This window comes from Rhodobacter lacus (assembly GCF_042683065.1).
Lineage (GTDB): Bacteria > Pseudomonadota > Alphaproteobacteria > Rhodobacterales > Rhodobacteraceae > Rhodobacter > Rhodobacter lacus.
This window is the reverse complement of record NZ_JBHUIX010000013.1, coordinates 182449-238388: the sequence shown is the minus strand read 5'-3', so window position 1 is coordinate 238388 and position 55940 is coordinate 182449. Positions and strand designations below refer to the sequence as shown.

The window sequence follows — 55940 nt, the reverse complement described above, 5'->3', positions numbered from 1 at the left end:
TTCGAAGGCGGGGGGCGGGCCAGAACCAGCGCCTGAGTCGCTTGGACCCTGCCGGAGCGAACGCTCACCCTCTCGTGAGGTCAGGTGATTTGCGCGCCCTGCCCCGCCATGCAATGATTCATTCTGCAAACAGAATTTGATGCGAGGCCCCATGCCGCTCCTCACCCGCCGCACCGCGCTGCTCTCGGGCGCCGCAACGCTTGTTGCCCCCGCGCTAGCCCGTGCGGATACGCAAGATATCCCGATGGCCGATCAGCCCGCGATCATCGCGCAAGCGGAACGCCACAACATCTCTGCCTTCCGCGAGATCGACTGGCGCGATCATTTCGACCGGCTCGACCAGGTGACCCTGATTGCCGATACCCGGTCGAAAGCGCTCCATTACTGGGCGCCGGGCGGGGCGGAATACCGGCTCTACCCGACCTCGGTGCCAAAATCCCCCGAGCTGACAAAAACCGGCTATACCGAGATTGTGCGCAAGCGCGAGAACCCGAGCTGGACGCCGACCGCCTCGATGATCGCCGCCGATCCGAGCCTGCATGCGATGCCCCCCGGCCCTGACAACCCGCTTGGCACGCGCGCGATGTATCTGAGCTGGCCCGCCTATATCATCCACGGCACCCATGATACCCGCAAGATCGGCCGCAAAAGCTCGTCGGGCTGTATCGGGCTGTTCAACGCGCAGGTTGAAGAACTTTATCCGCTCTGCCCGGTCGGCACGCAGGTGTTGATCCTGTAACCGCCCCGTGAGGGGGTCCGGGGGCGAAGCCCCCGGCGGGTCGCTTCGGCCCTGCCGAAGCGAAAGCTGTGGACTGCGCAGACACGGACTGGGCAGACACGCCAAAGCCAGCGGCCAAAAATAAAGCGCTGCGGGAGGGAGGCCCGCAGCGCGTTATTGAAACCCGACGAGGGAGAACGTCCGGGTTCTGTCTCGGGCTCCTCTGGCTTGCGCCATTTCAGGGAGATCAGGAACCCGATGACCTGTTCTAAGCTGTCGGCGCGCAAAACCACTTTGACCTAGGTCAAGATTCGCGCCGCCCGGCGTGCGACATTTTGGAAGATCGCGCGCGATCGTCCACTCCGGCTCCGTCGCCTGAGCGCGCGCCCAAATGTAAATAATCTTTACATCCCCCCTTGCAGCCGACGGACCCTCTCCCCATCTGCGTTCATGTAAACACTATTTACATCATCCCGGAGCAGAACATGACCGCCACCAGTACCAACCCCGCCGACCGCCCGAACGGGCTGACCCGTGCGCTCAACTGGCTTGACGAACGCGGGCCGACCAGTTGGATCGTCGTGATGATCGGCGCGTTCATCTTTGCCGGGCCGCTCGGCCTCGTTGTCCTCGGCTTCATCCTGATCACGGGCCGGTTCTCGGGGCGCACCTGCCGCGCCCGCGCGGAGGGCTGGATGCATCGATGCGGACGCGGCATGTCGTTCCATGCCTCCCGCGGGACCGGCAATGCCGCCTTCGACGCCTACAAGGCAGATACTCTGGCCCGGCTCGAACGCGAGCAGGACGAATTCGAAAGCTTCCTGCGCCGCCTGCGCGAGGCCCGCGACAAGGCCGAATTCGACCAATATATGGATGAACGCGCCCGCGCCGCAGCGGCGCCCGCAGCCGAGACGGCACAGGCCGACACCCCCGCCCACCACGACCGGCACGACGACGGGAGCGGTCGTTACTGAGCCGCGCAGCCGCTTCAACGCCTTTAAAACGCATCAACCCCGCTTTACCGGCGGGGTTGCCCTGTAAAAGACGCATGAAATCCTTGGCGTGCGGCCCCGGCTTTGATAGCGTGAAGATGCGCCGTCATCCCCGCGGCCCGCAGCCCCCCGACCCCGATGCGCCATTCGCTTCCCCTTGCCCCGCAGTTCTACGTGACCGCTCCGCAGCCCTGCCCCTATCTTGAGGGCCGGTCAGAGCGGAAACTGTTCACCGCACTTCAGGGCGAAGGGGCCGAAAAGCTCAACAATGCGCTCTCGCGTCAGGGCTTCCGGCGCTCGCAAAATGTGCTCTACCGCCCCTCCTGCGCCGATTGCACGGCCTGCCTTTCGGCGCGCATCCGGGTGGCGGATTTCACGCCCTCCCGCACGCAGCGCCGCGTGCTGGCAAAAAACGCGCTTCTGCGGCGCACGGCCACCAGCCCCTGGGCGACCGAAGAGCAGTTCATGCTGTTTCGCCGCTATCTGGATGCCCGCCACGCCGATGGCGGCATGGCAGACATGGATATTTTCGAATTTGCCGCGATGATCGAGGAAACCCCGGTCAAGACCCGCGTGGTCGAATATCGCACCGCCACCGATCCGACCGGCGCGAGCGCGCTCACCGCCGTCTGCCTGACCGATGTGCTCGATGACGGGGTGAGCATGGTCTACAGCTTCTATGACCCCGATCAGGCGGATTCGAGCCTCGGCACCTATCTGATCCTCGATCACATCGCCCTCGCCCGGAAAGCCGGCCTGCCCTACGTCTACCTCGGCTATTGGGTGCCCGGCTCGCGCAAGATGGGCTACAAGGCGCGGTTCTCCGCGCTCGAGATCTTCAAGGGCGGTCGCTGGCAACCGCTTGGCAACCCCGAGGATCATTGCGGCGAAACCCATCCGCTCTCGGTCGATCCGATCGCCGAACAGGTCGCGCGCATCCAGCTTCCCGACATGCGCTGACCGCAGCCCCACCGCTGTGGCGGGAACGGGCCGCCCGTCTCGACGGTTGCATGCCTCGGCCGCCCGTCCCGCTTCAATCCTTGCGCCCAAACCCGGCCGCGCGTTCGGCCGCAGGGTCTTTCTTGCCGCAGCGCGCAATTTTGCTGCGCCCCGTCTGGACAGTCTCGCGCCGCAGTGACAGGTTGGCGCCCGATCGGGCCGCCCGCGGGGCCGGCACAACCTGGACACGAAAGACCGTATAGACGGGAGGAGACCCAATGGATCGTCGCTCATTTCTGACCAAGGCCGCGCTCGGCGGCGCGGCGGCCAGCACGCTCGCCACTCCGGCGCTCGCGCAGGCGCAACCAAAGATCAGCTGGCGGCTGACCTCCTCCTTCCCGAAATCGCTCGACACGCTTTATGACAGCGCGGTTCTGCTCTCCCAACGGATGGCCGAAGCCACCGATGGCGCGTTCCAGATCCAGCCCTTCGCCACCGGCGAGATTGTGCCTGCGCTGCAGGCCGCCGATGCCACCGCCGCCGGAACGGTGGAGATGAGCCATACCGTCGGCTATTATTACTGGGGCAAGGACCCGACCTGGGCACTGGGCTCGACCGTGCCTTTCGGGCTTTCCGCCCGCGGCATGAACGCCTGGCAATACCATGGCGGCGGCATCGAGATGTATAACGAATTCCTCGCGACCCAGGGCCTGATCGGCTTCCCGGGCGGCAATACCGGCGTCCAGATGGGCGGCTGGTTCCGCAAGGAAATCAACACCGTGGCCGATCTTCAGGGGCTGAAGATGCGGATCGGCGGCTTTGCGGGCAAGGTGATGGAAAAGCTCGGCCTCGTGCCGCAGCAGGTCTCCGGCGGCGATGTCTATCCGGCGCTCGAAAAGGGCACGATCGACGCTGCCGAATGGGTCGGCCCCTATGACGATGAAAAGCTCGGCTTTTATCGCGTCGCGCCCTATTACTACTATCCCGGTTGGTGGGAAGGCGGCCCGACGGTCCATTTCATGTTCAACAAGGCCGCCTTCGAAGGCCTGCCGCCGAGCTATCAGTCGCTGCTGCGCACCGCGTGTCAGGCGGTCGATGCCAACATGTTGCAGAAATATGATTACAACAACCCGGCCGCGCTGAAATCGCTCGTCGCAAAAGGCGCGCAGCTGCGCCCGTTCAGCCAGGAGATCCTCGAGGCCTGCTTCAACGCCGCCAACGAGATCTATGCCGAACTGGAAGCCACGAACCCGGCCTTTGCGAAGATCTGGACCTCGATGAAGGCGTTCCGTGCCGAGAACTACCTCTGGACCCAGGTGGCCGAATATAACTACGACACCTTCATGATGATCCAGCAGCGCAACGGCAAGCTCTGAGCGCCTCTCCAGACGACCATGGCCCCGGATGTTTCCGGGGCCTTTTTCATGCCGCTCCGCCTTGCGGGCCTTGGCGCTTGGGCCAAAGGTGGGGGGCCGGGGGGCTCGCCCCCCGGGAAGCGGGGGGTGCGGGGGGCGGCAGCCCCCCGCCGGGTCGCCTCGGCCCTGCCGAGGCGAAAGCCTCAGGCCACCCCCGCCGCGATCATCTGCGCGGCGAGCGCCGCATAGGCCTCGGCCGCCGGGCCTTCTCCCGTTGCGACCGGTGTGCCCGCATCGCCCGCAAGCCGCACCTCAAGCGCAAGCGGCAGCGCGCCAAGGAACGGCAGGCCCAGCCGCCCGGCCTCCGCCTGCACCCCGCCATGGCCAAACAGATGCGCCTCATGGCCGCAATTGGGGCAGATATAGGTGGACATGTTCTCGATCAGCCCGAGCACCGGCACCTTGAGCCGCGAAAACATGTCGATCGCCTTCTTCGCATCGAGAAGCGCCACATCCTGCGGTGTCGACACGATCACCGCGCCGTCAAGCACGGTTTTCTGACACAGCGAAAGCTGAATATCTCCGGTGCCCGGCGGCAGGTCGATCACCAGCACATCAAGATCGCCATGAGCGTTCCAGCGCACCTGCCCCAGCAACTGCTGCATCGCCCCCATCAGCATCGGCCCGCGCCAGATCACCGCCTCATCCTCGCGCAGCATCAGCCCGAGCGACATCATCACCACGCCATGCGCCACGACCGGCTCGATCCTGTCGCCATCGCTGGAACGCGGCTTCGTGGTCGTGCCCATCATCCGCGGTTGGCTCGGCCCATAAAGATCCGCATCCAGAAGCCCCACCCGCTTGCCCGCCCGCGCCAGCGCCACCGCGAGATTGGCCGAAACGGTGGATTTGCCGACCCCGCCCTTGCCCGAGCCCACCGCGATCACATGGCGCACCCCCGCCACCGGCACCGGCCCCTCCTGCGGTTTCGGGTGCCCGCCGATTTTCATGCCCTTGGGCGCGGCGGCCGGGATCACCACCGACAGGCTCTTCACCCCGTCAAGCGCCCGCAGCGCGGCCTCGATCAGTGGCCGCATCGCCACCAGTTCCGGCTCCGGCGCCCCCTCCAGCACAAGGCGCACAACCCCCGATTCGACCGCGAGCGCATGCACAAGGCCACGACTCACGGCATCGCCCCCCCCCGGAACGGGCGTAGCCTTGAGGGTTGCGAGTACCGATTCCTTGCTGAGCACCATGATTGCCTCCTGACGATTTGGTCAGGACTGTGGCCCTTTTGCCGCGCACCGCAAGGGGCCAACGGGGGGCCGCGCAAGATTTGCGCGAATTTTGCGCGCCTCAAGATGGAATGACTCCAGTTTGAAGGCGGATTCAGGTCAGAATCCGTTATGCATTTTCCGCAAGGCAGCGTTGCTCCTGTCCGCCGTTGTGCAGATGCAGCATTTCCCCCATGTTAGCCCCAACAGCGACGGTGGACCGCAGCGACAAACCCGCAAAACCGGCGCAGACAGAGCAGACCCAAGCGACGAGAGACGACAGACCATGGCCCTGGCAAGTGATATCCGCAGCACCGAGACGGGCCTCGCCCAGATCGTGGCAACGCTGCGTGAGGGCCTTGCCCGCCGCAAGGTTTATCGTCAGACGCTCGCGGAACTGCGCTCGCTTTCGGATCGCGAGCTGAGCGATCTTGGCATGCACCGCTCGATGCTGACCCGCATCGCGCTGGAGGCAGCCTACGGCAGATAAGGTTTCCTGAGGCCCCTCCTCCTCCCTGGGCCTCGGAGATCGGCGGCACTCTCTCTCCTCCTCCCTGAGAGTGCCGCCACCCTATACCGGCCCCGATGCCGGACCCTGATCAGGCCCCCTCCTCCTCCCTGGGGCTTGTAAAGAAGGCGGCGACCTCTTCCTCCTCCCTGAGGTCGCCGCTCCTTCGACCCGATACCGTGCTCGACCTCCTCCCTGAGCGCGGGATATGTGCCGCTTGTTCCTTCCGGCGGCACGGACATACCAAGGCCCCCTCCTCCTCCCTGGGGCCGAGGTTCCGACGGCGGCGCCCCTCCTCCTCCCTGGGCGCCGCCGTTTCCATTTTCCGACCAGGATAACGGCAACCACGCGGCCTTTCGGGCGCGCGGTCGCGTCCTGCCAGGGGTTTTCGGGCGCGGGGCACGCACCGGATCTTGCAGCTTCAGCCCCGGCACGGCAGGAAGGAGAAAAGGGGATCGGGATGCTGTCTTATCAACATGGCTACCACGCCGGGAATCTGGCCGATGTGCACAAGCATGCGCTGCTGGCCTGCATGCTCGATTACATGACCCGCAAGGACAAGCCGCTGAGCTATCTTGAAACCCATGCCGGGCGGGGCCTCTATGCGCTGGATGCCCCCGAGGCGATCAAGACCGGCGAGGCGGCGGCAGGGATTGCGCGCGCGCTCAAGGAGCGCTGGTTTGCCCCGGATCACCCCTATATGCGCGCGCTCGCGGCCGTGCATGCCGCGCATGGGCCCGCGGCCTATCCCGGCTCGCCGCTTCTGGCGGCCACGCTGCTGCGGCCGATGGATTCGATCCAGCTCTGCGAGCTGCATCCGCAGGAATTTGGCGCCCTCAAAACCGCGATGGCCCCTCATGGCGGGATCTTTCATCACAAGGACGGGCGGCAAATGGCGCTCGCGCTATGCCCGCCCACCCCGCGGCGCGGGCTGATGCTGATCGACCCCTCCTGGGAGGTGAAATCCGATTACGAGATGGTGCCCGAACTCATCGGCCATCTGGCGCGCAAATGGAACGTCGGCGTCATCGCGCTCTGGTATCCGGTGCTCGCGCCCGAGGTGGCGGTTTCGGGCGCGCAACGGGCAATGCTGCGCACCCTCAAGGCCACGCATTCCGAGGCGCTGTTTTCCGAGGTGCGCTTCCCGCCCGCGCGCGAGGGGCATGGCATGATCGGCTCCGGCATGGTGGTTCTGAACCCGCCCTGGGGCCTTGCCGAGGAAGCCGCACGGCTCGGCGCCCGATTCAAGGCGCTCTAGGCTCCGATCTGCAACGTCTCACGCAAAATCTTTTGGTGGGCGCGGATCGCCCGCGTAGATTTTGGGGAACGATTCGGGGAGAGTGCCATGCAGTCATGGGTGATTCTGGCGGCGGTCACTGCGGCAACGCTGGTGGCGGATTACCTGATCAAGCTCGCCTCAACCCAGAGCCATGGCCTGACAAGCCCGATTTTCCTTCTGGGCGCGGTGATTTACGGGCTCGGCGGTATCGGCTGGTTCTTCCTCATGCGCAGCCATTCGCTGGCCAGCGTCGGGGTGATCTACAGCGCCGCAACAATCCTGCTGCTCGCCGGTCTCGGCATCGTCGTCTTTCACGAGCCCTTCGGCTGGCGCGAGACCTTGGGGATCGGGCTCGCCGTGGCCGCAGTCGTGGTGATGAACTCCGGCTGAGGGCTCAGAACGGCACGTCGTCGAGCCCCGCAGCGGGCTTCAGAAAACCCGCCTTGACGTGTTTTGAGCCTGCTTTGTCAAACTCCACCATCGCCGTGTCGCCCTCAAGCGCGATCACCTCGCCATAGCCGAACTTCTGGTGGAACACCCGGTCGCCCTCGCCAAAGGCAACCACATCCACCGTTGTCACGGTGCGCGCCTTGGGTTTTGGCGGCGTGGTGGCGCGGCTCTCCATCCGGCGCCAGCCGGGCGAGTTATAGACATCGGCCCGGCTCGCCCGATCTTCGAGCGCGCCAAAGCCCGTCACCGCCGCCGCCCCGGCGCCACCGCCATAAAGCCCCGGCGGCGTCAGCACATCGACATGGCGCCCCGGCAGCTCATCAATGAAGCGCGACGGAAGCTGGCTCTGCCACTGCCCGTAAACCCGGCGGTTGCCGGCAAAGGAGATCGTGCACAGCGCCTCGGCACGGGTGATCCCCACATAGGCAAGCCGCCGCTCCTCCTCGAGCGCGCGCGCACCGCTTTCATCCAGCGCACGCTGGCTCGGAAACAGCCCCTCCTCCCAGCCGGGCAGGAACACGGCCGGGAATTCGAGCCCCTTCGCGGCATGCAGCGTCATGATCGAGACCTTGTCCTCGGTCTCGGCCTTGTCGTTCTCCATGATCAACGCGACATGCTCAAGGAAGCCCTGCAGGTTCTCGAACTGTTCGAGCGCCTTCACCAGTTCCTTGAGGTTTTCGAGCCGCCCCGGCGCCTCGGGTGTCTTGTCGTTGAGCCACATCGCGGTATAGCCCGACTCCTCCAGAATCGTTTCCGCAAGGCGCACATGATCGGCGCCCTCAAGCACCGCGCCATGCCAGCGCCCGATGCTCTCGACAAAGCCCCTGAGCGCCCCCGCCGCCTTGCCCGAAAGCGCGCCTTTCTGGAGCACCGATTTGGCCCCCATCACCAGCCCCGCCTGCGCCGCGCGCGCCGCCGTCTGGATCGTCGCCTGCGCCTTGTCGCCCAGCCCGCGCTTGGGCTGGTTCACCACCCGCTCAAAGGCGAGGTCATCGTCGGGCGAGACAGCCAGGCGGAAATAGGCCATCGCATCGCGGATCTCGAGCCGCTCGTAAAAGCGCGGCCCGCCAATCACCCGATACGGCAGGCCGATGGTCAAGAACCGATCCTCGAAGGCGCGCATCTGATGGCTCGCGCGCACCAAAATCGCCTGTCCGTTGAGCGGCACCGGGCCCAGCGCGCGGCGCCCGTCGCGCAAAGCCTCGATTTCCTCGCCGATCCAGCGCGCCTCCTCCTCGCCATCCCAATGGCCAATCAGCCGGACTTTTTCGCCGCCCTTTTCCTCGGTCCAGAGCTCCTTGCCGAGCCGGTCCCGGTTCGCCGCAATAAGCCCCGAAGCGGCGGCAAGAATATGCTCGGTCGAGCGGTAATTTTGCTCAAGCCGCACCACCACGGCCCCCGGAAAATCCTTTTCGAACCGCAAGATATTGCCCACTTCGGCGCCACGCCAGCCGTAGATCGACTGATCGTCATCGCCCACGCAGCAGATGTTGTGATGGCCCTGCGCCAAAAGCCGCAGCCACAGATATTGCGCGGTGTTGGTGTCTTGATACTCGTCGACGAGAATGTAGCGGAACCAGCGCTGATATTGCGCGAGCAGATCCTCGTGGCGCTGGAAAATCGTCACCATATGCAGCAGCAGATCGCCAAAATCGACCGCGTTGAGCGTGATGAGCCGCGCCTGATAGGCGGCATAAAGCTCGCTGCCGCGGTTGTTGAAATGCGCCGTCTCGGCGCCGCGCACCTTCTCGGGCGTGAGCGCGCGGTTCTTCCAGCTGTCGATCAGCCCGGCCAACTGGCGCGCGGGCCAGCGCTTCTCATCCATGTTGGCGGCCGCGATCACCTGCTTGAGAAGCCGGATCTGGTCATCGGTATCGAGGATGGTGAAGTTCGACCTGAGGCCGACAAGCTCGGCATGGCGGCGCAAAAGCTTGACGCAAACGGCATGGAAGGTGCCAAGCCAGGGCATGCCCTCGAGCGTTTCCCCCAACAGCCGGCCCACGCGCTCCTTCATCTCGCGCGCGGCCTTGTTGGTGAAGGTGACGGCCAGAATCTCGTTCGGGCGCGCATGGCCGGTGCGGATCAGATGCGCGATTCGCGTGGTCAGCGCCTTGGTCTTGCCGGTGCCCGCGCCCGCGAGCATCAACACCGGCCCGTCAAGCGCCTCGACGGCGCGACGCTGCTCGGGGTTGAGCCCGTCGAGATAGTCCGGCTGCGCCGTTCCCGCCCGCGCCCCCATCATCGCGCGCTGCGAGAGCGTCAGCCCGCCGAAATCATCGTCATCGTCCAGAATATCCATGCGCATACTTTATCTTGCGGCGGAGCCGAGGGGAAGGCCCATGTTCTGCCTCTGTTCCAGATCCGCACCAAGGGGGCGCTGCCCCCTCTGGCCCGTTCCGGGCCATTCACCCCCGGGATATTTGAGCAAAGTCGAAGACGGGATCTTGCCCTTCGACTTTGTGCAAATATCCCGGGGGGAGTCCGCTTGCGGACGGGGGGCAGCGCCCCCCTCCCCGCTCAACCGCGGTGGATCAGGCTCGCGAAAAGCTGCGGATCAAGGCTCGTGGCCGCAAAGGTCGGCCCCTCGGTCAGAAGCGCCACCGCGTCGTGGCTGTGCAGGCTCTCCTGATGGCTCGCAATCACCCGAAAATCGCCCACCCGCGGCTCGGCCATAAGCCCGGCGGCAAAGGCGCGCACCGCATCCTCGACAAAGATCGGGTTGGCGGCGTTCAGCTCGGCAAAGGCCTGTTCATCCTCGCGCTTCACCATCACCTGCGTCTCGGTCGGCACATTGGCGCGGGCGATCTCGATCAGATCCTCGAACCAGAGCACCTGGCCGGGCTCCACCACCACAGAGATCCGCGCCACCGAGCGTTGCGAATGCGGCGTGGCAAGGCGGCCCCGGCGGATACGGGCATCTTCGGAAAGCTCCAGCGAACAGGGGCAGGTCGAGGAATAGACGAAATCGAGATGCACGATCTTCGTGCGCACCCCCGCCTGCTCCACCATTTCCAGCGCGATATCGTAATACTGCCAGCCCGAGAGGCCGGAGCGCAGGCTCTCCACCTGCAACGGCAGCGAAAAGCGCATCATCAGCCGCGCATCGAAGCTTTCGAGGTTTTCGACATAATCATCAAGCGCCGCGGCCATCACCTCAAAGGAGAATTCCCGCTCCGAATGCGCATAGAAGCTGCGCAGGATGCGGGACATGTTGATCCCCTTCTTCTCCGCCTCAAGGCTCACCGAGCCGGTGACAGAGGTCTCCAGCACCACCTCACCGCCATCGCGCAGCCGATATTTGATCGGCAGCCGGAAGTTGGAAATCCCCACATGTTCGATTCGCGTCTTCGCGCCGACGATCAGCGAGGCGGGACCATTTTGCAGGTCCGGCATCGCCGCCTTGTAGGCCGCATCGGGGCGGAACGCGGCATCATAGACCCGCGCGAGATCGGGGTAGCTTGCCGGTGCGCCGGGCAAAAGCCGCGCAATCGCCGGGTCCAGCGCGGAGACCTCGCCCGGATGCGCCTCCGACGCCCAGAGCCGCAGCGTTTCGAGCGCGGCTTTCGCCTCGTCCAAGTCGGGGGTTCCGATGCGTCCCTGGATATTCATGGCCTCTCCCTTCCGCCTCCTGGCGCCTGGTTCCGATATGGGAGTGAGACGGAGAAAGTCCAAGGGAAGTTGCAACCAGCCGACGATTTTCTGCCCGAAAGCGGCTCAGGCCGCCGCAATCGCCCCCATCACATCCGCCACAAGATCCGCGGTATCCTCGATCCCGAAGGAAATCCGCACCAGACCGGGGGTGATGCCGATCGTGGCGCGATCCTCATCGGAGAGGTTCTTGTGCGTGGTCGTGGCCGGATGCGTGGCAATCGACTTCGCATCGCCGAGGTTGTTGGAAATGCTCACGATTTTGAGCGCGTTCAGGAACCGGAAGGCGGCCTCCTTGCCGCCCGTGAAATCGAGCCCGAGCATCGTGCCGCCCGCCCCCATCTGCGCCATGGCAAGCGCGTGCTGGGGATGAGAGGCAAGGCCCGGATAGATGCAGCGCCCCAGCTTCGCGCTCCCCTCTGCCGCCTCTGCCGCCGCCGCCGCCGAGGCCGTCTGCGCGCGCACGCGCAGATCGAGCGTTTGCAGCCCCGACAGCAGCACCCAGGCATGGAACGGGCTCATCGCGCCGCCCGTATGCTTGACATAGGTCTCGACCGGGCCGCGGATGAACTCTTTCGTGCCGCAGATCACGCCGCCAAGCACCCGCCCGCCGCCGTCGATATGCTTGGTCGCCGAATAGACAACGACATCGGCGCCAAGAGCAAGCGCGCGCGAAAAGATCGGCGAGGCAAAGGCATTGTCCACCACCACGATCGCGCCGACGGCATGGGCGATCTCGGCCACGCCCTTGATGTCGATCACTTCAAGGCCGGGGTTTGAAACGCTCTCGAAAAAGCAGATCTTCGTGCCCGCGCGCACCGCATCGCGCCAGTTGGCGAGATCGGCGCCGTCGATCAGCGTCACCTCCACCCCGAACCCGCCAAGCACCTTGAGCACATGCAGGCACGAGCCGAACATCTGCCGCGCCGCCACCACATGATCGCCCGCCTTCAGCGTGCACATCAACGCCCCGTTGATTGCCGCCATGCCGGAGGCGCAGGCAAAGGCATCTTCCGTGCCCTCGATCGCCGCCATCCGGTCTTCGAACATCCGCGTTGTCGGGTTGCCGTAGCGGGCATAGATGAATTCGTCATCGCCCGAAGAGATGAACCGCGCCTCCGCCACTTCCGCCGAGGGGTAAATGAACCCCTGCGTGAGGAACAACGCCTCTGCCATCTCGCCATATTGGCTGCGGCGAATGCCTTCATGCACCAGTTTCGTGCGCGTGTTCCACTCGGTCATATTCGGCTCCTGCGGCTCTCAGTCATCTTCCGCGCGATAAGCCTCTGTTTGGCATGGGTCAAGGTGGCGGGAGAATCAACGCGCTAAGAAGAAGCACAGGCGACATGAATATGACATGTCGCACAGACAAGCCGAGGAGGATTCCCAATGAAAGTCGTCTCCATCGTAGGCCCATCGCAGGCCGGCAAATCGACGCTGGCCGAAGCTCTGGCAACACTGGAAGGCGCCAAACCGCGCAAACATGCGCTTTTCGGCGAGACCACGGTGACGAAATTCTCTTTCATGGGCGAAGACTGGGCGCTGCTGGAGGCGCCGGGGGGCGCCGACCATCTGCCGCAGATCGCACCGATGCTGGCCGCTTCGGATGCGGTCGTGCTTTGCGTGCCCGCCGATGCCGAAGCGGCGGTGCTCGCCGCGCCCTATCTGCGGCTGATCGAGGCCGCAGACCTGCCCAGCTTCATCTTTGTCAACAAGATCGACGCGACTCAGGACCGCGCGAGCGCGATTGTCGCCGCGCTGCAAGGCTATTGCCCGCATGCGATCGTGCTGCGGCAAATCCCGATCCGCAAGGACGGCCATGTGATCGGCGCGGTCGACCTGATTTCCGAGCGCGCCTGGGAATATCATGACCACGCCCGCTCCTCGCTGATGGAGCTGCCCGCCGCGCTGCGCGAACGCGAGGAAGAGGCGCGCGGCGAGCTGCTCGAACATCTGGCCGATTTCGATGAACAGCTCCTGACCGAGCTGATCGAGGATCAGGCGCCGATGACCGAAGAAGTCTACGACATCTCGACCAAGGCCCTGCAACACCATGACCTTCTGCCCGCGCTTCTGGGCTCGGCGAGCCATGGCAATGGCATGATGCGGCTGATGAAGAGCCTGCGCCACGAAGTGCCCGGCGTGGCCGGGACCGCCGCGCGCACCGGCGCGCTCGCGGTGGGGGCGCTCGCCGATAACGTCAAGCACCTTGGCAAGACGGTGCTCGTGCGCGCGCTTGCCGCGGGCGTGGCGCCGGGCGCAAAGCTTGGCGGCGCAACGATCGGCTCGATCACCGATATCGACGCAAAAACCCAGCTTGGCGCGCTGGCACCGGGCGAGATCGGCCTGACGGTGAAAACCGATCACCTCGGGCTGGCGCAGCCGCTTTACAGCGCCGAAGGCTGCCTTGAGCTTCCCGCATGGATGGTGGCGCCGCCCGCAAACCATGCGCTGCTGATCGAGCCCGAGAACGAGCGCGACGAAACCCGCCTTGCCGCGGCACTGCCGAAACTCCTCGAACTCGATCCGGGGCTGACGGTCGGCACCGATCCGCAATCGGGCAAAACACTCCTTGGCACGCAGGGCCCGCTGCATCTGCGCCGTGTGCTGGAAAAACTCGAGGCGGATTTCGGCATCAAGGCGCTGACCGCGCCGCAGGGCACCGCTTTGTGCGAAACCGTTACCGGCTCTGCGCAAAAGCAATACCGCCACCGCAAGCAATCGGGCGGCGCGGGGCAGTTTGCCGATGTGGTGATCGAGGTGAAACCGCTCGGCCGGGGCGAAGGCTTTGCCTTTACCGAAACGGTCAAAGGGGGCGCGGTGCCGCGCAACTACATCCCCTCCGTGGAAGCGGGCGCACGCGAGGCGCTCAGCGCCGGGCCGAAGGGCTATCCGGTGGTGGACCTTGCGGTCAACCTCTCGGACGGCAAGAGCCATGCCGTCGACAGTTCCGATCACGCCTTCCGCACCGCGGGCAAGGCAGCGGTGCGCGAGGCGCTCAGCGAGATCGGCACCGTGGTGTTGCAGCCGGTCTGCAAGGTGACAATCTCGGTGCCCTCGGTCTATTCGGGCGGGCTCTCGCCGCTCGTCTCCGGGCTCAAGGGGCAGGTGCTGGGCTTTGAGGCCGATCCGGCGGCGAAAGGCTGGGATCAGTTCGACGCGCTGATGCCCGCCGCCGCACTGGCCGATCTGTTCCAGTCGCTCGGCGGCGCCACGCGGGGCACGGCAGGCTTCCGCGCCAGCCTCGACCATTACGAGGAACACTATTGAGAAAACGCGCCCGGGCCGGGCGACTTCCCCGCCCGCCCGATCCGTTGGAGGGGCGGCCTTCGGGCCGCCCCTTTTCTTTCGGGTTTCGCCGCGGCGGGGCCGCGGCGACCCAAGCGGGGGGCTCCGCCCCCCGCACCCCCCGGGATATTTAGGGCAAGATGAAAGAGCATGCTCTCTTTCCCGTGCCGACATGCCCTTTCATCTTGCGTCAAATATCCCGGGGAGTCGCCATCAGGCGACGGGGCGGAGCCCCTGCCCGGCCCCCCTTCTGCGCGCCGTCGGGGGTTTTTGCTTGCGCGCGCCGCTCGGATTATACTATACCCCAGTATAGAAAGCGGAGCCCGATGCCGAACCACCCCGAAGACAAGAAACGCATTCTCGCGCGCGTGCGCCGCATCCGCGGCCAATGCGAAGCGCTTGAACGTGCGCTTGAGGAGGGCGCGCCCTGCGGGCCGCTCTTGCAACAGATCGCCGCCACCCGCGGCGCGATGAACGGGCTGATGGCCGAGGTGCTCGAAGCCCATATCCGCGACGAATTCGGCGCCCCCGAGGGAGATGGGGGCGCGAAGACCGCCGAGCTGCTGGCGCTTGTGCGCAGCTATCTCAAGTAACCGCCCGCGGCCCTCACCGCGTGCCTTGCCTCACATCGAAGGGAGATCCCCATGAAATCGCGTGCCGCCGTTGCCTTTGCCCCCGGCAAACCGCTTGAAATCGTCGAAATCGACGTTGCCCCCCCGCAAAAGGGCGAGGTGCTCATTCGCATCACCGATACCGGCGTGTGCCACACCGACGCCTTCACCCTTTCGGGCGATGACCCGGAGGGCGTGTTCCCGGCCGTGCTCGGCCATGAGGGCGCGGGCGTGGTGATCGAGGTCGGCGAAGGCGTCACCTCGGTGAAACCGGGCGACCATGTCATTCCGCTCTACACCGCCGAATGCGGCGAATGCGAGTTCTGCAAATCCGGCAAGACCAACCTTTGCGTGGCGGTGCGCGCCACCCAGGGCAAGGGCCTGATGCCCGATGGCACGACGCGTTTTTCCTATAACGGTGAGCCGATCTATCACTACATGGGCTGCTCGACCTTCTCGGAATATACCGTGGTGGCCGAGGTTTCGCTCGCCAAGATCAACGAACAGGCGAACCACGAGCATGTCTGCCTTCTGGGCTGTGGCGTGACCACCGGCATCGGCGCGGTGCACAACACCGCCAAGGTGCAGCCGGGTGATTCCGTCGCCGTGTTCGGCCTTGGCGGGATCGGGCTTGCGGTGATTCAGGGCGCGCGCCAGGCCAAGGCGGGCCGCATCATCGCCGTCGACACCAACCCCGAGAAATTCGAGCTGGCCCGCCAATTCGGCGCCACCGATTGCGTGAACCCGAAAGACCATGACAAGCCCATTCAGCAAGTCATCGTCGAGATGACCGGCTGGGGGGTCGACCACAGCTTCGAATGCATCGGCAATGTCAATGTGATGCGCGCCGCGCTTGAATGTGCGCATCGCGGCTGGGGGCAATCGGTGATCATCGGCGTGGCCGGTGCGGGGCAGGAAATCTCCACCCGCCCCTTCCAGCTTGTCACCGGGCGCAAATGGATGGGCACGGCCTTTGGCGGCGTGAAGGGGCGCACCCAACTTCCCGGCATGGTCGAGGATGCGATGAAGGGCGAGATCGAGCTTGCCCCCTTCGTCACCCACACGATGCCGCTTGAAGAGATCAACACCGCCTTCGATCTGATGCACGAGGGCAAGTCGATCCGCTCGGTGATCAAGTTCTGAGGCGATGATGGAACAGCTTGAATCGCATGCCTGCTTTGGCGGCACGCAAAGCGTCTGGCGGCACCGCTCGACAACGCTTGACTGCGAGATGAACTTTGCCGTCTACACCCCCGCGCTGGCCGCGGGGGAGCGGCTGCCGGTGATCTGGTGGCTCTCGGGCCTGACCTGCTCCGAGCAGAACTTCATCACCAAGGCCGGCGCGCAGCGCTATGCGGCCGAGCACCGGGTGATCCTTGTCGCGCCCGATACCTCGCCGCGCGGCGCGGGGGTGGCGGATGACCCGGCCTATGACCTCGGTCAGGGCGCGGGCTTTTACATCAACGCAACCGAGGCCCCCTGGGCGGCGCATTACCGGATGTATGATTACATCACCGAGGAACTGCCCGCGCTTGTGGCCGCGCATTTCCCGGTTTCGGATCGGGCCTCGATCATGGGGCATTCGATGGGCGGGCATGGCGCACTGACGATCGCGCTGAAAAACCCGGGCCGCTACAAGGCGGTTTCGGCCTTCGCGCCGATCGTCGCGCCGACGCAGGTGCCCTGGGGGGAGAAGGTGTTTTCGGCCTATCTGGGCGCGGACCGCAAGACCTGGGCGGAATGGGATGCGACCGCGCTTCTCGAGCAGGCCGAAGAGCGGCTCGCGATCCTGATTGATCAGGGCGCCGCCGACAGCTTCCTTGAAAACCAGCTCAAGCCGGAGATCTTTGCCGAGGCCGCCAAACGGCTTGGCCATCCGCTCACGCTCCGCCTGCAACCGGGCCATGACCACAGCTACTATTTCATCGCGAGCTTCATCGGCGATCATATCGCCCATCACGCGACAGCGCTGAACGCCTGACATGAGGGTCCGGGGGCACGCCCCCGGGCCGCTTTGAGACCAAGACCCCGGAGCGGAGCGGCATTTGCGCCCCTTCAAAGCCCGCCTCCTGCGGGTTTGCACGCGCCGCGGCCCCCCCGCCGCCGCGCCGATGCCCGCCGATGCGGGCCGATGCGGGCCAGATTGCTTGAAATCAGCGTAGCGCGCAGAATTGATGAGCGGCACTCATGAACGCTTGTTCACGCGCCCCTCTAATCGCCCCCCAAGGCAGGAATATATCTCAGGCATCCTGAAAAGCGCGCCCTCGGCCCTTCCGGGCTGACACGGGCGCCGCTCAGCACAACAGAAAGCCATGCCATGACCGCGCCAGCGACCTTTCCCGCCACGATCAGCGACCAGTATTTCGAGGGCGAGCGCCCCCTTTACGCGCTCCAGGACACCGTGCTGGACGGGCTGCGCATCGGGGTCGGCGAATCCGCTCTCAAGCACGGGCGCAACCTCTTGGTGCGCAACGCGGAATTTGCGGGCAAATACCCGTTTTGGCATTGTGACGGCGTGACGATCGAACACAGCCTGTTTCGCCCCGGCGCGCGGGCCGCGATCTGGTATTCCGAAAACCTGCGGATGCGCAACTGCATCATCGAGGCGCCGAAGATGTTCCGCCGGATGCGCGATCTGCGGGTGAAAAACTGCCGCTTCCCCGATGCCGCCGAAACGCTGTGGAACTGTGAACAGGTGCAGTTGCGCGATGTTGTGCTCAAGGGCGCCGATTACGTGCTGATGAACGGCATCGACATTTCGGTCGAGGGCATGACGCTCGAGGGCAACTACGCCTTTCAGGATGCGCGCAACGTCACGGTCTGCAAGGCCCATCTGAATTCGAAAGACGCGTTCTGGGGCGCCGAAAACGTGACAGTGACCGATTGCGTGCTCGATGGAGAATTTCTCGGCTGGCATTCAAAGAACCTCAGGCTCGTGAACTGCACGATCCGCGGCACGCAGCCGCTTTGCTACGCGACCAACCTCGTTTTGGAAAACTGCCGGATGGACGCGAATGCCGATCTCGCTTTCGAATATTCCACGGTTCGGGCCGAAATCACCACGCCCATCACCTCGGTCAAGAACCCGGCGGGCGGGCATATCCGCGCGCCGCAGATCGGGGCGGTGATCCTTGACGAGAATTGCCGCACCCCCGGCGCCTGCCGCATCGAAATCACGGGCTGAGCCATGCATTTTGATTTCGACGAAGAGGTCGAGCGGCGCGGATCGGGCGCTTCGAAATGGGATGACGGCCCGGCCGATGTGCTGCCGATGTGGGTGGCGGACATGGATTTCCGCACCGCCCCGCCGGTTGTGGACGCGCTGCAGGCCCGCGTGGCGCATGGCGTCTTTGGCTATGCGCATCTGCCCGAGGCCTATTTTGAGGCGGTCTCGGGCTGGCAGGCACGCCGCCACCGCCATTACTTCACGCAAGAAGACATGCTGGTGACCTCTGGCGTGGTGCCCGCGATCACCGCCACCCTGCGCGCGCTGACCCGCCCGGGCGACAGGGTCATCCTGCAACCACCCGTTTACAATTGCTTTTTCTCGTCGATCCGCAACATGGGCTGTGGCATAGAGGAAAATGCGCTGCTCCTGCGCGCGGGCCGCTATGAGATGGATTTCGACGATCTGGAGCGCCGCGCCGCGCACCCCGATTGCCGCGCGCTTTTGCTGTGCAACCCGCATAACCCGGTTGGCCGGGTCTGGAGCGTGGAAGACCTGCGCCGCCTGCACGAGATCTGCGCGCGCCATGGCGTCACCGTGGTCAGCGACGAGATCCACGCCGATCTGACCCTGCCCGGCCAGCGCCACCAATGCTATGCGGCGCTCGGGCCCGAGGTGGCGGCGCGCTCTGTCACCTGCCTCGCGGCGAGCAAGACCTTCAACCTCGCCGGGCTGCAAATCGCCACCATCGTCGCCCCCGACCCAACGCTGCGCGCGCGCATCAACAAGGCGCTCAACGTGCATGAGGTCTGCGATGTGAACCCGTTCGGCATCAGCGCGAGCATCGCCGCCTATACCGAGGGGGCGGCGTGGCACGGCGCTTTGCTGCGCTATCTGGACGAGAACCGCCGCTTTGCCGCGGATTATCTGGCCGAGGCGCTGCCCAAGCTCGCATTCACCCCGCCCGAGGCAACCTATCTCGCGTGGCTCGATGCCCGCGCATGGGGCGAGAGCGCCGAGGCGCTGGCCGCGCGCGTGCTGGCAAGGGGGCGTCTGCGGCTCACCGCGGGCACCGCCTATGGCGCCGCCGGCGAAGGCTTCTTGCGGCTCAATATGGCCTGCCCCCGCGCACGGCTGGAAGACGGGCTGACCCGGCTCGTCACCGCGCTGCGGACATGAAATCGCTCAACGGAAAGGAAATATCATGACAGACAAACCCGTTTGGTTCATCACCGGCTGCTCGACCGGCTTTGGCCGCGAAATCGCCAAACTGGTGCTGGCAAAAGGCTGGACCGCGGTGATGACGGCGCGGCGCACCGAAACCCTTGCAGACCTGGTCGAAGGCCATGAAGACCACGCCCTTGCCCTGTCTCTCGATGTGACCGACGCGGCGCAAATCGCCGCGGCAGTCGCGCAGGCCGAGGCGCGCTTTGGCCGTATCGACGTGCTCGTGAACAACGCAGGCTACGGCTATTTCTCGGCGATCGAAGAAGGCGAAGATGCCGAAATTCGCCGCCAGTTCGAGACCAATGTCTTTGGTCTCAATGCCTTGACGCAAAAGGTTCTGCCGGGCATGCGCGCGCGCCGCAAAGGCCATGTGATCAACGTCTCCTCGATTGGCGGGCTGATCTCCTACCCGGCGCTGGGCTATTACTGCGCCACGAAATTCGCCGTCGAGGCGCTCTCGGAGGCGCTCGCGCAAGAGGTGGCCCCGCTCGGGATCAAGGTCACGATCATCGAGCCGGGCGGGTTCCGCACCGATTGGGCGGGCCGTTCGGTGATCGAGTCGCAAACCCGGATTGCGGATTACGAGGCCACTTCGGGCGCGCTGCGCGACGGGCTGCGGGCCGGCTCGGGCCATCAGGACGGCGATCCGCAAAAGCTTGCCGAAGCGGTGGTGATGGTGACGGAAGCGGAAAACCCGCCGCTGCGTCTGCTGCTGAGCAAGCAAGCCTATGATCGTGCGCTCGAACGCGTGGAGGTCATGCGCCAGAGCGCCGAGGCCTGGAAAGAGGTCACGATCGGCGCCGATTTGCCGGCGGGCCAATAAAGCCGGCGCGGGGCCTTTTGGCCCCGCCCTCCCAATTCCCCAAACAAAAGGGGCGCAGAGATCTCTCTGCGCCCCTTTTCTCGCGCTGTGGCCCGCTCAGAGGAACTGGCCGTTGTCCACCTGGATCACCTGCCCCGTCACCGCACGGCCCATCTCCGAGGCCAGATAAAGCGCGGCATAGGCCTGATCGAGCGGTTCCGTCGAGGGCACCGTGGTGTTGGTGTATTTGTCCGAGAATTCCAGCATCTCGCCACCGCCCTCCTGCTCGCCCGCCGCCCAGGCGCGGGCGGCATCGGTATCGGTCACGCCCGGCGCAATCGCGTTCACGCGGATCTTCGTGCCCGACAGCCGGATTGCGATGTTCTTCGTCATCGTGTTGATCGCGCCCTTGGTCGAGGTATAGGCGACGCCACAGATCGGCAGCACACCGTTGACCGACGAGACATTGATGATCCGCCCCTCGCCGCGTGGCAGCATGTGGTTCACCGCCTCGCGGCAATAGCGGAACGGGCCGACAAGGTTGATCCCCATGATCTTCTCGAAATGGTCATCGGTGGTTTTTTCGACCGCGAACATCTCGCCCACGCCCGCATTGTTGACCATGATGTCGACCTGACCAAAGGCCTCGATTGCCGCTTTGAACACGCGGGCGGGCGCCTCCGGGTCGGCGGAATCGGCGACAATGCCAAGCGCGCTGCCGCCTTTGGCGCGGATCGCCTCGACCGCCGCCGTCAACCCCGCCTCATGGCGCGCGGTCAGCACGACATTGGCGCCCTCTTCGGCGTAAAGCGTGGCGATGGCATTGCCGATGCCCTTGCTGGCGCCGGTGACGATGGCGGTTTTTCCACTCAGCAATTTGCGCATGATCAGTCCTTTCTTGGGGTATGCGAGGGCCGCCGCCCCCGAAGGCGCGGTCGTGCCCAGATGGAAGGGGAGGTTGGCTCAGGCCGCCGCAGCGCGCGGCAAAACCTCAAGCGTGGCCGCCTGCGCGCGGTCCGAGATCATCGGCGCGAGATAGCGGCTGGTGGTGTATTTGGCGCGATAGGCCGCGTCGATCGCGCCCGAGAGCGCCGGATCAACGGGGGCGAAGGTCACCTCGCGCGGCGTGCCATCGAGCACGATCTGCCCGGCGCGCTGGTGAAGCCCGGCCTGAAACCAGCGCGACCCGGTGCCCGAATAGGCCCGCACAAAGAGCCGCCCCTCCACCTGCACGAACCAGATATAGGTGGGCGTGCCGGGCGTTTTTCCATCGGCGCGGTAAGGCGCGATGCGGAAGGACTCGGTGGCGGCGATCCGCGCCTGATCTTCGGCGCTCCACGGCTGACGCATGATATCCTCTTTTGGTCTCAAGAGCGGCTCCCTGCACGCCCTGTCTGAAGCCTATTTAGCGCCGCCGTCGGGCCGGATTAGCCTCCGGCCTTGACCGCCACTTATGAGGAATTTTCATGAAACCTTTTGCGATCTGCCGCGCAGCCCCGCCAGCGCCAGCACCCCCACAAGGCTCAACCCTGCGCTCGCCAGCACACCGAGGCGCCATCCCGCAAAGAAATCCGCCCCCTCGCGCCCGGCGATCAGCACCGAGACAAGCGCAATGCCCAGCGCAGAGCCCAGATACCGCGCGGTGTTGTTGGCTGCAGACCCCATCGCCGCACGTTCGGGCGGCACCGTCGCCACCGCGGCATGGCCAAGCGCCGTGTTCAGAAGCCCGTTCGAAATGCCCGCCACAAAGAGCCCGGGCAGCACCGCAGCCCAGCCCGCGCCGGGGCCCGCGCGCAACAGGAGCAACTGGCCCAGCGTGCAGCCCAGAATGGCGCCAATCGCGCGGTGGCGCGCGGAGAGCCCGCGCGGCAGATACCCGGTGGCGAGCGCGGCAAAGACCGTCACCGCCGACCAGGCGAGGAGGATCAGCGCCGCCTCGAAGGGGGTTTCGCCAAAGCCGCGCACCAGCACCGTCGGCACCAGCGACATCAGCGCAAGAACCCCGGCCCCGGAGGCGAAGGCCGCAAGTGTCGCGCCGAGAAAATCAATCCGGCCAAACAGATCGACGCGCAGGATCGGGTTGGCAACATGCCGCTCGATGCAGATAAAAACCGCGATCAGAACAAGGCCTGCCGCGGCGATCATCCCCACCGCGAGGGTGGCGCCGAGCCGCGCCTCGGTCAGCGCATAAAGAAGCGCCCCGAGCCCGAGCATCAGCACAAGGCTGCCCAAAAGATCGACCCGCGCGCCGGTGCGCGGGCTTTCGGGCAGGCGCGCGCCCGCGGCAAGCGCCAAGGCGGCAGAGGCCACCGCAATCAACCAGTGCATCGCGGGCCAGCCGCCAAGGCCAAGCAGGAGCGAGGCGAGGATCGGGCCGAGCGCCACGCCCGCACCAAGCCCCGCCGCCCAGATCGCGGCCGCCTGCTGGCGCGCCGCACCATGATAGACCTGCCCCAGCAAGCCAAGACCGCAGGCCATGATCCCGGCACTGCCCAGCCCCTGCAGGATCCGCATCGCAATCAGCATCGGCCCGTTGACCGAGAGCGCCGCCGCGACCGAGGCCACAGCGGTGAGCCACAAGCCCCCCAAAAAGGTGCGCCGCCGCCCGGTCGTGTCGCCCAGCGCCCCCGCGGTCAGCAGCCCGCAGGCCGCGCCCAGCGGCATCGCGCTCATCACCCAGGCCTGTTCCGCCGGGCCAAGCGCCAGCGCCCGCGTCATCGCATCAAGCGTGGTGAGCGGCTGGGTGAAGACGACCAGCGACAGGCAGGTGGCCGCGGCCACAATCACCAAAGGCAGGACCGGCGGATGTTTTACATGTCGTGACATCGGCTTAACCCCGTTTGACCCGGTGGCGCAGCCAGACGATTCCGTCTTCGAGCGCCTCGACGGAGAGCAACTCCAGCGCCTGCGCGGGCAGCTCTGCGCGATGATCGTAGATCGCCGCCTGCCCCGCGAGCCCGTCAATCACCGGATAAAGGAGCGTGCTCGTTTCGTCGATCACGCCCGCCGCGAGAAAGGCGCCGTTGATCTCTCCCCCGCCCTCAAGGAGCAGCCGCGACACCCCGAAGGCCGCACCGATCCGCGCCAGCGCCCCGGCAATATCGTTGCCCTCAGGGCCGGAAAACACGACCGAGACGCCGCGGGCCACCAGAGCATCGACATGCGCAGGCGAGACGCGTTCGGAGACCACCAGCACCAGATGATCCCCGCCCAGATCGCCGCTTTCGGGGTGCAGCCGCCCGGTGCGATCAAAGGCAATGCCGAGCTTGCGGCCCGCGCGGTCCTCGATCCGGTCAGCTTGCGGGCGCGCCACCGGCTCCAGCGCGGGGGTGCCCACCGGCAGATAATGCTCCATCGTGCACCGCCCGGCGATCCATCCATCCGCCTCAAGGCGTGCCGCGACCGGGTCGTAAACGGCCAGAAGCTGCTCCACGCTATAGGGCCAGCGTTCAGGCTCCAGCCGCCCGTCGAGCGTGGTGAGCATGTGGCAGATGATTTTGGGGCGGGACATGAGAACCTTCCTGCGCCACCGGCTGCGGTGGCGGCTGTTTCGAGATCAACGGCGTGCTCTCAGAGCTAGGCCGAGAGCGGGCTCAGGGGAATGCGCAAAAGCGACAAGCATCCATGAGAGAGGCTCATCAATAAACCCGCGCAGCGCGGTTGTTGCCCCGGCACGGCGGGCCTATCTGCACACCAGCAACCAAAGGACGCGCCATGCCCCGCACCCCTTATCACAAAGGCCCGGTCACCGATCATTTCGACGGGCTCAGGTTTCATTCGCCCGGCCAGCCCTCGCCGGACCGCTCGCTCATGGACATCTGGCGCTGGAACCGGGCGGGCACGCGCGCGCAATGGCCCAAAGCGGTGGCGATCACCCCCGCTGTGCCGCCCGCGCGCAGCCTGGCGCCGCGCATCACCATGGTGGGCCATGCCTCGGTGCTCCTTCAGGTGGCGGGGCTGAACCTGCTCACAGACCCGGTATGGTCGCGCCGCGCGGGGCCTCTGGGGATCACTGGCCCCAAACGCACCACCGCGCCGGGCATCGCCTTTGGCGATCTGCCACAGATCGACGCGATCTTGCTCAGCCACAACCACTATGACCATCTCGACCTCGCCACCTTGCGCAAACTGCACCGCCGCGACGCGCCGCACCTGGTGATGCCGCTCGGCACAGAGGCAACGGCGCGCCGCGCCGGGCGGGGGCTGCGCCTCACCAGCGCCGACTGGCATGAAACGGTGAACCTCGCGCCCGGCGTTTCGGTCACGCTGACGCGGGCCAATCACTGGTCCTCGCGCGGGCTCTCCGATCGGCGCATGGCGCTTTGGGCCGGGTTCTGGATCAATACGCCCGTGAGCCAGATCTGGTTTGCGGGCGACACCGGCTATGGCGACGGCGCGATCTTTCGCGACATCCGCGCCCGCCATGGGCAGCCCGATATTGCGCTGATCCCGATCGGCGCCTATGCGCCGCGCTGGTTCATGGCGCCCCAGCATGTCGGCCCCGACGAGGCGGTGAAGATTTTCGAGGATGTGGGCGCCAAACAGGCCTATGGCATCCACTGGGGCACGTTCCAGCTCACCGACGAGCCCCGCGAGGAGCCGCGTGAGCTGCTGGCGCGCCACCTGAGCGCGGCCGGAATTGCGCCCGAGCGGTTCATCGCGCTCGAGCCCGGCGCGAGCTACGGCTGACCGCCCCCGAAACAGGAACGGCCCGTTGCGCCCGCGATCCTGCGGCGCGGGTAAGTGATGCCCCCCCCGCCCTTGCCGATGCGCTTACCCCTGCCCCGGCAAAACCTCTGCGACAGGCGCCCTTGCCCGGGTCAGGCTCTGTTTGAGCCGGCGCGCATCGGCAGAGGGCGGCAGCCCGAACAGGCGCGCATATTCGCGGCTGAACTGCGAGGCGCTCTGATACCCCACCGAGAAGGCCGCTCCGGCAACCTCGGAGCCCGCCAGAATGGCGCGCCGCGCCGCCTGCAAGCGCAAGGTCTTTTGATATTGCAGCGGGCTCATGCCGGTCGCGGCGCGGAAATGGCGGTTGAACGAGGCGTCGCTCATGCCCGCACAGCGCGCCATCTCCTGCACCGAAACGCTTTGGCTCAGGTGTTCGCGGATCCAGCTCAAGGCCCGGCGCACCTGCGCAAGCTTCGGGTCAGAGGCCACGATCTGATGCAGCGCCGCCGCCTGCGGGCCACGCAGCAGCCGGTAGAGCATCTCGCGCCGCGCCATCGGCCCCAGCACCGGCAGATCATCCGGCGCCGCTTGCAGCGCCAGAAGCCGGTCACAGGCCGCCATCAGCCCCTCGGGCACCGGGCCAAAGGCGTAGCATTTGCCGCGCTCGATCGTGACCTGCGGCGCCTCGGCCAGAAGCTCCGCCAGCGCCTCGCGCCCGAGCGTGATATTGAGCGCGAGATAGGGCTGCGCCGCGCTGGCGCGGGTGACACGCCCGGTCACCGGCAAGGCCACAGAGCCCACAAAACAGGTGCCCGGCGCGTAATTCAGCACGGCATGGCCGATCGTGACCTCCATCTCGCCCTGCAGCACAATGCTGGCCATCGGCTCATAGAGCATCGCCATCGGCACCTCGGCAGATGGGGCGCAAAACAGGCTGACCCCCTCCAGCAGCGGCACCGTCTCACCGGGCCGGGCAAGCGCCGCAGCCTTGGCAACGAGGGGAGAAAAATCTTGCATCATGGGCGGTGCTCCTTGAGAGCCCAACCTGTACCGGATGATCGGATCAGGCAAGTCATAGAGCGGATACGGCATGGAAATTCCGCCCGCGCAGCATAAATTTTTCAACTATCACGGAGCGTTCCCTTGAGCTTTGCCGCTTTGCCGCAGCCTCAGGAAGCGCGCCGGGTCCTGCACAGGATCGACCATCTGTCTCAATCGGGCATGTGTCGATCCGCGGTGCGTTTGTTCATACCCGTCCGGTCAGACCACGTCCTCACCGGCGCAAACTGGAGATTGTTTCATGTCCGATCCGATCAAGGTTGGCTTCATCGGCCTCAACCCCGGCAGCCATTGGGCGGCAATGGCGCATGTGCCCGCGCTCAAGGCGCTGCCCGAGGCGTTTGAAATCATTGGCGTGGCCAACTCCACACCGGAAAGCGCTCAGCGCACAGCCGAGGCGATGGGGCTGAAACACGCCTTCGCCAGCCCCGCCGAACTGGTGACCTCGCCCGAGATCGACCTTGTGGTGGTCACGGTGAAGGTGCCCTACCACTTTGACCTCGTCTCGCTCGCGCTCAATGCCGGCAAGCATGTCTATTGCGAATGGCCGCTCGGCAACGGGCTTGACGAGGCCCGCAAGCTGGCCGCGCTCGCCGCAAAAAAGGGCGTTGTCGCGGTTGTCGGCACGCAGGCCCGCGCCGCGCAGGAGATCCTGCACCTGAAAAAACTGATCGCCGAAGGCTATGTGGGCCGCGTGCTCTCCACCTCGCTGATCGGAACGGGGGGCAACTGGGCCGACAAGACCTCGGCCGAGCGTTACTACCTTTACGACAAGAGCAACGGCGCAACGATGGAAGACATCCCGCTCGCCCATACCCTTGCCGCCGTGCAGGATGTGCTCGGCCCGTTCGGCCCGCTCACGGCAACGAAGAGCTTCAACTTCGACACGGTCACGATCACGGAAACGGGCGCGCAAAAGCCCAAGACCGCCGCCGATCAGGTGATGGTGCAGGGCACCATGGCGAGCGGCGCCGCGGTCTCGGTCCACTACAAGGGCGGCACCAACCGCGGCACAAATTTCCTTTGGGAAATCAATGGCACAGAGGGTGACATTCAAGTCACGGCGGGGCTCGGCCATGCGCAGATGGTGCAGCTCACCATCAAGGGCGCGCGCGGCGACGAAAAAGAACTCGCGCCCCTGATGCCCGAGCCCGCCGCGCGTGAGGGCCTGCCGGACTTCCCCGGCGCGCGCAATGTCGCCGGGATTTATGCGCGGCTCGCGCAAGATATCCGCACCGGCTCGCACGAAGCGCCGAGCTTTGCCGATGCGGTCGCGCTTCATGAGCTGCTCGACCGGATCGAGGCTTCGGCCGCCGCACGCGCCTGATCCCCGGATCGGGGTCCGCAACCAATAGCGGGGGCCAGCCCTGGCCCCCGCACGCTGCGACGCCACGCAGCAGGCCAAGCCGCCCCGGCCCTCTTGCGCGCACAGGCCGCGCCCGGCTAGGCTTATGGCATCGACTGAGTGGTAACTAGGGTTCCGGGTCGCCCCTTGCGGGCCACCGCAGGACCGAGCGTTGCAGAGACCGGGGGTGTTCCCCGGGCCAGCACCCAAGGGACAAAAGCCCAGGGGAGGAGACGTCGAGATCAACCGCGCCGAAGGGCGCAAAAGGGGGTCTCAATGACGCTTGCCGCACTGCTTCTTGTTGTTCTTGCTTCTTTCATCCACGCGAGTTGGAACCTGCTCGCCAAACGGGCCGCCTCGGTCGGGCCGGTTTTCGTCTTTGCCTATAGCCTGATCGCCTGCCTTCTGTATGCGCCCTGGGTCGTCTCTCTGATCCTTCAGGGCAACCTGCGCTGGTCTTGGGCGGGGGGCGGCCTTGTGCTGCTGAGCGGCGGGCTCCATCTCGGCTACAGCCTGTGCCTGCAGCGCGGCTACCGGGTCGCGGATCTGTCGGTCGTCTATCCGGTGGCGCGCGGCACCGGCCCGCTGCTTTCAAGCCTCGGCGCCTTCGTGATTTTGGGCGAGCCGTTCACCCGGCAAGGACTGGCCGGGCTTGCGCTTGTTGTCGCGGGCATCTTGCTGATCGCCACGCAGGGCAAGCTCGCCGCGCTCACCCGCCCCGGCGGGCAGGCCGGGGTGCGCTGGGGCACGGCAACGGGCGCCCTGATCGCCAGTTACACCGTGGTCGATGCCTATGCGGTCAAAGCGCTCGGGGTCGCGCCGGTGGTGCTGGACTGGGTGTCGAACCTGCTGCGCGTTCTTTTGTTGGCGCCCCTCGTTCTGCGCGATCCGGCGCGCGCCCGCGGCGCCATGCGCGGATATTGGGGCACGGCCGTGCTCGTCGGCGCGCTTTCGCCGCTCTCCTATATCCTTGTGCTTCTGGCGCTCACCGGGGGCGCGCCGCTCAGCCTTGTCGCGCCGATGCGCGAAATGTCGATGATGGTCGGGGCGCTGATGGGGATGGTGATCTTGCGCGAGAGCGTCGGCGCGGGGCGGCTGGCGGGATGCGGCGTGCTGATCGCGGGGGTGATCCTGCTCTCGGCGGGCTAGCTGCGGCGGCGCGGGCCCCGCGAGCCCGGTGAATGCCGGTTTTCAAACCCGGCACTTGCCGGTAAACACGCCAGAAGCGCCGCAAGGCCGCTCGGGACGGGTCGCGCGCCGCCAAGGCGCGCCGCCCCCCCTTCTCGTTTGCGCCCTCAACCAGACAGCCTGTGCCCCGTGACCCCAGCCGCCCGCCTGCAAGCCACCCTCGATCTTTATGCCGAACTGGCGCGCTCCGAGCGCACCGCCGATGCGGTCCTCTCCGCGTGGTTGCGCGGCAAGCGCCGCCTTGATGAGCCCACGCGCGGGGCGATTCTCGATCGGCTGCACGCGCTGTTGCGCCATCACGCGCGGCTCGGCTGGTGGATCGACCGGCACGGGCGGCGCGACACGCCGCGCACCCGGATCATCGCCTGGCTGGTGCTGGGCGAAGGGCTGAAGCCCGAACAGATCCGCCGCCTGTTCACTGGCGCGCCCCTCGCGCCCGCCCCCTTGAGCGAGGCCGAACACGGGCTGATGCTGAAGCTGCAGGGCGCCGCGATGGACAGTGCCGCCATGCCCGAAGAGGTGCGGCTCGAATGCCCGCCATGGGCTCTCGCCCCGTTGCGCGCGCGCTTTGGTGCGGAATTCGCAGCCGAGATGGCCGCCCTTCTGGCCCCGCCGCCGCTGGATCTGCGCGTCAACGCGCTCAAGGCGGAGCGCGCGGCGATGCTGACCGAATTCCAAGGCCTTGGCCTTCCGGCGCATCCCCTGACGCGCACCGCCCACGGCCTGCGGCTCGCGGAGCGGCTCTCGCTGGCACGGGTGCCGGGGCTGAAAACCGGGGCGCTCGAAATTCAGGATGAGGGCTCGCAGCTGGTGGCGCGCCTTGTCGAGGCGCAGCCCGGCGAGCGGGTCGTGGATTTCTGCGCCGGCGCCGGGGGCAAGACGCTGGCGATTGCCGCGCAGATGGGCAACAAGGGGCGGCTCATCGCCTGCGACGTGAGCGAGGGGCGGCTGAAGCGCTGCGCCGAGCGGGCCCGCCGCGCCGGGCTGCAAAACGCCGAGATGCGGCTTTTGAGTGGCGAAACAGACCGCTGGGTGAAGCGCCACAAGGGCAGTTTTGACCGGGTTCTGGTGGATGCGCCCTGCTCGGGCACCGGCACATGGCGGCGCAACCCCGATGCGCGCTGGCGCGCCCCCGAGGAGCAGGGGCTCGAAAGCCTTGTGGCACTGCAGGCGCGCATCCTTGCCAGTGCGGCCCGGCTCGTAAAACCGGGCGGGCGGCTCGTCTATGCCACCTGCGCGCTGCTCGGCGAAGAGAACGAGGCGCAGGTCGCAGCCTTTCTTGCCGCCCACCCCGCGTTTTCGGTCGTCCCGCTCAGCGTGGCGGCGCCGGAGCTGACAGACTCGGCGCATCCCGAATATCTGATGCTCACCCCCGCGCGCCACGGCACCGACGGCTTCTTTGCCGCCGTGCTCACCCGGGCAGATCTCCCCGCAGCGGGCGCCTGAGCGCTCACTTTTTCGGAAACGGCACGCCCTTGGTGGTGAAGGTCTTCGCGCGCGAGTTCGGGCGGGAGGAGCTGCGCTTCGGCGCGCCCTTGCCAAGGCCGGTTCCGGGCGGCTGATGCGCCGGGATCAACTGATGCGCCCCCGGCCCGATCAGATCGGCCCGGCCCATATCTTTCAGCGCCTCACGCAGGAGCGGCCAGTTCTCCGGGTCATGATAGCGCAAGAACGCCTTGTGCAGGCGGCGCTGCCGCCCGCCCCGCACCGTGCCCACCTTTTCGGAGGCCCCGCGGCGCACCCCTTTGAGCGTGTTGACCCCGGTGTGATACATCGCCGTCGCCGTCGCCATCGGCGAGGGCAGGAAGGTTTGCACCTGATCCGCCCGGTAGCGGTTCTTTTTCAGCCAGAGCGCGAGGTTGAGCATGTCCTTGTCGGTCGTGCCCGGATGGGCGGCGATAAAATAGGGGATCAGATAGTATTTCTTGCCCGCCTGCTTCGCCGCCGCATCGAACATTTCCTTGAACCGGTCATAGGTGCCGATGCCGGGCTTCATCATCACATCAAGCGGGCCGCGCTCGGTATGCTCGGGCGCGATCTTGAGATAGCCGCCCACGTGATGCGTGACGAGTTCCTTGATATAGTCGGGGCTGCGCACGGCAAGGTCATAGCGCACGCCCGAGGCGACCATCACCTTCTTCACCCCCTTCACTTCGCGCACCTTGCGGTAAAGCCGGATCAGGTCATCGTGCGAGGTGTCAAGGTTGGGGCAAATGTCGGGAAAGACGCAAGAGGGCAGCCGGCAGGCCGCCTCGATCTTCGGATCCTTGCAGGCCATCCGGTACATGTTGGCAGTCGGGCCGCCGATATCGGAAATCACCCCCGCAAAGCCCGGTGTCTTGTCGCGGATCTGTTCGATCTCGCGCAGGATCGAGGCCTCGGAGCGGCTCTGGATCTTGCGGCCCTCATGCTCGGTGATCGAGCAGAAGGTGCAGCCGCCAAAGCAGCCGCGCATCACCGTGACCGAGGTCTTGATCATCTCCCAGGCCGGGATCTTCGCCCCGCCATAAGAGGGGTGCGGCGCGCGCGCATAGGGCAGTTCGTAGACCGCGTCCATCTCTTCCGAGCGGAGCGGGATCGGCGGCGGGTTGAGCCAGAGATCGCGGTCGCCATGGCGCTGCACAAGCGGGCGCGCATTGCCCGGATTGGCCTCGCGGTGCAGCACGCGGGAGGCGCGCGCATAGGCCTCGCGGTCCCCTTCCACCTGCTCGAAGGAGGGCAGCCGGATCACGGTATTGCCGGGCACACGGGTCGCGGCCTCGTCAGCGGACTCGATGTCATCGGCGGGCAGCTCGACCGTCCCCTCCGGCACCGGGCGAAACAGCGCCACGCCGCGAATGTCATCCAGATCGCGCGCCCGTTCCCCTGCGGCAAGGCGGTTTGCCACCTCGACAATGGCCCGCTCGGCATTGCCGTAAAGCAAAAGATCCGCCTTCGCATCGGCCAGGATCGAGCGGCGCACCTTGTCCGACCAATAGTCATAATGCGCAATCCGGCGCAGCGAGGCCTCGATGCCGCCGAGCACGACGGGCACATCCTTATACGCCTCGCGACACCGCTGGGTGTAAACGATGGTCGCGCGGTCGGGCCGCTTGCCGCCCTCGCCCCCCGCGGTATAGGCATCGTCATGGCGCAGCCGCTTGTCGGAGGTGTAGCGGTTCACCATGGAATCGAGGTTGCCGCCCGTCACCCCCCAAAAGAGCCGCGGCTTGCCGAGCGCCTTGAACGCTTCGGCCGATTGCCAATCCGGCTGTGACAGGATGCCGACGCGCAGGCCCTGCGCCTCCAGCAGCCGCCCGATGATCGCCATGCCAAAGCTTGGATGGTCGATATAGGCGTCGCCGGTGACGACGATGACATCGCATTCCTCCCAGCCCAGCGCCGACATCTCGGCGCGGCTCATCGGCAGGAAGGGCGCGGCAGCAGTGCCGGAGGGCGGGACGAGAAACTTTTCGGAGGAGGTCATATCGCCGCATATAGGCCGGGCGCGCCGCAAATTCAACTCGGCGCGCATCGGCTGTCCTGCCAGCCTCCGCGCCGCGGAGAGGCGCGCCTCGCCCCGAGGTGCGGGGCGTGATGCGGCGGGCCGCCGCCGCACGGGCAGGCCTCATCGACACGCGCCGCCCGCCGCATTCAACCGGGCGTTCCGCCGGGGCAGGATGCCCCGCCTCCGGCTCGCGCCCATCGGCCTCGGCCTCCGCGTCAGCCTTGTCCAGCGGCTCGAACCTGCCCCCAAGATCGCGCGGCGCCCCCCGGTCTGGATGGGTCTGCATACCGCGGATGCTGCTGGCACCCTCCACCGCGATCACGCCTTCAGGCGGCGGCGCGGCGCGGATCGCCCTGGCAAGCGGGGGCAGACGCAGACATCGCCTGCCCGGCGCGGGCGCCCGATGCGTTCTGGCCGCCCATTGACAGGCATGGCCCAAGCGCGGGGTCGAACCGTTACAATCGCATGGCAGGCAGGGCGCGCGATCTTGAAAGGAACCCCCATGTCCAGCGCCCCCCTGCTTTTCGGTTGGGAAGAATGGCTCGCCCTGCCCGATCTCGCCCTGCCCGCGATCCTTGCCAAGGTGGATACCGGCGCGCGCACCTCTGCGCTTCATGCCGCCGAGATTACACCCTTTGATGCGCCCGACGGGCCGATGGTGCGGTTTGTGCTGCATCCGGTGCCGGGCCGCGCCGATCTGGCGCTGCGCTGCACCGCCCCGCTGATCGACCGGCGCGATGTCACCTCCTCGAACGGCGAGCGCGAGCATCGTTTCGTGATCCGCACCCGGATCGCGGTGGCAGATCAGAGCTGGCCGATCGAGGTGACGCTGACCGATCGCGGCGCGATGACAAGCCGGATGCTGCTGGGCCGTCAAGCGCTGCGCGATCACATCACCATCCTGCCCACGGCGCGCCGGATGCAGCCGGAACTGGGCTACGATCTTTATGCCGCGCCCGCGGGCGGCCCGGAGCCGACCCGGCGCAGCCTGCGCATCGCCGTGCTCTCGCGGGAAGACAATTACACCACCCGCCGCCTGTTGGAGGAAGGGCGCGCCCGCGGCCATATCGTCGATCTGATCGACACGACCCGCTGCTACATGGCGATCAACACGCTGGCCCCCGAAGTCTGCTACGATGGCGAGCGGCTGCCGCGCTTTGATGCGGTGATCCCGCGCATCGGCGCCTCGATCACACCCTATGGCACGGCGGTGGTGCGCCAGTTTGAAACGCTCGGCACCTATTGCGTGAACGGCTCCGAGGGCATCGCCGCCTCGCGCGACAAGCTTTATGCGCATCAGATATTGGCGCGCGCGGGGATCGGCATGCCCGACACCGCCTTTGCCTCTTCGCCCAAAGACACGCGCAACCTGATCGCGCTGGTGGGCGGCGCGCCGCTGATCGTCAAGTTGATCGCCTCAAGTCAGGGCAAGGGGGTGGTGCTGGCCGAAACGACGAAGGCGGCAGAAAGCGTGATCTCTGCGTTCCGGGGGCTGAGGGCCAACTTTCTCGTGCAGCATTTCGTGCGCGAGGCGGCGGGCGAGGATATCCGCTGCCTCGTGATCGGCGGCAAGGTCGTGGCCGCCATGAAGCGGCGCGGCGCAGAGGGCGATTTCCGCTCCAACCTGCATCAGGGCGGCTCGGGCGCCCCGGTGCGGATCTCGCCTGCCGAGCGCAGCGCCGCGGTGCGCGCGGCGCGCGCCTTTGGCCTTGGCGTGGCCGGGGTGGACCTGTTGCGCGCCCATGACGGGGCAAAGGTGCTCGAGGTCAATTCCTCCCCCGGATTGCGCGGCATCGAAACGATCACCGGCAAAAACGTGGCAAGGCTGCTGTTTGCCGAGATCGAGGCGCGGGTGAAACCCGCCGCCGATCCGGCCCCCGGCGCCGCACGCCCGGCGCACCCCGCCCTGCCGTGAGGCCCCGCCACAGCCTCACAGGAACAGGAAATCCTCCTTGGTGAGGCCGTCGATGCCGAGGCAGAGGATGGTCTGGCCGGCAAAGCTCAACTGCACCGCCGTCTCGCCCTCATAGTTGACCGTGGTGGGCGACAGCGCCTCAAAAAAGCCCTGCAGGCCCGTTCCCGGCGCCTTGTCGAGACCGGCGATCTGGATCAGATCCTCACCGCGGCTGAAATCGGTGAGAATGTCGAGATTGCCCGCCTTGCCAAGGGTGAACACGAACAGATCTGCCCCGGCGCCGCCGGTCAGCGTGTCGTTGCCGGCCCCGCCGTTGAGCGTGTCATTGCCCGCGTCGCCCGAGATCAGGTCGTTGCGCCCGCCCCCGGCGAGGAAATCATCGCCCGCGCCGCCAAGGATCGTGTCGTCGCCCGCGCCGCCCCCGATCATGTCATCGCCGGCATCGCCCGAGATCAGGTCTTGCCCGGCGCCGCCGCCGATAGCGTCCTCGCCCGCGCCGCCCGAGACGGTGTCGCTGCCGCGCCCCGCCCCCAGCACGTCGTCGCCCGCGCCGCCCTCAATCGTGTCATCGCCGGTGCCGCCGTTGATCGTATCATCGCCCAGAGCGCCGGTCAGGGTGTCGTCGCCCTGCCCCCCCGCCAGAAAATCATCGCCGTCGCCCCCATCCAACGTGTCGTCTTCGGTGCCGCCGCTCATCAGATCGGCGCCCGCGCCCCCTGCAAGGTTGTCGGCCCCGGCGCCACCGGCCATCGTGTCGTCACCGTCGCCACCTTCAAACAGATTGTCCTCGGCGTCGCCCCAGAACGCGCCATCTTCCGCGCCTGTGCCGGAATCACCGTCCTCCCCGGCATCCGGGTCGGAGGCATCGCCGCCGCCAGCATCGCCGCCTCCGCCTCCGCCGTCGCCATTGCTGTCGCTGTCATCCTCCGTGTCGTCGGGCAGCGGGTCCACATCGCCGGGGCTCGTATCCTCGCCGCCGCCATCGCCGACATCAACCGGTCCGCCATCATCGGACCCGCCGCCCGAGTCGCCGGGATCATCGCCAGTGCTGTCATCCGGCGGCGCCCCGATCGCGGGCAATGCGCCGCCAAGGATGTTATCGTCGGTGAGGGTTGTGGCCTCGACCCCGCTGAGGGTGATCAAAACCACCGCGCCAAAGCCGAAATCGCCGCACAGCACGGTATCTGCGCCCCGCTGCTCAAACCAGAGCTGCGCAAGCTGCGGCGGCTCCGAGATGGCGTCACAATCGTCGGCATCATCGGTGGGCGCGTCCTCGTCATCTTCGACAACAGGAGGCGGTTCACCATCCTCCACGCCAAAGCCTCCGTGTTTGGAGAGCCCGGCCCCCTCCCCCGTGTCTTCTGCCCCGGTCCCGGGACCATCCTCCCCGTCTTCGGGCGGCGGATCTCCCCAAAGGACGATCTCGCTCAAGTCGAGCACATCGCCCCCCGGGCCTGCCGTAAAATCGCTCACCACCGCAACACTGTCGCGACCAGCGCCCCAGCCGTCTCCGCCCCAGCTCGGATAAGCGAGCCGGATCGTGTCCCGGCCCGCGCCGGTGAGGAGCGTCAGCTCCTGCGCCGTGCCAGATCGCGGATCGGGCGTTCCGATGCCGGTGTCGAGGCGGATCGTGTCATCGCCCGCGCCCGCATCAATCACCGCCTGCGCAACGCTCAGCGCAAGATCAAGAATGTCGTTGCCAGCCCCTCCCACGATGCTGACCACGCCGCGCGCCGCCAAAGCCGCGTTCGTCAGGTCTGCGGTGAGATCCTCGTCATAAACGTCATCACTGACCCAATTGCCGGTGATGGCGGCGGTGATCGTGTCCGCCCCGCTGCCGCCGTCGATGCCGATGCTCTCGGCCGCCCCGCAGATAACGGTGATCGCATCCTCTCCGTCATCGCCAGACACCACCGCCGTGAATAGATCCGCAAGGTCGAGCACATCATCCCCCTCCCCGCCGCCAATCGTGGCCTCAAGCTGAGACAGCGAGGCCGTGATCGTATCCGCGCCAGTCCCGCCCAAAAGCGTTACCGCGCCCGATTGCGCCTCCCCCCAAGCGGTGAGCGTGATCGTGTCATCATCCGCGCCGGCGTCGATCGAGGCGCTTTCGAGAGAGACGATCTCCCCCGCGATCGTGTCGTTCCCGGCGAGCGCCTCCAGCGTGAAGCTGGCATCGGAGACAACGATGTGATCAGCCAAATTCGTGGTGCCAAAATCATCAGCGGGCATGACAGAAACCTCGGGGCAAAGCGACGCCGCAGCGCCGTCAAAAGGATCGAGACGCCCGCAGAGCAGCTCCCCCGCAGGCGATGAAGCTCATGTATTCAAGATGTTGACAGAAAAAGCGCAGAGAGGTTGCAGCGCCGGGATCGGGCGATGCACGCGGAGGACGGGACCATGGAGCACCTTTGAACCAACGACGACGAAACCTCCGCCAACACGATGTGTGTTGGCACACAATCATCCTGACCGGCCGTTTCGTCAAGCGCCTTGCCCGCGCAGGCGGGGCCGTTGCCAGCGCCGCAAACGTTCGTTAAAATGAACGAATGATCGACACACCAAACGATTCATCCCCCCAGACGCCCAACGCGCTGATCGCTCAGGCGATCTTGCGCGAGCGCCTGTCTGCGGGGCTGAGCCTTTCGGCCCTTGCCGCGCGCGCCGGGCTGGCAAAATCCACCCTGTCGCAACTGGAGGCGGGCAAGGGGAACCCCAATGTGGAAACGCTCTGGGCCATTGCCACGGCGCTCGGCCTGCCGTTCAGCGCGCTTTTCGCGGAGGCGGCAGCGCCGCGCGCCCTGATCCGGGCGCAGGAGGGGCGCGCGCTGGCCTCCGATGCTGCGGGGTTTGCGGCGGTTTTGCTCGACCGCTGCCCTCCCGACCGGCGGCGCGATCTGTATCGCCTGGCGCTGGAACCGGGCGCGCGCCGCGCCGCAGCCCCCCATCCGCCGGGCACGGTGGAACATGCGCTGGTGGCAACGGGCAAGGTGCGGCTCGGCCCGGAGGGCGCCCAAGAAGAGCTTGGCCCGGGCGATTACTACCGCTTCGCCGGGGATCTGCCGCATCTTTATGCCGCGCTCGATGCGCCGGTGCTGCTTTTTGTGGTCATGGAGGTCACGCGCTGACATGAAACCGTTCTCCCCCATCCGCACGGGCTTTTTGACAGCGATTCCGCTGATGCTTGGCTATTTTCCGATCGCGCTGTCCTTCGGCATCGCCGCCACCCGCGCCGGACTCAGCCCGACCGAGGCGGTGCTCTTTTCGGTGATCATCTTCGCCGGGGCGGCGCAGTTTCTGGCGCTCGCGCTTGTCACCTCCGGCGCGCCGCTTGCGGTTTCGGTGCTCACCCTCGCGGCGATGAACCTGCGCCATGTGATTTATGGCCCCGCGCTTTTGGAAAAGGCCGGAAAAGCCGCGCGCACGCGCTATTCCTGGGCCTGGGGCTGGGGCCTGACCGACGAGGTCTTTGCCGCGATGCTGGGCGCGATGGCGCGCGGGCTGCCATTTTCCGAGGCCTTCATCGGCACGCTCGGGCTCGGTGCCTATGCCGCCTGGATCGCGGGCACCGCCGTGGGCGCGCTTGTCGGCGGCGAGGCGTTGCGGGCCTTTCCCGTTGTGGATGCGGGGCTCGGCTTCATGCTGCCTGCGCTCTTTCTGGCGCTGCTGCTCTCGATCCTTGAGCGGCGCCAGATCCCCACCGTTGCCGCCGCCGCGCTCGCCACCGCGGCGGGCACGCTCCTCGCCTCGCCCACCCTTGGCATTCTGGCGGGCATCCTCTTTGGCGCCACGCTCGGCACGCTGCGAAAGGCCACCGCATGAGACCGGAACTGCTCCTCCTCGCCTGCGCGACCGGCCTTGTCACATGGGCCTTCCGCGTTCTGCCCACGAAACTGCCGATGCACGCCAGCTCGCGGCAAACGCTCCTGCGCCGCTTTCTGGCCGCCACCGGCCCGGCGGCCATCGCCACGCTTCTGGCCGCCTCGCTCCTGCCGATGCTGCCGCCCGCCACCGCGCTCTCCCCCGCACTGCCGCTCGGCATCGCCGCGGTGCTCGCGGTTTATGCCTGGCGCCGCTCGGTGGTGCTGGCCACGCTTGCGGGCGCGCTGGCCTATGGTTTGGGGAGCCTGCTGTGAGCCTGCCTCTGCCCGAGGGGCCGTTTCGCTTCATCGCGCTCGACGTGGAAACCGCCGCAAGCGACAGCGCCAGCATCTGCCAGATCGGGCTTGCCTGCGTGCGCGCCGATGCCACGATCGAGACATGGGTGAGCTTTGTCGACCCCTGCTGCGCCTTTTCGCGCTTCAACACCGCCTTGCACGGCATCGGCCCGGCGCAGGTGCGCGGCGCCCCCGCTTTTGCGCAGCTCGCGGCCCGGCTCGAACCGCTTCTGGGCGCGCATCTGCTGATCCAGCACAGCGGGTTTGACAAACGCGCGATCGCCGGAGCCTATGCCGCGCTCGGACGCCTGCCGCCGCAATGGCGCTGGGGGGATAGTGTGCGCATTGCCCGGCGCGCATGGCCCGAGTTCACGGGCAACGGCGGGCACGGGCTTGCACATCTGAAAACGCAGCTCAACCTGCGCTTCACCCACCATGATGCCGGAGAAGATGCCCGCGCCGCGGCAGAGGTGGTGCTGCAGGCCGAGGGCCGCACCGGCCTTGCGCTTGAGGCTTTGCTGGGCAAGGGCTGAGCCCGCGCCAAGGCTGCGGCGGTTCTCCGCCGCGTCTGGCTTACGGCTCCCCCGCGCCAAGCCGGGCAAACAGCCGCCGCACCGGCCAACGCAGAACGCTCACGCCCCCCGCCAGCACGATCAGGCCCAGCACCGGGCCGTTTTGCAACGTCACCCATCCGAGGATCGGCACGCCTGCGGCAATCAACCCCCAGGCCGCCGGCCAGTGAAACCGGCGCGGACCCAGGGCGATGAAGGTTGCGATCACCGCCCAGAGACAGGCGGCGACAAGCGAAAGTGTCATGGCGTCCTCCGGTTCCGGTTATGCACCCAGCCGCGCTGGCAGCGCCTGCGCCCAGGTCGAGATTGTCCCCGCGCCGAGGCACACGACGATGTCGCCGGGGCGCGCCTGTTCCTTCACGAGCCGCGCCAGATCCTCCTCGTTCAGGATCGCGCGCGCATGGCGATGGCCGTGGCGAATGAGCCCCGACACCAGATCGTCGCGGCTTGCGCCCGGGATCGGGTCTTCCCCGGCGGCGTAAACCTCGGCGATGGCGACCACGTCAGCTTCGTTGAAACAGGTGCAGAAATCGTCAAAGAGGTTGGACAGGCGCGTGTAGCGATGCGGCTGGTGCGCCGCGATCACGCGCGCGCCGGGCGTGCCCGAAACCGCTTGCCGCGCGGCCTTGAGCACGGCCGCGATCTCGACCGGGTGGTGGCCGTAATCGTCGATGATGGTCACGCCGCCTAGCACTTCGCCCACTTTGGTGAAGCGCCGGTTGACGCCGCCAAAGGCCGCGAGCGCGGCACGGATCTCGTCTTTCTTCATGCCGAGATGGCGCGCCACCGCCACCGCCGCAAGCGCATTCGACACGTTGTGATCGCCCGGCATCGGGAGGGTGCAGCCCTCGATTTTCGCGTCCGCGCCTTCGGATTGCAACAACACGTCAAAATGGGCGTTGCCATTTGCAAAGCTGAGGTTCACCGCGCGCACATCGGCCTGCGCATTGAACCCGAAGGTTGTCACGCGCCGGTCCGTGACCTTGCCCACAAGCGCCTGCACCTCGGGGTGATCGGTGCAGCACACCGCAAGCCCGTAAAACGGAATGCCGGAGACAAAATCATAAAAGCCGCGGCGCAGATTTTCGATCGTGCCCCAATGCTCCATATGCTCGGGGTCGATGTTCGTGACGATGGCAATGGTGGCGGGCAGGCGGTTGAAGGAACCGTCGCTTTCATCCGCCTCGACCACCATCCATTCGCCCGCGCCCGCGCGCGCATTGGAGCCGTAAGCATGGATGATGCCGCCGTTGATCACGGTCGGGTCAAAGCCCCCCTTGTCCAAGAGCGTCGCCACCATCGTCGTGGTGGTGGTTTTGCCATGCGTGCCCGCAACGGCAATATTCGAGCGCAGCCGCATCAGTTCGGCCAGCATCTCGGCGCGGCGCACCACCGGCAGATGGCGGCGGCGTGCCTCTTCCAGCTCCGGGTTGCCGGGTTTGATCGCGGAAGAAATCACCACCACGGCGGCATCGCCAATATTCTCGGCGCGCTGGCCCTCGTGGAAAATGGCGCCAAGCTCTTCAAGCCGCGCGGTGATCTTGGACGCTTTCGCATCCGAGCCCTGCACCGAAAACCCCTGCGTCAGCAGCACTTCGGCAATGCCCGACATGCCGATGCCGCCGATACCGACAAAATGGATAGGGCCGAGTTCCCCCGGCAGTTTGGTGGCGTTCATGGGGTGGATCCTGCAAGCTGTTCGACAAGGGCGACAAGGCGCGCGGTGGCATCGGGGATGCCGTAGGAAAGCGCCGCCCGCGCCATCTGCCCTGCCCCTTCGGGATTGTCCAGCACCAGCGCGATCTGATCACGCAGGGTTTCCATGCGGGCCGAGGCCTCGGGCACAAGGATCGCGGCCCCGGCATCGACAAGGCCGCGGGCATTGGCGGTCTGGTGATCGCCCGCCGCAACGGCATAGGGAATGAGGATCGCCGGCCGCCCGATCACGGAAATGTCGGCGACAGAAGAGGCCCCCGCGCGCGAGATCACAAGCTGGCATTCGGCCAGGCGGCGCGGCACATCGTTGAAAAAGGGCTCGACCTCGGCATCAATGCCCGCCTCGGCATAGGCGCGCTTGACGCGCGCGGCATCTTCGGGCCGGGCCTGATGGGAGACCCGCAAAAGGTGCCGCAGCCGCTCGGGCAAGGCCGCAAGAGCCGCGGGAACGAGATCGGAGAGGATCCGCGCGCCCTGGCTGCCGCCGATCACCAGCACCGACATCGGGTAATCGCCGGGCGAGATATAGGGGGCAGCGGCGCGCTCGGCCACCGCGGCGCGGACCGGGTTGCCGGTATGGAGGCCTTGCACCCCCGCGGGCAGATCCGTGGGCCAGGTGCCGCAGGCAAAGGCATTGACGCGCTTGGCAAAGACCCGGTTCACCTTGCCCATGACGCCGTTTTGCTCATGGATCGCGCGGGGCAGGCCCAAAAGCGTGGCAGAGGCGAGCGCGGGGATTGTCGGATAGCCGCCAAAGCCCACCACCACCCGGGGCCGGTCCTTCATGTTGCGCAGCGTGGCCGAGAGCACCCCCCCCGCAAGGCGGAACGGCACGGCCAGTTTGGCCAAGGCGCCGCCGCGCGCGAAAGTGGCGGAAGAGACCTTTTCCACCTGCACAATATGCGGAAAGCCGCCGGTGTAGCGCGCGCCGCGCGCATCGGTTGAAAGCTTCACGCGCCAGCCGCGGCGCACCATCGCCTCGGCCAAAGCCTGCGCGGGAAACATATGCCCGCCGGTGCCGCCAGCGGCGATCAGCAGCAGCGGCGCGGGGTCGGAATGTTCGCTCATGCCCGCCCCCTCAGCCGATCGACCGATGCCCGAGAATCCGCGCGATCTCGTTTTGCGGCCGGGACCGGGTCAGCGCGAACAGGAACCCGAGCGCGATGCCGGTGGCGATGACGGAGGAGCCGCCATAGCTGACGAAAGGCAGCGTCATGCCCTTGGCGGGCAGGAGCCGCACCGCAACCCCCATGTTGATGAAGGCCTGCACGCCAAAGGCGCAGGCAAGCCCGGTGCCCGCGATGCGGGCAAACGGGTCGCGTTCGCGGGTCATGCGCGCGATCGAGCGCACCACGACGGTGGCATAAAGCGCGATGATCACCAGAACGAGGATCAGGCCATATTCTTCCGCCGCGACGGCGATGATGAAATCGGTATGCGCATCGGGGAGCGACCATTTCACCGAGCCCTGCCCGACGCCAACGCCGAAGAACCCGCCTTCCTGAATCGCGTTCGTCGCATAGCCGATCTGGGTGCGCGGGTCGATATCGGCGCTCAGAAAGCCGTTGATCCGCCGCGCCACGTGTTCGGACATGTTATAGGCCATGAACCCGCCCGCCGCGCTGAGCCCGGCCGTGGCGGCCAAAGGCAGGATCGGCGCGCCGGAGACAAAATACATCACCATCCACGAAAAGAGCACAAGCGAGGCCTGACCAAAGTCGGGTTGCAGCGCGAGGGTGATCACGATCACCGCGGTGAGCAGGAAGGAATAGAGCCGTCCGGGCGGGCCCGCGACCTCTTGCGCCGCCGCCATGAACCAGGCGCCGACGATGACAAAGCCGGGCTTGAGAAATTCCGAGGGCTGGAACGAGGCAAAGCCGAGCGAGATCCAGCGCACCGCACCCTTGCCGAAATCCGTGCCGATGACGGGCAGCGCCATCAGCGTGATGAAGGCCCCCAGAAAGCCGATCACGCCGATGCGGCGCACCTGCTGGGGCGTCATCAGCGACAGGCCAACCATGACGAAGAGCGCGATTGCGCCGAAAAACGCCTGTTTCTTGACGTAGTAAAACGCCGGCAGGCCGTTTTTCTCGGCCAGCGGCACAGATGCGGCAAGGCCGAGCAGCATGCCGACGCCAAAGAGCGCCAGAACCGCCGCGAGGGCCCATTTGTCGATTGTGCGCCACCAGCGGGGAAGCACAGGATCCGTGGCCCGCACAGGCGCGGTGCCGAAAACCATTTCCGTCATGGGGATATGCTCTTGCTGCCTCTGATCGCCCGGTGTCCGGGTCTTGGCGTCGACTCTAGCCCAAGTTGTGGCCGCTGCCTAGCGCAAACACCCTGCGGCGCAGCGATGCGGAAGATGTTTCGCTTCGGCAGGGCCGAAGCGACCCGCCGGGGGGCTGCGCCCCCCGGACCCCCTGCAAGACAGACAGGCACCGGGCCGAAACGGGTTTCGCTTTTGAGACCGGAATGCGATGGTGGCGCTAACGAATGGAAGGAATCGGACGATGAAAGTCGGTATCGTGGGCGCGGGCATGGTCGGCTCGGCGGCGGGATTTGCAATCGTGATGCGGGGCGTGGCCTCGGAAGTGGTGTTCGTGGACCGCAACGCCGCCTTGGCGCAGGCACAGCGCGAAGACATTCACCACGCCGTGCCCTTCGCGCAATCGTGCAAGCTTGGCGCGGGCGGCTATGAGTCGCTTCAAGGCGCGGGCGTGGTCATTCTGGCCGCGGGCGTGGCGCAAAAGCCCGGCGAGAGCCGGTTGAGCCTGCTCTCGCGCAACGCCGAGGTGTTTTCGGAGGTGATCTCCCAGGTCCGAACCTATGCGCCGGACGCGATCCTGATCGTCGCCTCCAACCCGGTCGATATCATGACCGAGGTGGCGCAGCGGGCCTCCGGCCTGCCGCCCGAGCGGGTGATCGGCACCGGCACCTTGCTCGACTCGGCGCGGTTCCGGGCGCTGCTCGCCGGGCATCTGGGGATTGCCGCGCATTCGGTGCATGGATTCGTGCTTGGCGAACATGGCGACAGCGAGGTGCTCGCCTGGTCAAGCGCGCGGGTGGGCGCCGAGCCGCTGGACCGGATCGCGGCACAGCTGGGCGTGGACATCACCGAGTCGGTGCGCGCGAAGATCGACGAGGGCGTGCGGCGCGCCGCCTACCGCATCATCGAGGGCAAGGGCGCAACCTGGTATGGCATCGGCGCGGGGCTTGCGCGGCTGGTGCTGGCGATCCGCGACGATCAGCGCGCGGTGCTCACCCTTTCGGTGCGCACACCGCATGTGGCAGGCGTCGATGACGTGGCGGTGAGCCTGCCGCGGGTTGTGGGGGCGGCGGGCGTTGTCTCGACGCTCATCCCCTCGCTCGATCCGCCCGAATGGGAGGCGCTGCACCGCTCCACCGCGCTTCTGAAAGAGAGCGCAAAAGGGCTCTGGTAAGCGCGGCTCTGACAATCGACCGCGCGCCCGGCTGCGGCGCGCCCGAAAAACCTGCGTCCAAAATCCCCGCGTGCGGAGTCGGTGCGCCCGGAGGCGGGGCGCGCGCTCAGCCCCTGCCGAGTGCCGCCTTGCGCCGCGCCAGCGCGGCCGGGCTCCAGACCTCGGCAGAGCGATAATATTCGGCAAACACCTTCGCCCCCTCGGGCAGGACGACCCAGGGAAGCTTGGTGGAGGTGTAGATATGCACATCCGGCGGGCAGGCGGCGGGGTCTTTCAACGTGCCCACGCGCACAAAGGCGGCAACCCGCCCTGCCCCCGCGTAATGGCTGAAAACAGCGACCTTGCAGATCGGGCAGCGCGCGATCTCCTGCCCCTTGCCGGAGGCGGACGGCGTCATCACATAGTCGAACGCGCCGGTGATCTCGAGCTTGTCGGTCTCGATCACCGCATTGAGCGCAAAGGCAGATCCGCTCTCGCGCTGGCACCAGCTGCAATGGCAGCAATGGGTGATCATCGGCGCATCCAAGAGCCGATAGCGCAACGCGCCGCAGGTGCAGCTTCCTTCCATCATCCCCTCCCCGAGGTCAGTCGGCAAGAGCCTGCACCAGTTCGGCGAAATGGTCACCCCGTTTTTCAAAGTTCGGGTATTGATCGAAGCTCGCCGCGGCAGGCGCCAGCAAGACCGTATCGCCCGGCTCTGCCTCTTCTGCCGCCCGCGCCACCGCCTGCGCCATCGTCTCGCAGATCTCATGCGTGAGCGGGGCCAGCTCAAGCGCGAAATCCCGCCCCGAATGGCCGATGAAATAGGCCTTCTTCACCGTGCCAAGAAGCGGTTTGAGCGCGCTCACCCCGCCTTCCTTGCCGAGCCCGCCCGCGATCCAGCGAATGTTGTGGAACGCTTCGAGCGCTTTTGCGGCGCTGTCGACATTGGTGGCCTTGCTGTCGTTGACAAAGCGCACGCCGCGCTTTTCGGCCACGGTCTGGCTGCGATGCGGCAGGCCGGCAAAACTGTGAAACGCCTCCTCGATCAGCTTCGGCGCAAGGCCAAGCGAGCGGGTGGCGGCATAGGCGGCGCAGGCGTTTTGATGGTTATGCGCGCCGGGCAGGCCCGTGACCGCGCGCAGGTCGATCGACGCGACCTGCCGCCCCTTGCGCCACTCTGCCAAAAACCCTTTGCGCGCAAAGACAGACCAGCCGTAATCGCCAAGTTTCTTTGCCGAAGAAACGCGGATCAGCCGGTCATCCTCGCGCCCCATGGCAATCTGGTTGGCAAGATAAACGCCCTCGGGCTCATCCACGCCAATCACCGCGCGGTCCGGCCCGCCCTCGGCAAACAGGCGCCGCTTGGCGGCGAAATACCCGCCCATGCCGCCGTGGCGGTCCAGATGATCGGGCGAGAGGTTGGTGAAAACCGCAATATCGGGGGTGAGGGCCCGCGCAAGGTCGGTCTGATAGCTCGACAGCTCAAGCACCACCACCTCGCCATCGTGCGGCGGATCAAGGTCCAGCACACCGCGGCCAATATTGCCCGCCATCTGCGTCGGGCGCCCGGCATGGGCGAGAATGTGATGGATCAGCGCCGTGGTGGTCGATTTGCCGTTCGAGCCGGTCACGCAGATGGTGCGGGGCGTCACATCGAACTCATCCCAATCCGCGCCCGCCCAGGAGCGGAAAAAGAGCCCGATGTCATTGTCCACCGGCACCCCCGCCGCCATGGCGGCGGCGATCACCGGGTTCGGGCGCGGGTAAAGATGCGGGATGCCGGGCGAGGTGATCAGCGCCGCGATCCCCTCCAGCGCGCCGGCGCGGGTCAGATCGGTGCAGCTCCAGCCCGCCGCTTCGGCCTTCGCGCGCGCCTCGGGGCTGTCATCCCAGAGCACGGGCTCGGCCCCGCCCGCCTTGAGCGCCGCAGCCGTCGCCAGCCCCGACCGCCCGAGCCCCAGCACCGCCACCCGCGCGCCCTCATAGCCCTGAACCGGAATCATCTTCTCTCAACCCTCTCGCAAGCGGGGCGGCGCCCCGCCCCCCCGAGGTATGTCAAGCCAGATGAAAGGGAAAGCCCCTACCCTGCCGCGCGCCCAAAATGCCGGCCGGTTCAGTCGCTTTCTTCGTCGCGCAGCCGTCGGCGGTGTTGGCGCAGAAAATGCAGGCCAATCGCCGCAACCAGGAACCCCGTCAGCGCCACCCCCAGATGCGGCGGTAGCCGCAATTGCCCGAACATCCGCGTGATCGCTCCGCCCGCGGCATAGCCCAGCCAGCAAAAGAGATGCGCCCAGATCACGCAAGCGAGGGCATCCAGCGCGGCAAAGCGGCGCCAGGGCACGGGGCTCGTGCCGATCAGCACCGCCCCCGCAAGCTTGAGCCCGTAGACAAAGCGAAAGCCCATCAGCGCGATCACCTGATGGCGCTCGAGCAAGCCATGCAGCGCGCGCACCGGCCCGCGCTTCAGCTCGCGGCGCACAAACGCCCCCTGCCCCGCGCGCCGCCCGATTGCAAAGCCCAGATTGTCGATGCTGATCGCGCCCGCAGTCACCACGGCGCTCACCAGCTCGATCGGGAAAAAATGCCGATGCGCCAGCACACCGCCAAAAAACGCCACGGCCTCCCCCTCGGCCATCGTGCCCAGAAAGATCCCGGGCAGACCGAGGGTGGTGATCAGAGTTTCAAGAGACATGCGCGGCTTTCGGGCAATCAGGCGGGATCGCCCTCTCTTTCCTTAGGAGGCTGCGCCGGGAAGGAAAACCCCCTTCTCCGCACAGATGCAAAAGCACATGGGCAAAAGCGGGGGGCAAAAGCGGGCGCCAGACGGGGTGAATTGGGCCACAGCCGTGGCCCAAGAGGGGGCTTGCCCCCTCCTGCGGGCGGGCGCGGTGCGCCCCGCGCAAGGCGAGGGGTGCGCCGCGCCCGCCCGCGCCCCCCGGTCAAAGAAAAACCCCGCCTCCTTTCGGACGCGGGGCCGCAAGACGAAGAGGTCCGGCCTCAGCCGCGCTTTTTCAGGCCCGGGCCCAAAATGCCAACAAAGCCAAAGGTGACCGCGAGCGCCGCGACAAGCCAGGTCAGGCCCGGTTGCATCATCGCAAAGATCAGCGCCACGAGGTCGAGCATCATCAGGAACACCCAGATCGCCACACGGGCGCGCTCGGCCGTCATCGGGCGGTCATCCGCGCCCACGATCACATCGAGAAAGCGGCACAGCGCCAGCAGCCCGATGGTGATGGCGAACACCGGGCCCCAGCCCAGCGTCAGATTGCTCATCCCCGAGAGATCGGCGAAGAACACGAGAAACGGCAGCAGCAGCGCGGTGATTTTGAGCGGGTCGGTGAAGTTCTTGATCATCGGGGTGTCAGACATGGGAGTTCCTTTGACTGTATCCGGAGCGAGGCGCGAAACGCCGGAGCCCCGCAGGCCGCCGACGCTGCGCCTCGATCCGTCGCCCCGGGAGGGTGGTGCCGCCCCCCGGGCGGACGAAGCGCTGCGCGGATGATTACGACAAAGCCGGACACGGAAAAGAGAGCAATCTGACGCACAGGGCCCTTGCCGCATGGGCGTTTCGTCGCGGGGCAAAGCAAAACCGGCGCTCCCGGGGGGGGCGCCGGCTCCAGATCTTTCCAAAGCGGCTGGCCGGGATGGCTCAGCGCACTTTCAGCGTTGCGAGCCCGATCAGGGCGAGGATCAGCGCAATGATCCAGAACCGGATCACGATCTGCGGCTCGGCCCAGCCCTTCTTCTCGAAATGGTGGTGAATCGGCGCCATCAGGAACACCCGCTTGCCGGTCGCCTTGAAATAGCCGACCTGAATGATCACGCTGAGCGCTTCCACCACGAAAAGCCCGCCGACAATGCCAAGCACCAGTTCGTGCTTGGTGCAGACCGCGATCGCGCCAAGGGCGCCGCCAAGGGCCAGCGAGCCGGTGTCGCCCATGAACACCGCCGCAGGCGGCGCATTATACCACAAAAAGCCAAGGCCCCCGCCGATCAGCGCGGCGGTAAAGACAAAAAGCTCCCCCGTGCCCGGAACAAAGTGCACGCCCAGATATTGCGTGAAGTCGGCCCGCCCCACCACATAGGCAATGGCGCCGAGCGTTGCGGCGGCAATCATCACCGGCATGATGGCCAGCCCGTCGAGCCCGTCGGTCAGGTTCACGGCATTGGCCGCGCCCACGATCACGAACATCGCAAACGGGATGAAGAAGAAGCTCAGGTTGATCAGCGCATCCTTGAACACCGGCAGCGCGAGTTGCCAGGCCAGCTCGGGCGGATGCACAAGCGCCGCAAGCGTGGCCGCCACCGCGGCGAGCGCAAGGCCAAGCGCCATCCGCACCCGCCCGCTCACGCCTTTCGTGTTTTGTTTCGTGACCTTGGCGTAATCGTCGGCAAAGCCGATCCCGGCATAGCCATAGGTCACGCCAAGCACGATCCAGACATAGGCCTCATCGAGCCGCGCCCAGAGCAGCGTTGAGAAGAGCAGCGCCGAGAGGATCAGCAAGCCCCCCATGGTCGGCGTGCCGGCCTTGGCAAAATGCGTGGCCGGGCCATCATTGCGGATCGGCTGGCCCTTGCCCTGTTTGCGGCGCAGCACATTGATGAGCGGGCGCCCGAACAGAAAGCCAAAGATCAGCGCGGTGAAGAACGCCCCGCCCGCGCGAAACGTTATGTATCGGAAAAGGTTGAAAAAATCCCCCCCATCGGAGAGATTTGCAAGCCAATAGAGCATTATTCTTTTCCCCTGAAAGCATCCGCCGCGCCCGGTTGGCCGAGTTTGCGCAGCGCGTCAACCACCAGACTGACTTTCGACCCCTTCGACCCCTTCACGAGCACGACATCGCCCGCGTCCACCAGATGCGGCGCCCGCGCGACCAGCTCGGGCGCGCTTGCATACCATTCGCCGCGCTGCTCGCGCGGCAGCGCCTCGTAAAGATGGCGCATCAGCGGGCCCGCGGCATGGACAAGATCAACCTGCGCCAGCGCCGGATGGCGCGCCATTGCCACATGCAGCGCCACTTGTTCCGGGCCCAGCTCCAGCATGTCGCCCAAAATCGCCACGCGGCGGCCATGATGCACCCGCCCCACCCCGTCGCGCGGGCGCTGCCCGGCCAGAACTTCGAGCGCGGCCTCAAGCGAGGTCGGATTGGCGTTGAAAGCATCATCGAAGAGATCGAAGCTTTGCGCCTCGTCGATCAGGTCGAGCCAGATCCGCTCCCGGCTGCCGCGCCCAGCGGGCGGGCGCCAGAGCGCCAGATCCAGCGCCACAAGGGCCGGGTCCGCCCCCACCGCCGCGGCAATCGCAAGCACGCCCAAAGCATTGGTGGCAAAGTGCTTTCCGGGCGTCATCACCTTGAACAGAAGCGGCCCGGAAGCGCTCTCGGCCTGCACGATCGTGGCGTCGCCCGAGATCGTGGCGGATTTCAGCACGTAATCCGAGCCCGGTTCGGGGCCAAAGGTGACGATCTCGGCGCCCTGCGCCTGCGCCGCCGCCCGCAAGATCGGCGTTCCCTCAAGCCCGGTCGGCAGCACCGCCGTGCCCCCCGGCACAAGCCCCTCAAAAACCGTGGCCTTCTCGCGGGCAATCCCGGCAAGGCTCTCGAACGCCTCAAGATGAGCGGCCGCAACGGTGGTGATCAGCGCCGCATGCGGGCGGGTGAGCCGCGCAAGCGGGGCGATTTCGCCGGGGTGGTTCATGCCGATCTCGACCACGGCAAAATCGGCATCCTCGGGCAGGCGCGCGAGCGTGATCGGCACCCCCCAATGGTTGTTGAAACTCGCCTCGGCGGCATGCACCTTGCCCTGCGGCGCAAGCACGGCGCGCAGCATCTCCTTGGTCGAGGTCTTGCCCACAGAGCCGGTGACGGCGATCACGCGCGCCTTTGTGCGCGCCCGCCCCGCCGCACCAAGCGCCTGCAGCCCTTCCAGAACATCCGCCACGATCAGCAGCGGGTCGGCCTCGGTGCAGCCCTCGGGCACGTGGCTCACCAGCGCCGCCGCGGCGCCCTTCTTGAGCGCATCGGCCACGAAATCATGGCCGTCGCGCACATCCTTCAGCGCCACGAACAGATCGCCCGGCACCACGCTGCGGCTGTCGATCGAGATCCCCGTCACCGCAAAGGGGCGGGTGGCGCGGCCATTCGTGGCAAGGGCGGCATCGGCAGAGGTCCAGAGCGCCATCTCAGATCACCCCATCGAGCGCCGCGACCGCAATCGAGGCCTGCTCGGCATCATCGAACGGGAAGACATCGGTGCCGATCACCTGACCGCGCTCATGCCCCTTGCCCATGATCAGGAGCGCATCGCCCGGCCCCAGCGCATCGACCCCGCGCAAAATCGCCTCGGCCCGGTCGCCCACTTCCACCGCCTCGGACCCTGCCCCCTCCATCACCGCGGCGCGGATCAGGGCCGGATCTTCGGTGCGGGGGTTGTCGTCCGTCACGATCACAAGATCGGCATGGCGGGTGGCCGCGGCCCCCATGATCGGGCGCTTGGTGCGGTCCCGGTCGCCGCCCGCGCCGACAATCGCAACAAGGCGGCCCATCACATGCGGCCTGAGCGCTTTCAGCGCCGTTTCAATCGCATCGGGTGTATGGGCGTAATCGACAAAGACCGTGGCGCCATTCGTTCGGGTGGCGGCCAGCTGCATCCGCCCGCGCACGGTCGAAAGCTGGCCAAGCGCGGCAAACACATCGCGGGGCGCCGCGCCGCAGGCGATGCAGAGCCCTGCCGCCGTGAGCGCATTCATCGCCTGAAAACCGCCGATCAGCGGCAAGCGCACCAGTTGCGGCCCCCCAATATAAAGAAAGCGCACATCCTGCCCCGCCGCATCGAACCGTTGCGCCTGAAGCTGGATCTCGCAGGCATCGGCGCGCCCGACCCGGATCACCTTTTGCCCCCGCGCGGTGGCGCGGCGGGCCAGCTCGGCGCCCTTCGGATCATCAATGTTGAGCACCGCCGTGCCCTCGTCGGGCAGCACCCGGTTGAAGAGCCCGGCCTTGGCCTCGAAATACTCCTCGAAGGTCTCGTGGTAATCGAGATGGTCTTGGGTGAAATTGGTAAAGGCGGCGGCGCGCAGCATCACCCCGTCAAGCCGGCGCTGCGCAAGCCCGTGCGAGCTGGCCTCCATCGCCGCATGGGTGACCCCGGCGGCGGCCATTTCAGAGAGCAGCCGGTGCAGCGTGATCGGCTCGGGCGTGGTATGGGCGGAGGGCGCGGTGAAGGCGCCCTCGACCCCGGTGGTGCCGATATTGGCGGCCTCGAGCCCCATTGCCTGCCAGAGCATGCGGGTGAAGGTGGCCACCGAGGTTTTGCCATTGGTGCCGGTGACTGCGATCATCGTCTCGGGCTGGGCGCCGAAAAAGAGCGCGGCGGCACAGGCAAGCGCAAGGCGCGCATCTTCCACCACCACAAGCGCCACCGGAGCCCCCAAAAGGGCGGCGCGCGCGATCTCTTCGCCCGCGCGGTCGGTGAGCACCGCCCCCGCGCCCTTCTCAAGCGCGGCCGGCACGAAGGTCGCGCCATGCACCTTGGTGCCGGGCAGCGCGGCGAAAAGATGGCCGGGGGCAACCTGTCGGCTGTCCACCGAGAGACCGGTCACCGAGATATCTTCGCCCGACCGGGCGGTCAGGCCCAATGCGCTCAATGGCTTCGCTGTCGGGGCCATATCTGGTGTCCTTTCGTGGCGTTTTGCCCATTTATCGGGGAAGCGCGCGCCCCGTCAACGCGCCCCTGCCGCAATGCGCCAGAACCGGCGCACAGCCGCGCGGGCGCAGGGCGGGGCAGCGCCCCTCCCCGCTCAATGCCCTTTCGCGGCCTTGACGAGCTGGATGCCTTCCATCTCCTCGGGCACCACATCGGCCGGACGCAGCCCCAAAAGCGGCGCGATGCGGCGGATCACCTCGGCGGCGACCGGCACCGCCGTCCAGCCCGCGGTGCGCCGGTTGGCGTTGGCCGCATAGGCCGAGGGCTCGTCGAGCGTCAGCACCAGCACATATTTCGGGTCCGAGGCCGGGAAAGCGGAGGCGAAAGTGGCGATCACCTTGTCGTCGTAATAGCCGCCCGAGGGGCGCACCTTGTCGGCGGTGCCGGTCTTGCCCGCGATCTCGTAGCCCGGCACATCGGCAAAGGAGGCGGTGCCGCGCGTCACCACCGCGCGCATCATCGCAAGCGCGGTATGGGCCGTTTTCTCGGTCATCACGGCATCGCCCTGCGGATGGTCCGCGCCATGCACCAGCGTTGGCGTGATCTTGTGCCCGCCATTGGCAATCGTTGCATAAGCCGACGCAAGATGGATCGGCGAGGCCGCGATCCCGTGCCCGTAAGCCACGGTCATGGACGAGATTTCAGACCATTTCGGCGGCGAGAGCGGGCGCACCGAGGGGGCCTCGGCCAGCTCGACCGGTGAGGGGTCAAGAAGCCCGAGCCGCGTGAGGAAAGCCTTCTGCCGCTCGCCGCCGATCATCAGCGCAATCCGCGCCGTGCCGATGTTGGAGCTTTCCACGATCACGTCGGTGACCGAAAGCCAGGGGCCGTAATTGTGGAAATCGCGGATCTTGAAGCGGCCCCATGTCATCGGCGAATTCGCCTCGATCATCGTCGTCGGGTTCACGAGGCCAAGCTCAAGCGCCTGCGCCACGGCAAAGATCTTGAACGTCGAGCCAAGCTCGTAAACGCCCTGCACCGCGCGGTTGAAAAGCGGGCTGTCGGAGGCATCGCCCTTGGCGAGCGGCGCGGGGCGGTCATTCGGATCGAAATCCGGCAGGCTCGCCATCGCCACCACTTCCCCGGTGTGCACTTCCATCACCACCGCCGCCGCGCCCTTGGCGCTCATCAGCCGCATGCCGCCGGCCAGAATCTCCTCAAGCGCCTGCTGCACCGTGAGATCGATCGACAGCGCGAGCGGCGCGCCCTTGTTCGCCGGGTCCCGCAGCCAGCCGTCAAAAGCCTTTTCGACCCCGGCAGTGCCGATGATCTCGGCCGAGGCCACGCCTTCGGCGCCAAAGCGCGCCCCGCCGAGCACATGCGCCGCAAGCCGCCCGTTCGGATAAAGCCGCATCTCGCGCGGCCCGAAAAGGAGGCCCGGCTCGCCAATGTCATGCACCGCCTGCATCTGCTCGGGCGAGATTTTCTTCTTGATCCAGACAAACTTGCGCGTGCCGGTGAAATCTGAGGTGAGGCGTTTCAGGTCGAGATCAGGGAAGATCTTGACGAGCTTTTTCGCCGTGCCCGCCGGGTCGACCATCATCGGCGGCTGCGCGTAAAGCGCATGGGTCACGAGGTTGGTGGCCAGCACCCGCCCCTCGCGGTCGGTGATATCGGCGCGTTGCGCCAAAATCGCGGGAGCGTGGTCGCCGCGCTCGGGCTCCTCGGGGGGCGCCGCGGCAATCGTGCCCATGCGCAGGCCAACAGCCGAGAAGCACATCACGAAAATCGCGACGACAAGCCAGATCCGCCATTCCACGCGGGCGCGCGCCGCCTCCCGCCCCGCCTCACCGCGGGCCCGGATGTTTTCGCGTTCGATGCGGTCGGGGTTTTCGCCGCGCGCACGCGCATCGAGGATTCGGGCCAGCGGACGAAGAGGGGTGCGCGGCGTGGTCATTGGCCGCCCTCCCGGTTCGAGGCCACCACATCAATCGCGCGCGACAGGCCCATATCGGCCATCGCCGGGCTCTCAAGCTCCGGCTCCGGTTGCGGATAGGCCACCTGCGCCACGGCGCCAAACTGCTCGGGCGCAAGCGGCAACAGGCCGAGCGTGACAAAGTTGAGATTGACGAGCTCGCGCAGCCGCTCGGGGCGGTTCAGATAGGCCCATTCGGCGCGCAGAACGCTCAGCCCCTCCTGCAGATCGGCGATCTGGTTATCCAGTCGGCGCAGCTCCGCAAGCCGGTCCTTGGTGGCGTAATTGACATGGTATGCCCAGAAGGCGAGCCCCAGAACGACAAGCGCGGCAAGGAGATAGGAGATGGTCTTCATCTACGGCGATCCCGATTGGCGGGTTTGGAAAGAACGGGGGCGGGCAGGCCCAGAGTGGCGCGGTCTGCGGTGCCCGGCGCGGCCTCGGTGCGCAGCCCCACCCGCAGGATGGCAGAGCGGGCACGCGGGTTCTCGGCCAGCTCCTGATCGTCGGGGCCAACCCCCTTGCGCGTGAGCAAGGTGAAGGCCGCCGCCGCCTGCGCCGCTTCAGGCGCATAGCGGTTGCCGCCCGCGGCCCGGCCGGAGCGGGCCTGAAAGAAGCGTTTGACGACGCGATCTTCAAGAGAATGGAAGGTAACGACGGCCAATTTGCCCCCCGGTGCGAGCGCGCGTTCTGCGGCTTCGAGACCTTCAATCAATTGCCCGAATTCATCGTTCACTGCAATGCGGAGCGCTTGAAATGATCGTGTAGCAGGGTGGCTCTGGCCGGGCTTCGGGCGCGGCAGGCACCGCTCGATCACGCTCACGAGCTGCTTGGTGCTCTCAAAGGGCGCAGCGGTGCGCGCCGCCACGATCGCGCGCGCGATCCGGCGCGAGGCGCGCTCCTCGCCATAATGATAGAGGATGTCGGCCAGCGCCCCCTCCTCGGCGGTGTTGACAAGGTCCGCCGCACTCGGCCCCTCTTGCGACATCCGCATGTCGAGCGGCCCGTCGCGCAGGAAGGAAAACCCGCGCTCCGCCTGATCCAGCTGCATCGAGGAAACGCCAAGGTCGAGCACCACCCCCGCCACGCCCTCCGGCGCTTGCTCCGAGGCAACGGTGTCGAGTTCGGAGAATGTGTTCTCCACCAGCGTCAGCCGCTCGCCATACTCCCCGCGCCAGGTCTCGGCCATGGCGAACACGGCCGGGTCGCGGTCGATGCCGATCACCCGGCCCGCGCCGGCGGCCATGAGCCCGCGCGTATAGCCGCCCGCGCCGAACGTGCCGTCAATCCATGTGCCAAAGACAGGCGCGACCGCTTCAAGGAGCGGCCGCAGCAAAACCGGAATATGGGGCCGGGCTTCCATCTCAGACCCCTCCGAGCAGGCTCAACGGGTCGAAATCCTCGCCCTTGTCGGCCATCAGCCGGTCGAGCCGCGCCTTGTCCACCTCGGCGAAGGTCTCGGGGTTCCAGATCTCGAAAATATCGCCCATGCCGGCGAAATAGGCGTCGCCCGCGAGCTTGAAGCGCTCACGCAGGCTTGCGGGCAGCACAAGGCGGCCATCGGGGTCGATCTCGGTCGGATGGGCCTTGTTGAGCACGAAGCGCTGCAAGATCGCGCGGCTCGGATCGCTGTAGGGCAGCGCGTTGATCTTCGCCGCCAGCGCCTGAAAGCCCGTGTAGGAATGAACCTGCAGCATTTTCTGGGTATCGGCGCCGTAAACCAGCACAAGACGGGGGCGTTTGGTGACGGCGGCCTCGGCATCGCCCTCCTCGAGTTCCCGACGAAACAGCGCCGGGATCGACACGCGTCCCTTGCTGTCCACCTTGAAGGTGTATTCGCCGATGAACATGCCCGCCAAGGCGGCAACTCCTGTCCCGTCCCCCGCCGTCTCTGGTATGGAAAACGGCGGACCGAGCTGCTGCCACTGCTCGATCCGCCGCCCTCGTCCCATTCCTGGGCTGTCCGGTCTGCACGCGCCACCTGGGGGGATGTCTGCTCGCCCGCGCGCCGGATCTCTCTCTCGTTCGTGAAGCGGGTGCCTGTATGAAACCCGGTCTTTGCGCCGTGGGGTCTTGTTGCCCCTTGCCCGTCTTCTCGATGAGCAAGAGATGCCATGGTCAGCCATGGGATTTCAAGGGAAATTTCGAACAGGCCGCCAATTTTCCCAACAAGATGCGGCTTCAGAAGCACCGCAAACTCAAGACCTTGTGCCTGCCCGGCCGTGAAGTCACGGAAAACCTTGATCCATCTCACATAAGCGCCACAAGATATTGTTTACCAGAAAAATCCGCACGCAGGATCGACTGGTGGGGCAAATTCCCGTCTTTTTGCAAGTTCCTCCCAAGATCTCGCGCAGAATCGGGGCCACAGCCCCTCCTCACGCGCAAACACGGCCCGGTGATTCGATGTGAAGCGCGAAATCTCACGCCAGATCCCGTCATTTCCCATGATGCGCCCCCCGGCCTGCGGGCGGTGGGGCACAATCCCGTGCCGCCCCCCCACCGGCGCCCGCCCCTCCCCGCCCGCGCCGC

General features: G+C 66.5%; 50 protein-coding genes. 24 read left to right on the top strand and 26 right to left on the bottom strand.

The features are described from left to right. The first annotated feature begins 151 nt into the window (after positions 1 to 151). From ACFSM0_RS13290 to ACFSM0_RS13275, 4 genes are all read left to right on the top strand, one after another. On the top strand, positions 152 to 739 hold the full coding sequence (locus ACFSM0_RS13290; RefSeq protein ID WP_377391182.1) for a L,D-transpeptidase: 588 nt from the start codon (positions 152 to 154) through the stop codon (positions 737 to 739). A gap of 464 nt (positions 740 to 1203) precedes the next feature. Then, the gene (locus tag ACFSM0_RS13285) at positions 1204 to 1692 is read left to right on the top strand and encodes a DUF2852 domain-containing protein (protein ID WP_377391179.1); all 489 of its coding nucleotides are present in this window, start codon (positions 1204 to 1206) and stop codon (positions 1690 to 1692) included. A gap of 156 nt (positions 1693 to 1848) precedes the next feature. Continuing rightward, positions 1849 to 2670: an arginyltransferase gene (locus tag ACFSM0_RS13280; RefSeq protein ID WP_377391176.1), complete on the top strand. Its 822-nt coding sequence runs from the start codon at positions 1849 to 1851 to the stop codon at positions 2668 to 2670. A 257-nt stretch (positions 2671 to 2927) separates the two neighbouring features. Further along, a complete protein-coding gene (locus tag ACFSM0_RS13275; protein ID WP_377391173.1) occupies positions 2928 to 4025 on the top strand; it encodes a TRAP transporter substrate-binding protein in 1098 nt (365 codons plus the stop codon). A gap of 182 nt (positions 4026 to 4207) precedes the next feature. Here ACFSM0_RS13275 and ACFSM0_RS13270 read toward each other — a convergent pair whose 3' ends face one another. Next, entirely contained in the window at positions 4208 to 5260 is a 1053-nt protein-coding gene (locus ACFSM0_RS13270) for an Mrp/NBP35 family ATP-binding protein (RefSeq protein ID WP_377391170.1), read from the bottom strand. A gap of 304 nt (positions 5261 to 5564) precedes the next feature. Here ACFSM0_RS13270 and ACFSM0_RS13265 point away from each other — a divergent pair, with 304 nt between their 5' ends. The 3 genes from ACFSM0_RS13265 (at position 5565) to ACFSM0_RS13255 (ending at position 7455) form a co-directional block, all read left to right on the top strand. Next, positions 5565 to 5768, top strand: coding sequence for a DUF1127 domain-containing protein (locus ACFSM0_RS13265; protein WP_377391167.1), 204 nt, complete (start codon positions 5565 to 5567; stop codon positions 5766 to 5768). 478 nt (positions 5769 to 6246) lie between these two features. Beyond that, positions 6247 to 7044 (top strand): 23S rRNA (adenine(2030)-N(6))-methyltransferase RlmJ, encoded by a 798-nt coding sequence (locus ACFSM0_RS13260; protein WP_377391164.1) that lies wholly within the window; start codon positions 6247 to 6249, stop codon positions 7042 to 7044. An 87-nt stretch (positions 7045 to 7131) separates the two neighbouring features. Then, positions 7132 to 7455, top strand: coding sequence for a hypothetical protein (locus ACFSM0_RS13255; RefSeq protein WP_377391162.1), 324 nt, complete (start codon positions 7132 to 7134; stop codon positions 7453 to 7455). A gap of 4 nt (positions 7456 to 7459) precedes the next feature. Here the strand turns inward: ACFSM0_RS13255 and ACFSM0_RS13250 are convergent, their stop codons facing one another. The 3 genes from ACFSM0_RS13250 to ACFSM0_RS13240 all read right to left on the bottom strand — a co-directional run bounded on the left by ACFSM0_RS13250 (position 7460) and on the right by ACFSM0_RS13240 (position 12405). Further along, a complete protein-coding gene (locus tag ACFSM0_RS13250) occupies positions 7460 to 9814 on the bottom strand; it encodes an ATP-dependent helicase (RefSeq protein WP_377392460.1) in 2355 nt (784 codons plus the stop codon). Between the two features lie 218 nt (positions 9815 to 10032). Beyond that, positions 10033 to 11124, bottom strand: a complete 1092-nt coding sequence (folE2, locus tag ACFSM0_RS13245) for a GTP cyclohydrolase FolE2 (RefSeq protein ID WP_377391159.1) — start codon at positions 11122 to 11124, stop codon at positions 10033 to 10035. A 105-nt stretch (positions 11125 to 11229) separates the two neighbouring features. Next, entirely contained in the window at positions 11230 to 12405 is a 1176-nt protein-coding gene (locus tag ACFSM0_RS13240; protein ID WP_377391156.1) for an aminotransferase class I/II-fold pyridoxal phosphate-dependent enzyme, read from the bottom strand. Between the two features lie 147 nt (positions 12406 to 12552). Here ACFSM0_RS13240 and ACFSM0_RS13235 point away from each other — a divergent pair, with 147 nt between their 5' ends. From ACFSM0_RS13235 to ACFSM0_RS13205, 7 genes are all read left to right on the top strand, one after another. Next, positions 12553 to 14433 (top strand): elongation factor G, encoded by a 1881-nt coding sequence (locus ACFSM0_RS13235; RefSeq protein WP_377391153.1) that lies wholly within the window; start codon positions 12553 to 12555, stop codon positions 14431 to 14433. A 344-nt stretch (positions 14434 to 14777) separates the two neighbouring features. Beyond that, on the top strand, positions 14778 to 15044 hold the full coding sequence (locus ACFSM0_RS13230) for a metal/formaldehyde-sensitive transcriptional repressor (RefSeq protein ID WP_377391151.1): 267 nt from the start codon (positions 14778 to 14780) through the stop codon (positions 15042 to 15044). A gap of 51 nt (positions 15045 to 15095) precedes the next feature. Further along, positions 15096 to 16205, top strand: a complete 1110-nt coding sequence (locus tag ACFSM0_RS13225; protein ID WP_377391148.1) for an S-(hydroxymethyl)glutathione dehydrogenase/class III alcohol dehydrogenase — start codon at positions 15096 to 15098, stop codon at positions 16203 to 16205. A gap of 7 nt (positions 16206 to 16212) precedes the next feature. Continuing rightward, the gene (fghA, locus tag ACFSM0_RS13220; protein WP_377391145.1) at positions 16213 to 17043 is read left to right on the top strand and encodes an S-formylglutathione hydrolase; all 831 of its coding nucleotides are present in this window, start codon (positions 16213 to 16215) and stop codon (positions 17041 to 17043) included. A gap of 336 nt (positions 17044 to 17379) precedes the next feature. Next, positions 17380 to 18246, top strand: a complete 867-nt coding sequence (locus ACFSM0_RS13215) for a DUF3737 family protein (protein ID WP_377391142.1) — start codon at positions 17380 to 17382, stop codon at positions 18244 to 18246. Positions 18247 to 18249: 3 nt separating this feature from the next. After that, entirely contained in the window at positions 18250 to 19407 is a 1158-nt protein-coding gene (locus ACFSM0_RS13210) for a MalY/PatB family protein (protein ID WP_377391139.1), read from the top strand. Between the two features lie 25 nt (positions 19408 to 19432). Continuing rightward, positions 19433 to 20278 (top strand): oxidoreductase, encoded by an 846-nt coding sequence (locus ACFSM0_RS13205; RefSeq protein ID WP_377391135.1) that lies wholly within the window; start codon positions 19433 to 19435, stop codon positions 20276 to 20278. Between the two features lie 96 nt (positions 20279 to 20374). Here ACFSM0_RS13205 and ACFSM0_RS13200 read toward each other — a convergent pair whose 3' ends face one another. From ACFSM0_RS13200 to ACFSM0_RS13185, 4 genes are all read right to left on the bottom strand, one after another. Continuing rightward, positions 20375 to 21142, bottom strand: a complete 768-nt coding sequence (locus tag ACFSM0_RS13200) for an SDR family NAD(P)-dependent oxidoreductase (protein ID WP_377391132.1) — start codon at positions 21140 to 21142, stop codon at positions 20375 to 20377. 78 nt (positions 21143 to 21220) lie between these two features. Further along, positions 21221 to 21607, bottom strand: coding sequence for a DUF2255 family protein (locus ACFSM0_RS13195; protein WP_377391129.1), 387 nt, complete (start codon positions 21605 to 21607; stop codon positions 21221 to 21223). Positions 21608 to 21721: 114 nt separating this feature from the next. Beyond that, positions 21722 to 23083, bottom strand: a complete 1362-nt coding sequence (locus ACFSM0_RS13190; protein WP_377391126.1) for an MFS transporter — start codon at positions 23081 to 23083, stop codon at positions 21722 to 21724. 4 nt (positions 23084 to 23087) lie between these two features. After that, positions 23088 to 23768 carry a dihydrofolate reductase family protein gene (locus ACFSM0_RS13185; protein ID WP_377391123.1) on the bottom strand — a complete coding sequence of 227 codons (681 nt, stop codon included), beginning with the start codon at positions 23766 to 23768 and terminating at the stop codon, positions 23088 to 23090. A gap of 203 nt (positions 23769 to 23971) precedes the next feature. On the opposite strand from ACFSM0_RS13185, the gene ACFSM0_RS13180 reads away from it, so the two are divergent. After that, on the top strand, positions 23972 to 24946 hold the full coding sequence (locus tag ACFSM0_RS13180) for an MBL fold metallo-hydrolase (RefSeq protein ID WP_377391120.1): 975 nt from the start codon (positions 23972 to 23974) through the stop codon (positions 24944 to 24946). Positions 24947 to 25030: 84 nt separating this feature from the next. Here the strand turns inward: ACFSM0_RS13180 and ACFSM0_RS13175 are convergent, their stop codons facing one another. Further along, a complete protein-coding gene (locus ACFSM0_RS13175; RefSeq protein WP_377391117.1) occupies positions 25031 to 25948 on the bottom strand; it encodes an AraC family transcriptional regulator in 918 nt (305 codons plus the stop codon). Positions 25949 to 26228: 280 nt separating this feature from the next. Between ACFSM0_RS13175 and ACFSM0_RS13170 the strand changes: the two genes are divergently transcribed. From ACFSM0_RS13170 to ACFSM0_RS13160, 3 genes are all read left to right on the top strand, one after another. Beyond that, complete coding sequence (locus ACFSM0_RS13170) at positions 26229 to 27314, top strand: Gfo/Idh/MocA family protein (protein ID WP_377391114.1); 1086 nt, start codon at positions 26229 to 26231, stop codon at positions 27312 to 27314. Between the two features lie 294 nt (positions 27315 to 27608). Further along, positions 27609 to 28481: an EamA family transporter gene (locus ACFSM0_RS13165; protein ID WP_377391112.1), complete on the top strand. Its 873-nt coding sequence runs from the start codon at positions 27609 to 27611 to the stop codon at positions 28479 to 28481. 168 nt (positions 28482 to 28649) lie between these two features. Continuing rightward, positions 28650 to 29966 carry an RsmB/NOP family class I SAM-dependent RNA methyltransferase gene (locus tag ACFSM0_RS13160; RefSeq protein ID WP_377391109.1) on the top strand — a complete coding sequence of 439 codons (1317 nt, stop codon included), beginning with the start codon at positions 28650 to 28652 and terminating at the stop codon, positions 29964 to 29966. A gap of 4 nt (positions 29967 to 29970) precedes the next feature. Here ACFSM0_RS13160 and ACFSM0_RS13155 read toward each other — a convergent pair whose 3' ends face one another. Next, positions 29971 to 31986, bottom strand: coding sequence for a YgiQ family radical SAM protein (locus tag ACFSM0_RS13155; protein ID WP_377391105.1), 2016 nt, complete (start codon positions 31984 to 31986; stop codon positions 29971 to 29973). 523 nt (positions 31987 to 32509) lie between these two features. Between ACFSM0_RS13155 and rimK the strand changes: the two genes are divergently transcribed. After that, positions 32510 to 33922, top strand: a complete 1413-nt coding sequence (gene rimK / locus ACFSM0_RS13150) for a 30S ribosomal protein S6--L-glutamate ligase (RefSeq protein WP_377391102.1) — start codon at positions 32510 to 32512, stop codon at positions 33920 to 33922. A gap of 15 nt (positions 33923 to 33937) precedes the next feature. Here the strand turns inward: rimK and ACFSM0_RS13145 are convergent, their stop codons facing one another. Further along, on the bottom strand, positions 33938 to 36154 hold the full coding sequence (locus ACFSM0_RS13145; protein ID WP_377391099.1) for a calcium-binding protein: 2217 nt from the start codon (positions 36152 to 36154) through the stop codon (positions 33938 to 33940). A 317-nt stretch (positions 36155 to 36471) separates the two neighbouring features. Between ACFSM0_RS13145 and ACFSM0_RS13140 the strand changes: the two genes are divergently transcribed. The 4 genes from ACFSM0_RS13140 to ACFSM0_RS13125 are packed head-to-tail and all read left to right on the top strand — an operon-like array spanning position 36472 to position 38612. Beyond that, the gene (locus ACFSM0_RS13140) at positions 36472 to 37050 is read left to right on the top strand and encodes a helix-turn-helix domain-containing protein (protein ID WP_377391096.1); all 579 of its coding nucleotides are present in this window, start codon (positions 36472 to 36474) and stop codon (positions 37048 to 37050) included. A gap of 1 nt (position 37051) precedes the next feature. Beyond that, positions 37052 to 37744, top strand: coding sequence for an AzlC family ABC transporter permease (locus ACFSM0_RS13135; RefSeq protein ID WP_377391092.1), 693 nt, complete (start codon positions 37052 to 37054; stop codon positions 37742 to 37744). After that, positions 37741 to 38058, top strand: a complete 318-nt coding sequence (locus ACFSM0_RS13130) for an AzlD domain-containing protein (RefSeq protein WP_377391089.1) — start codon at positions 37741 to 37743, stop codon at positions 38056 to 38058. Before ACFSM0_RS13135 ends, ACFSM0_RS13130 begins: the two co-directional genes overlap by 4 nt. Beyond that, positions 38055 to 38612: an exonuclease domain-containing protein gene (locus ACFSM0_RS13125; RefSeq protein ID WP_377391087.1), complete on the top strand. Its 558-nt coding sequence runs from the start codon at positions 38055 to 38057 to the stop codon at positions 38610 to 38612. Before ACFSM0_RS13130 ends, ACFSM0_RS13125 begins: the two co-directional genes overlap by 4 nt. Before the next feature lie 40 nt (positions 38613 to 38652). Here ACFSM0_RS13125 and ACFSM0_RS13120 read toward each other — a convergent pair whose 3' ends face one another. Genes ACFSM0_RS13120 through ACFSM0_RS13105 form a run of 4 tightly spaced genes read right to left on the bottom strand, consistent with a single transcriptional unit; the run spans position 38653 to position 42615 of the window. Beyond that, positions 38653 to 38895: a DUF2484 family protein gene (locus ACFSM0_RS13120; RefSeq protein WP_377391085.1), complete on the bottom strand. Its 243-nt coding sequence runs from the start codon at positions 38893 to 38895 to the stop codon at positions 38653 to 38655. Positions 38896 to 38913: 18 nt separating this feature from the next. Continuing rightward, positions 38914 to 40329 (bottom strand): UDP-N-acetylmuramate--L-alanine ligase, encoded by a 1416-nt coding sequence (murC, locus tag ACFSM0_RS13115; protein WP_377391083.1) that lies wholly within the window; start codon positions 40327 to 40329, stop codon positions 38914 to 38916. Beyond that, entirely contained in the window at positions 40326 to 41435 is a 1110-nt protein-coding gene (locus ACFSM0_RS13110) for a UDP-N-acetylglucosamine--N-acetylmuramyl-(pentapeptide) pyrophosphoryl-undecaprenol N-acetylglucosamine transferase (protein ID WP_377391081.1), read from the bottom strand. The genes murC and ACFSM0_RS13110 overlap by 4 nt, the downstream gene beginning before the upstream one ends. Before the next feature lie 10 nt (positions 41436 to 41445). After that, positions 41446 to 42615: a peptidoglycan glycosyltransferase FtsW gene (locus ACFSM0_RS13105; protein ID WP_377391079.1), complete on the bottom strand. Its 1170-nt coding sequence runs from the start codon at positions 42613 to 42615 to the stop codon at positions 41446 to 41448. A gap of 262 nt (positions 42616 to 42877) precedes the next feature. On the opposite strand from ACFSM0_RS13105, the gene ACFSM0_RS13100 reads away from it, so the two are divergent. After that, positions 42878 to 43807, top strand: a complete 930-nt coding sequence (locus ACFSM0_RS13100; RefSeq protein WP_377391077.1) for an L-lactate dehydrogenase — start codon at positions 42878 to 42880, stop codon at positions 43805 to 43807. Between the two features lie 106 nt (positions 43808 to 43913). On the opposite strand, the gene ACFSM0_RS13095 is transcribed toward ACFSM0_RS13100, so the two are convergent. The 11 genes from ACFSM0_RS13095 to mraZ all read right to left on the bottom strand — a co-directional run bounded on the left by ACFSM0_RS13095 (position 43914) and on the right by mraZ (position 55258). Further along, entirely contained in the window at positions 43914 to 44375 is a 462-nt protein-coding gene (locus ACFSM0_RS13095; protein ID WP_377391075.1) for a GFA family protein, read from the bottom strand. Positions 44376 to 44391: 16 nt separating this feature from the next. Next, positions 44392 to 45792, bottom strand: coding sequence for a UDP-N-acetylmuramoyl-L-alanine--D-glutamate ligase (gene murD, locus ACFSM0_RS13090; protein WP_377391073.1), 1401 nt, complete (start codon positions 45790 to 45792; stop codon positions 44392 to 44394). Positions 45793 to 45902: 110 nt separating this feature from the next. Further along, on the bottom strand, positions 45903 to 46481 hold the full coding sequence (locus ACFSM0_RS13085) for a DedA family protein (protein WP_377391071.1): 579 nt from the start codon (positions 46479 to 46481) through the stop codon (positions 45903 to 45905). A 305-nt stretch (positions 46482 to 46786) separates the two neighbouring features. After that, positions 46787 to 47158, bottom strand: a complete 372-nt coding sequence (locus ACFSM0_RS13080) for a hypothetical protein (protein ID WP_377391069.1) — start codon at positions 47156 to 47158, stop codon at positions 46787 to 46789. A gap of 280 nt (positions 47159 to 47438) precedes the next feature. Beyond that, positions 47439 to 48521 (bottom strand): phospho-N-acetylmuramoyl-pentapeptide-transferase, encoded by a 1083-nt coding sequence (gene mraY / locus ACFSM0_RS13075; RefSeq protein ID WP_377391067.1) that lies wholly within the window; start codon positions 48519 to 48521, stop codon positions 47439 to 47441. After that, on the bottom strand, positions 48521 to 49969 hold the full coding sequence (locus tag ACFSM0_RS13070; RefSeq protein ID WP_377391065.1) for a UDP-N-acetylmuramoyl-tripeptide--D-alanyl-D-alanine ligase: 1449 nt from the start codon (positions 49967 to 49969) through the stop codon (positions 48521 to 48523). The genes mraY and ACFSM0_RS13070 overlap by 1 nt, the downstream gene beginning before the upstream one ends. A gap of 1 nt (position 49970) precedes the next feature. Next, a complete protein-coding gene (locus ACFSM0_RS13065; protein ID WP_377391063.1) occupies positions 49971 to 51455 on the bottom strand; it encodes a UDP-N-acetylmuramoyl-L-alanyl-D-glutamate--2,6-diaminopimelate ligase in 1485 nt (494 codons plus the stop codon). A gap of 132 nt (positions 51456 to 51587) precedes the next feature. Then, positions 51588 to 53390 (bottom strand): peptidoglycan D,D-transpeptidase FtsI family protein, encoded by a 1803-nt coding sequence (locus ACFSM0_RS13060; RefSeq protein ID WP_377391061.1) that lies wholly within the window; start codon positions 53388 to 53390, stop codon positions 51588 to 51590. Beyond that, positions 53387 to 53764: a cell division protein FtsL gene (gene ftsL, locus ACFSM0_RS13055; RefSeq protein WP_377391059.1), complete on the bottom strand. Its 378-nt coding sequence runs from the start codon at positions 53762 to 53764 to the stop codon at positions 53387 to 53389. Before ftsL ends, ACFSM0_RS13060 begins: the two co-directional genes overlap by 4 nt. After that, positions 53761 to 54771 (bottom strand): 16S rRNA (cytosine(1402)-N(4))-methyltransferase RsmH, encoded by a 1011-nt coding sequence (gene rsmH, locus ACFSM0_RS13050; protein ID WP_377391057.1) that lies wholly within the window; start codon positions 54769 to 54771, stop codon positions 53761 to 53763. The genes ftsL and rsmH overlap by 4 nt, the downstream gene beginning before the upstream one ends. A 1-nt stretch (position 54772) precedes the next feature. Further along, entirely contained in the window at positions 54773 to 55258 is a 486-nt protein-coding gene (gene mraZ, locus ACFSM0_RS13045; RefSeq protein ID WP_377392457.1) for a division/cell wall cluster transcriptional repressor MraZ, read from the bottom strand. Positions 55259 to 55940: the final 682 nt, after the last annotated feature.

Excerpts from the sequence above, each read along its gene's own strand:
- ACFSM0_RS13180 (WP_377391120.1), top strand. The coding sequence starts at position 23,972 with ATGCCCCGCACCCCTTATCACAAAGGCCCGGTCACCGATCATTTCGAC.
- ACFSM0_RS13270 (WP_377391170.1), bottom strand. The coding sequence starts at position 5,260 with ATGGTGCTCAGCAAGGAATCGGTACTCGCAACCCTCAAGGCTACGCCC.
- ACFSM0_RS13290 (WP_377391182.1), top strand. The coding sequence starts at position 152 with ATGCCGCTCCTCACCCGCCGCACCGCGCTGCTCTCGGGCGCCGCAACG.
- ACFSM0_RS13275 (WP_377391173.1), top strand. The coding sequence starts at position 2,928 with ATGGATCGTCGCTCATTTCTGACCAAGGCCGCGCTCGGCGGCGCGGCG.
- rimK (WP_377391102.1), top strand. The coding sequence starts at position 32,510 with ATGTCCAGCGCCCCCCTGCTTTTCGGTTGGGAAGAATGGCTCGCCCTG.
- ACFSM0_RS13100 (WP_377391077.1), top strand. The coding sequence starts at position 42,878 with ATGAAAGTCGGTATCGTGGGCGCGGGCATGGTCGGCTCGGCGGCGGGA.
- ACFSM0_RS13105 (WP_377391079.1), bottom strand. The coding sequence starts at position 42,615 with ATGACGGAAATGGTTTTCGGCACCGCGCCTGTGCGGGCCACGGATCCT.
- ACFSM0_RS13250 (WP_377392460.1), bottom strand. The coding sequence starts at position 9,814 with ATGGATATTCTGGACGATGACGATGATTTCGGCGGGCTGACGCTCTCG.
- ACFSM0_RS13110 (WP_377391081.1), bottom strand. The coding sequence starts at position 41,435 with ATGAGCGAACATTCCGACCCCGCGCCGCTGCTGCTGATCGCCGCTGGC.
- ACFSM0_RS13085 (WP_377391071.1), bottom strand. The coding sequence starts at position 46,481 with ATGTCTCTTGAAACTCTGATCACCACCCTCGGTCTGCCCGGGATCTTT.
- ACFSM0_RS13195 (WP_377391129.1), bottom strand. The coding sequence starts at position 21,607 with ATGCGTCAGCCGTGGAGCGCCGAAGATCAGGCGCGGATCGCCGCCACC.
- ACFSM0_RS13140 (WP_377391096.1), top strand. The coding sequence starts at position 36,472 with ATGATCGACACACCAAACGATTCATCCCCCCAGACGCCCAACGCGCTG.
- murD (WP_377391073.1), bottom strand. The coding sequence starts at position 45,792 with ATGATTCCGGTTCAGGGCTATGAGGGCGCGCGGGTGGCGGTGCTGGGG.
- mraY (WP_377391067.1), bottom strand. The coding sequence starts at position 48,521 with ATGCTCTATTGGCTTGCAAATCTCTCCGATGGGGGGGATTTTTTCAAC.
- mraZ (WP_377392457.1), bottom strand. The coding sequence starts at position 55,258 with ATGTTCATCGGCGAATACACCTTCAAGGTGGACAGCAAGGGACGCGTG.
- ACFSM0_RS13235 (WP_377391153.1), top strand. The coding sequence starts at position 12,553 with ATGAAAGTCGTCTCCATCGTAGGCCCATCGCAGGCCGGCAAATCGACG.
- ACFSM0_RS13145 (WP_377391099.1), bottom strand. The coding sequence starts at position 36,154 with ATGCCCGCTGATGATTTTGGCACCACGAATTTGGCTGATCACATCGTT.
- ACFSM0_RS13070 (WP_377391065.1), bottom strand. The coding sequence starts at position 49,969 with ATGGCGCTCTGGACCTCTGCCGATGCCGCCCTTGCCACGAATGGCCGC.
- ACFSM0_RS13165 (WP_377391112.1), top strand. The coding sequence starts at position 27,609 with ATGACGCTTGCCGCACTGCTTCTTGTTGTTCTTGCTTCTTTCATCCAC.
- ACFSM0_RS13080 (WP_377391069.1), bottom strand. The coding sequence starts at position 47,158 with ATGTCTGACACCCCGATGATCAAGAACTTCACCGACCCGCTCAAAATC.
- ACFSM0_RS13205 (WP_377391135.1), top strand. The coding sequence starts at position 19,433 with ATGACAGACAAACCCGTTTGGTTCATCACCGGCTGCTCGACCGGCTTT.
- ACFSM0_RS13120 (WP_377391085.1), bottom strand. The coding sequence starts at position 38,895 with ATGACACTTTCGCTTGTCGCCGCCTGTCTCTGGGCGGTGATCGCAACC.
- ACFSM0_RS13060 (WP_377391061.1), bottom strand. The coding sequence starts at position 53,390 with ATGACCACGCCGCGCACCCCTCTTCGTCCGCTGGCCCGAATCCTCGAT.
- ACFSM0_RS13095 (WP_377391075.1), bottom strand. The coding sequence starts at position 44,375 with ATGGAAGGAAGCTGCACCTGCGGCGCGTTGCGCTATCGGCTCTTGGAT.
- ACFSM0_RS13260 (WP_377391164.1), top strand. The coding sequence starts at position 6,247 with ATGCTGTCTTATCAACATGGCTACCACGCCGGGAATCTGGCCGATGTG.
- folE2 (WP_377391159.1), bottom strand. The coding sequence starts at position 11,124 with ATGAATATCCAGGGACGCATCGGAACCCCCGACTTGGACGAGGCGAAA.
- ACFSM0_RS13130 (WP_377391089.1), top strand. The coding sequence starts at position 37,741 with ATGAGACCGGAACTGCTCCTCCTCGCCTGCGCGACCGGCCTTGTCACA.
- ACFSM0_RS13185 (WP_377391123.1), bottom strand. The coding sequence starts at position 23,768 with ATGTCCCGCCCCAAAATCATCTGCCACATGCTCACCACGCTCGACGGG.
- ACFSM0_RS13135 (WP_377391092.1), top strand. The coding sequence starts at position 37,052 with ATGAAACCGTTCTCCCCCATCCGCACGGGCTTTTTGACAGCGATTCCG.
- ACFSM0_RS13200 (WP_377391132.1), bottom strand. The coding sequence starts at position 21,142 with ATGCGCAAATTGCTGAGTGGAAAAACCGCCATCGTCACCGGCGCCAGC.
- ACFSM0_RS13065 (WP_377391063.1), bottom strand. The coding sequence starts at position 51,455 with ATGGCCCCGACAGCGAAGCCATTGAGCGCATTGGGCCTGACCGCCCGG.
- ACFSM0_RS13280 (WP_377391176.1), top strand. The coding sequence starts at position 1,849 with ATGCGCCATTCGCTTCCCCTTGCCCCGCAGTTCTACGTGACCGCTCCG.
- ACFSM0_RS13230 (WP_377391151.1), top strand. The coding sequence starts at position 14,778 with ATGCCGAACCACCCCGAAGACAAGAAACGCATTCTCGCGCGCGTGCGC.
- ACFSM0_RS13265 (WP_377391167.1), top strand. The coding sequence starts at position 5,565 with ATGGCCCTGGCAAGTGATATCCGCAGCACCGAGACGGGCCTCGCCCAG.
- murC (WP_377391083.1), bottom strand. The coding sequence starts at position 40,329 with ATGAACGCCACCAAACTGCCGGGGGAACTCGGCCCTATCCATTTTGTC.
- ACFSM0_RS13190 (WP_377391126.1), bottom strand. The coding sequence starts at position 23,083 with ATGTCACGACATGTAAAACATCCGCCGGTCCTGCCTTTGGTGATTGTG.
- ACFSM0_RS13255 (WP_377391162.1), top strand. The coding sequence starts at position 7,132 with ATGCAGTCATGGGTGATTCTGGCGGCGGTCACTGCGGCAACGCTGGTG.
- ACFSM0_RS13175 (WP_377391117.1), bottom strand. The coding sequence starts at position 25,948 with ATGATGCAAGATTTTTCTCCCCTCGTTGCCAAGGCTGCGGCGCTTGCC.
- ACFSM0_RS13170 (WP_377391114.1), top strand. The coding sequence starts at position 26,229 with ATGTCCGATCCGATCAAGGTTGGCTTCATCGGCCTCAACCCCGGCAGC.
- ACFSM0_RS13240 (WP_377391156.1), bottom strand. The coding sequence starts at position 12,405 with ATGACCGAGTGGAACACGCGCACGAAACTGGTGCATGAAGGCATTCGC.
- ACFSM0_RS13215 (WP_377391142.1), top strand. The coding sequence starts at position 17,380 with ATGACCGCGCCAGCGACCTTTCCCGCCACGATCAGCGACCAGTATTTC.
- ACFSM0_RS13155 (WP_377391105.1), bottom strand. The coding sequence starts at position 31,986 with ATGACCTCCTCCGAAAAGTTTCTCGTCCCGCCCTCCGGCACTGCTGCC.
- ACFSM0_RS13285 (WP_377391179.1), top strand. The coding sequence starts at position 1,204 with ATGACCGCCACCAGTACCAACCCCGCCGACCGCCCGAACGGGCTGACC.
- ACFSM0_RS13225 (WP_377391148.1), top strand. The coding sequence starts at position 15,096 with ATGAAATCGCGTGCCGCCGTTGCCTTTGCCCCCGGCAAACCGCTTGAA.
- rsmH (WP_377391057.1), bottom strand. The coding sequence starts at position 54,771 with ATGGAAGCCCGGCCCCATATTCCGGTTTTGCTGCGGCCGCTCCTTGAA.
- ftsL (WP_377391059.1), bottom strand. The coding sequence starts at position 53,764 with ATGAAGACCATCTCCTATCTCCTTGCCGCGCTTGTCGTTCTGGGGCTC.
- ACFSM0_RS13210 (WP_377391139.1), top strand. The coding sequence starts at position 18,250 with ATGCATTTTGATTTCGACGAAGAGGTCGAGCGGCGCGGATCGGGCGCT.
- fghA (WP_377391145.1), top strand. The coding sequence starts at position 16,213 with ATGGAACAGCTTGAATCGCATGCCTGCTTTGGCGGCACGCAAAGCGTC.